The sequence below is a fragment of the Acinetobacter sp. ATCC 27244 genome, assembly GCF_000156555.1.
GTDB lineage: Bacteria > Pseudomonadota > Gammaproteobacteria > Pseudomonadales > Moraxellaceae > Acinetobacter > Acinetobacter haemolyticus.
Window position 1 is genome coordinate 1 of the sequence record NZ_GG665962.1, and the last position, 57,671, is coordinate 57,671.

The window sequence follows — 57,671 nt, forward strand, 5'->3', positions numbered from 1 at the left end:
AATTGTAGTAAGAGGATAACTCCATGAAACACTTTGTTCCAATGTTAATGATCGGTGCGATTGTATTTAGTGCGGGGTGTTCCTCTTCTGACGCTCCAAAGGAAAATTCAATGAGTGAGAATAAACATGAAAGCCATTCAATGCACCATGATATGAATGGTTCAGCTAAAACAGATAATCCATCTACAAATGCCTATATGGAAGTAAATACTCGTATGCACAGCGGAATGGGTATTGATTTCACGGGAAATGCAGATACTGACTTTATGTTGGGTATGATTCCTCACCATCAGGGTGCGGTTGATATGGCAAAAGTAGTTCTTCAATACGGTTCTGATCCAGAAGTGCGTCAGCTTGCCGAGAACGTTATCTCTGCCCAAGAGTCAGAAATCAAGATGATGAATGAATGGTTGGCAAAAAACAAAAATCATTCTGGCAGCAAAAATGAAGATAGCCCATCAACTCAAGCATATATTAAGATCAATGATGAAATGCACGCAGATATGATGGTTCCATTTACAGGAAATGCTGATGTTGATTTCATGAGAGGCATGATCCCCCATCATCAAGGTGCAATTGATATGGCAAAAGTAGTTCTTCAATATGGTTCTGATCCAGAAGTACGCCAGCTTGCTGAAGATGTTATCTCTGCCCAGGAATCAGAAATCAAGATGATGAATGAATGGTTAAGTAAACATAAGTAGATACTTCTCTATTCGATATTCTTTTAAATGAGGGGCTTTTTAAAGCCCTTGTTTTATCTATAAATTTGATGAATTGAGGATTATGTTATATGCCAAAAATTATAGTTATTCCGCATGAAAAGATTTGTCCAGAGGGTGCGGAACTTGAAATTGAAAGCGGAAGTAATTTATGTCGAAGTTTATTGGATCATGGCATTCCCATAGAACATGCCTGCGATTTATCAGGTGCATGTACAACATGCCATGTTGTTCTGAAAAAAGGGTTCGACAGTTTAGAAGAAATGGATGATGTAGAGGCGGACTTACTGGATCGTGCCTGGGGGCTTACGGCCCAATCAAGACTATCTTGCCAGGTTAAGGTCCAAGATGAAAACTTGGAGGTAGAAATACCTAAGTACACAGTCAATTATATATCTGAGGGACATTAATTTTACTTTTAATGCTTGACCTTACAATTATGGCAAGGTTTATATTAAACACATCCTGAATAGTAATAGTGGAGTTAAATATGGAATTTCATGTTGAAGATATGACTTGTGGTGGCTGTGCCCGTGGTGTAACCAGAGCAATTCAAGCAATAGATGCCAATGCAAAGGTCATCACCGAACCACCCAATCGTAGTGTAAAAGTTGAAACAACTGCAACACAGCAGCAAATCGTTGAGGCTTTAACCGAGGCTGGTTTTCCTCCTCGTTAAAAACGGACGAAATGATAAAGCGACTCTCTATTGAGTCGCTTTTTTGTGGGCAATGAATTATAAGCTCAATATTTAGGAATGTTTGTGATGTTAAATTAGCAGTTATTTGACAATGTAAGTATCTAAAAGAAATGACATATTTTAGTTCATAGTTATAAATATAAAAAATAGGGAGAAGTAAAATTAATTTTACTTCTCCCTATATCCTATTGCTATTTCTTTCGGGTTAAAGGTGAAACGGAAAGCAGGTCGTTATGATGGTGAACGTCCTTTATTTCATTGTGAGGTTCTTGCAAGCCTTCAAGAATCGGACAGTCGGGTCTATTATCACCAGCACAACAGTCGATTAAGTCCTTGAGGGTATTCGCCATTTGCTGTAGGTCATTGATACGTTCTTCCAGCTTTTCACTATGACCCTGAGCAAGGCGTTTGACATCAGCACTCTGTCTACCGCGGTTATTCCATAAATCAAGTAAGTCTGATATTTCTGCTACTGAAAAACCGAGTTCACGACTTCGCTTGATAAACTTTAAACGTTCAACATCATTTGCTGAGTAAGAGCGATAACCTGCATTATTACGTCCCGCAGCAGGAATTAGGCCAATCTGCTCATAATAACGAATCATCTTGGCGGTAACTCCCGAAGCTTTAGAGACTTTACCAATGTTCATCATATCCTCCTTAGCCTTGACTGACGGATGGTGGCTGGAATCGACGTAAACGTAATGCATTGCCAAGTACAAATACACTGGACAAAGCCATTGCTCCTGCTGCAAAGATTGGGGACATCAGTATTCCATAGGCTGGGTACAATATACCAGCAGCAACAGGAATCAACATGGTGTTATAGGCAAATGCCCAGAATAAGTTCTGGTGAATATTACCAATCGTTGCTTTGGACAAGGCAATCGCATTGGCAACACCTTGTAAGTTTCCTGACATTAACACGACATCGGCAGATTCAATTGCAACATCTGTACCTGTACCAATCGCAAGTCCGACATCAGCTTCAGCCAAAGCGGGTGCATCGTTAATCCCATCACCCACAAAAGCGATATTGCCGTATTTTGCTTTCAGCTCTTTAACCGCACTGACTTTACCCTCTGGTAGAACTTCAGCAATCACTTCATCAATACCCAATTGTTTGGCAATTGCCCGAGCAGTACGAGCATTGTCACCCGTCACCATTGCTACCTTGAGACCTAATTGGTGTAGAGCCTTAATCGCTGCTGGCGTTGTGGTTTTGATTGGGTCAGCAACTGCAATAATTCCTGCCAGTTCACCATCGACAGCAACATAAAGTGGTGATTTACCCTCATCACCCAGACGCTGAGCTGTGGCAACAAATGGAGCAACATCAATACCAAGTTGAACCATATAACGGTCTGCACCAATATTGATTTCTTCATTACCATTGATGGTTGCACAGACACCCATGCCTGTGACTGAATCAAACGTATCAACTTTAGGTAAAGTCAGGTTTTCACTTTTTGCCGCATCAACAATTGCTTTAGCAATCGGATGTTCAGAACGGGATTCAACAGCCGCAACCATGCCTAGGACATAATCACGCTCAAAGAATTGAGTCACTTCAAAGTCAGTCAGTACGGGATGACCCTCTGTTAATGTCCCTGTTTTATCGACTGCAACAACTTTGGCATCCTTTAACAGTTGTAAGGCTTCGCCTTTGCGGAACAGTACTCCCAACTCTGCACCACGACCTGTACCGACCATAATTGAGGTTGGTGTCGCCAATCCCATTGCACAAGGACAGGCAATGATCAACACTGCCACCGCATTAACCAATGCAAAAGTTAAGGCTGGTGATGGACCAAAAATCAGCCAGACCAGGAATGTAAGCACTGCGGCAATCATCACCGCAGGTACAAACCATAAGGTCACTTTATCCACCACAGCCTGAATCGGCATTTTAGAACCCTGTGCCTGCTCAACCAAACGAATGATTTGAGCCAGCATAGTTTCGCCACCCACCGCCACAGCGGTAAAAGTCAACGTGCCATTCTGGTTAATGGTACCGCCCACTACATCACTGCCGATGCCTTTTTCCACAGGGATTGGTTCACCTGTAATCATGGATTCATCGACAAAGCTTTTTCCATCCGTGACTTGACCATCAACAGGGATTCTTTCCCCTGGTTTTACAATGATAATGTCACCTGCAACCACTTGGTCTATTGCAATATCCACCATTTGACCATTGCGTAAAACATGGGCAGTTTTGGCTTGTAAACTGACTAAACGCTGGATTGCTTCAGAGGTTCGCCCTTTGGCTTTTGCTTCAAGGAAACGACCCAGTAAGATTAATGCGACAATCACCGCAGCCGCTTCGTAATACACATTCACCGTTCCTGATGGGAGGATGTTTGGTATGAATGTGGCAACAATAGAAAACAAATATGCTGCTGATGTTCCCACAGCGACCAAAGAATTCATATCAGGAGCTAGACGGAATAATGCAGGAAAACCTTTCTGATAGAATCTTCGTCCTGGAATAACCAAAACCAGTGTGGTCAGTATGAATTGTAAATACCAGCTATTCTGCATCCCAATAGTTTGATCAATCAGTTGATGTACACCAGGGATAAGGTGAGATCCCATTTCCAGAATAAATACAGGTAAAGCCAACAGGGAGGCGAGAATCAAATCACGTTTAAGTTCAGCACGTTCCTGATCTTTTTTCTCAAGCTGCTCTGTCTGGTCAGGAATAGAAGCCTGAATTTCTGTGGCATCGTAACCAGCTTTATCAATTGCGGCAATCAAGGCATCGACATTTGCTGTACCACTGACCGTTGCACGCTCAGTTGCAAGATTGACATTGGCTTCTTTTACACCTGCAACGGCTTTAAGGGCTTTTTCGACACGACCTACACAACTGGCACAGGTCATGCCTTTAATTGATAATTCAATATTATTTGCAGGCACGTCATAGCCTGACTGTTCAATGGCATGAACCAGTACCTGACGATCCACAGGCTGATCAAGTACAATATCTGCACGTTCTGTCGCCAGATTGACCGAGGCTGACTGTACACCATCAACTTTTTTGAGGGCTTTTTCAACACGTCCAACACAACTGGCACATGTCATACCTTCAATTTTTAATGTAACTTTCATATTATTAGAAAGCTTATTTGTTGCTGTTCCCATAAGATATACCTATAGAGCTTATCCAGTTGCTAAGAGCATAAACCTTGCCATTATGGAAAGGTCAAGGGTAGAATATGTAAACATCTATATTTTCGCTAATGACTGGAATTTAAGTATAAATATGAGTTTTAAAGATCACCCTACAGAATTATCTCAAGAGGAGATTATGTCTTTAGCTGAAACATTTCGGCTATTGGGTGATGCTTCACGACTTAAAATTCTACTTTTTTGTATGCGTGGACCTAGTTCAGTAGGTGAAATCAGTGATGCCCTTGATTTATCCCAGTCCTTGGTCAGTCACAATCTACGTTTATTGCGTTCAGCCCGTTTAGTCAAAGGTGAACGTCAAGCTAAACAAGTCTTTTATGAAATAGATGATATTCATGTAAGTCAGGTTCTATCGGATATGGCTAAGCATATTTCAGAGTAATGTAGCAAACACTCATTTTCTTCACTCCTTTTTCTTCTTAAAAATATATACATATGATCATTTATTCATATTTGCTATTCAAGTAGCAATATTTAAGTTATTTTAGCACTAAACATATGAATGATTAAACATATGTTAATTTGTTATGTATTTTTAAGGCTGATCTATTGATCTTCCAATTATTGGAAACTCTAGCATACAGGCAACTGCTACAGAAACCTTATTGAGAGCGTGTTGTAGCATTGCATGAAAGGTAAGCACCATGAAAAAACAAATTACAGTAATTGCTGTTGCAGTGGGGGTGGCTATATCTGGTGGTTTGCTCTACACAGCAACGAATAAACCAGATGCACCCAATCCACAAGCTGCCGCAGCTCAAATGCCAGTCCCTCAAGTTCCTGTTGCGGAAGTGATTACACGGGAACTTAACCCAACCGCAGAATATACAGGCTACTTATCAGCACCACAAAGCGTTGAAATCAAGTCCCGTGTTGGTGGTGTCATTAATAGTGTTAGTGTTCCCGAGGGCAGTTATGTTCGTAAGGGACAGGTATTATTTAAAATTGATCCTGAACCTTTTCAGGTTGCTCTGAATACAGCCCAGGCACGACTGAAAGCAGCAGAGGTTCAGTACAGCCAGGCTGTTCTGGATTTTAATCGAGCAAATAAACTGGTCGAAAGTGGTGCCGTCTCCAATAAGGTTTATGACGATGCACTGGCAACCAAAAATAACCGCCAGGCTCAGGTACAGGAAGCTCAGGCAGCCGTCAGTGCAGCGAAGCTCGATTTATCTTATACCAATATTACAGCACCGATTTCAGGACGTATTGACCGTGTTCTTGTCACCAGTGGCAACTTGATTGCAGGTGGAAATACAGGCAATGCCACAGCCTTAACCACCATCGTTTCCGTCAATCCACTGTATGTTTATTTTGACCTTGATGAAAAAACCTTTCTCAATCTAAAGGGACAAAATAAATCTGGACAATTCAACTTGCCAATCGAAATGGGATTGGCAAATACAGAAACTTATCCTTATACAGGGAAATTAAACTTTGTAAGTACTCAAATTGACCAGCGTACAGGGACGCTACGGGTTAGGGCATCTATTACCAATGATTCAGGTGAATTAGCACCAGGTATGTTTGCCAGAGTTAAGCTGACCACTGGAAATAAACAGTCCACCATTCTGATAGATGATCAGGCGGTGGGTACAGATCAGGGCAATAATTTTGTTCTGGTTCTTGGTTCGAATAATACGGTTGAATTTAGGCCTGTAACACTTGGCTCGGTCGTTGATGGATTGCGGATTATTAGCAGTGGTCTGCAAACTGGCGATAAAGTCATTATTAAAGGGCTGGTTCGCCCAGGAATGCAGGTCAAGCCAAATATCGTTCCAATGCAAACGCCTACTCCGACTGAAAGTGCCGCACAGGGGAAATAAGCCATGAAGAATTTCCCTCATTTCTTTGTTAATCGGCCAATATTTGCGGTCGTGATCTCTGTGCTGATCGTCATTCTCGGTGCTTTATCACTGTTTAAACTGCCATTGAGTGAATATCCAGCCATTACACCACCGACTGTACAGGTCATGGCAAGTTATCCTGGTGCCAACCCCAAAATCATTGCCGAGACGGTTTCCTCCCCTCTGGAACAAGCCGTGAACGGTGTTGAGAACATGTTGTATATGAGTTCTCAAACCGCAGCCGATGGCAAGATGGTACTGACCGTCACCTTTAAACAGGGTACAGACCCTGATAAAGCACAGATACAGGTACAAAACAGGGTTTCTCGTGCATTGCCACGCTTACCTGAAGAAGTTCAACGCATTGGTGTGGTCACTGAAAAAACCTCACCCGATATTCTCATGGTCATCAATTTGGTGTCATCCAACAAGAATCATGATCCACTATATTTGTCCAACTATGCACTGTTAAATGTGCGTGATGAGCTTGCACGTTTACCAGGTGTTGGAAATATCGAGATTGGTGGTGCTGGTGAATATTCGATGCGTGTCTGGATTGATCCTGAAAAAGTGGCTGCCCGTGGTTTAACCGCCAATGATGTGGTTGCAGCCATTCGTGAACAAAACATGCAGGTTGCTGCGGGTTCTGTTGGTCAACAACCAAATACAACATCGGCCTATCAAGTTACTGTTAATACGCTGGGACGTTTAACCACTGAAGAGCAATTCAGTGAAATCGTGGTTAAAGCTGGTGACACTGGACAAATCACACGCCTGAAAGATGTTGCACGAATTGAACTGGGTTCTGATGCTTATACCATGCGAGCTTTACTGGATGGTAAGCCAACATCTGCCTTACAAATCTTTATGACACCAGGTGCCAATGCACTCGATGTTTCAAGTGAAGTCCGTGAAACGATGGCAGAATTGAAGAAAAGCTTCCCTGACGGTGTGGATTATAAAATTCCTTATGATCCAAATATTTTCGTAAAAGCTTCTTTGAAATCAGTCATTACCACTCTGTTAGAAGCCATTGCACTGGTTGTGCTTGTTGTCATCCTGTTCCTGCAAACATGGCGTGCATCCATTATTCCTTTAATTGCCGTTCCCGTTTCACTGATTGGTACGTTTGCAATTATGTATTATTTCGGCTTCTCCCTAAATACATTGACCTTATTTGGACTGGTACTGTCGATTGGTATTGTGGTCGATGATGCAATTGTGGTGGTGGAGAACGTAGAACGGCATATTGCATTAGGCGAATCACCAAAAGAAGCTGCCCGTAAGGCAATGTCTGAGGTGACAGGGCCAATTATCGCGATTACTGCGGTTTTATCTGCTGTATTTATTCCATCGGCATTTCTTACAGGATTGCAGGGTGAGTTCTATCGCCAATTTGCCTTGACCATTGCGATTTCAACCATCTTATCTGCAATCAACTCTTTAACACTTTCACCAGCTTTAGCAGGTATCTTGCTTAAACCACATCAAGCTGGAAATAAAAAACGTGATTTAACCGAACGCTTATTTGGTTGGTTCTTTAGAGGATTCAATCGGTTCTTTGATAAGGCATCGGACAAATATGTAGGTGCAGTCCGCAAGGGGGTACGTTTAAGTGCCATCATGCTGATTTTGTATGTAGGTTTTCTTGGCCTAACTTGGTTAGGTTTTAACAAAGTGCCGCAAGGCTTTGTTCCTGCACAGGACAAGTATTATCTAGTTGGTATCGCCCAGTTACCTACAGGCGCATCTTTAGACCGCACAGAAGCTGTAGTTAAACAGATGACGGAAATTGCACTGAATGAACCTGGTGTGGAAAGCGTCATGGCATTCCCAGGCTTTACACCAAGTGGTCCAGTCAATGTACCAAACTCTGCCTTGATGTTTGCCATGCTTGATCCATTTGAGGCTCGTCAGGACCCCTCATTATCAGCAGGAGCAATTGCTGGAAAATTAATGGGTAAATTCAGTCAGATTCCTGACGGATTTGCGGGCATCTTTCCACCACCACCAGTACCTGGCTTAGGTTCTATGGGCGGATTCAAGCTACAAATTGAAGATCGGGCTGGTTTAGGCTTTGAAACACTGGCACGTGTACAGGGCGAGATTATGGCGAAAGCCTCTCAGACGCCTGAACTTGTCGGTATGCTTGCGAGTTTCCAGGCAAATGCTCCACAGATTGAAGTTGATATTGACCGTGTAAAAGCGAAGTCACAAGGTGTACCACTGACCGATATTTTTGAAACACTACAAATCAATCTGGGGTCAATCTATATCAATGACTTTAATCGGTTTGGTCGTACTTATCGTGTAATTGCTCAGGCAGATTCCCCATTCCGTATGCAACCAGAGAACATTAATCTGTTAAAGGTGAGAAATGCAGCGGGAGACATGATTCCGCTTTCGACCTTTGTCACGATTAAGCGTAGTTCTGGCCCTGATCGTGTTATGCACTATAACAGTTTCCCATCAGCCGATATTAGTGGTAACGCTGCATCAGGTTATTCATCTGGTCAGGCAACTGCCGCAATTGAAAAAATTGTGCAGGAAACATTGCCACAAGGTATGACCTATGAATGGACCGATCTGGTCTATCAGGAAAAGAATACAGGCAATACTGCGGTCATGGTTTTTGCTCTAGCAATTATTTTGGCGTTCCTTTTCCTTGCAGCTCAATACAACAGTTGGTCAATGCCTTTTGCAGTATTACTTATTGCACCAATGGCCTTGTTATCTGCGATTGTAGGTGTTTGGGTAACTGGTAGTGATAACAACATCTTTACCCAGATTGGCTTTGTTGTTCTGGTGGGACTTGCTGCAAAAAATGCCATCTTAATTGTGGAGTTTGCCCGAGCCAAAGAGGATGAGGGTTTGAATCCTTTTGATGCAGTACTTGAAGCAGCCCGATTAAGATTACGCCCGATTCTAATGACCTCAATTGCATTTATTGCTGGTGTGATACCACTGGTATTAGCCACAGGTGCTGGTGCAGAAATGCGTCATGCCATGGGTATCGCTGTTTTCTCTGGAATGCTGGGCGTGACAATCTTTGGTTTGCTGTTTACACCCATTTTCTATGTCGTCATTCGTAATTTTATTCTGCGTAGAGAACAGGCCAAAGCACTGGTACAGGAGGGTTCAAAATGAAAAATTTAACACTTCATTTAAACCGATACACCTTCCTCAAGAAAATGAGTGTACTAACCACTGCCACTATTCTTGCAGGATGTTCAATGGCACCCATATATGAGCGACCTGTCTCTCCTGTGTCGGAACACTATCCAACAGGAGAGGCTTATCCAGGGCTGCAAGTGAACAATGGAAAGCAAACAGTCGCAGCCGATATTGGCTGGCGTGACTTTTATACCGATCCTGTCTTACTCCAACTCATCGATCATGCATTGAAAAACAATCATGATTTTAAGGTGACAGCTTTAAATGTTGAGGCGATAGAAGCACAGTATCGTATTCGTCGTGCTGACCGTTTACCGCATGTGGGTGTTACCGCAGAGTCAGCCAGTCAGCGTTTACCGTCTGATCTTGCTTATAACCCCCGCATGTATCAGGTTGGTGTTACTTCGGTCGCATGGGAAGTCGATTTATGGGGCCGAGTACGCAGTCTGAGTGATCAGGCTTTACAGAACTATTTGGCTTCTAAAGAGGTCCAGACAGCATCACAGTTAAGTCTGGTATCCGCAGTTGCTAATGCTTATCTGGTCTATAAGGCCGATCAGGAAACGTTAGGTTTAACCAAGGCGACTTTGGCGACACAGCAGAAATCCTATGACTTGACCAGGAAACTTGTTGATGTTGGTAATGCAACCCGATTTGATTTACGTCAAGCTGAAATAGGACTGCGCACCGCACAAACCAATTATGCAAAATTCTTGCGTATTACTGCACAGGATCGTAATGCTCTGGTGTTACTTCTGGGTTCACCATTAACACAGGAATTGGCGGCCCAATTGGACCAGTCCCCCAAAATTCCTGATCAGGTTGTTATGCAGGATATACCAGTTGGTTTGCCATCGGATCTACTTCAACGTCGTCCAGACATTCGTGCCGCAGAACATAAGCTTCAGGCTGCGAATGCAAACATTGGAGCAGCCCGTGCAGCATTTTTTCCATCCATTACCCTAACGGGTTCGGCGGGTACGGCAAGTTCCAGTCTGGATAATCTATTTAATGCAGGTACAGGTGCATGGAGTTTTATGCCCAAGATTAACTTGCCCATATTTAATGCAGGTTTAAATCAGGCAAATCTGGATCGCTCACACATCATGAAGCAGATTGAAGTCATCAACTATGACAAATCTATTCAAACAGCTTTTCGTGAAGTTGCTGATGGGCTGGCTGGCAAGTCCACACTAGATGAACAGATCAAATCGCAGCAGCAAATGATTGCGGCCAGCCAGGATGCCCATAAGTTGGCAACCTTACGTTTTGATGCTGGTGAAGATAATTATCTCGCAGTCCTCGACTCACAACGAACTCTGTATGCATCTCAGCAGGCACTTATACAGACCCGCCTGGAACGCCTGAATAATCAGGTCAACCTCTACAAGGCATTAGGTGGAGGCTGGAATGAACATACCGTACAGATTGAACGTAAATCTTTGAAATAGCACATCGATGGAATTCATCTTTTGATGGAAAGAGATGAATTCCTGACAAGATGAAACAGAATATGAGGTCATATAAATGAAATTTATTATCCATGATATAGAAAACTTCCCATTTGTTGAGTTTAAGCAAGATCAGGCAGTTCCAGGTTATTCACCTCAATGGCAGTTGGAAATGCAGGAATTCTTGGAAATGAGCAGTCCGTTTGTGATTGTTTATGATCAATTATCAATGCAAGAAACACCTGAAGACTTTAAACAACGTGGTCTTTGGCTTAAAAACCATAAAGATGAACTTAATCAGTTATGTAAGGCAATTATCTGCATTGAACCTGATCAGGAAAAAAGAGTTGCCATCAGAAAGATGACGGAAATGGCTGTAAAGGCATTTGGCATTCCTTATGAAATCGTCAATACCAGGGAAGACGCCGAACGGATTGTGGATGAACTTATTCAAGTCTAAGGTGAATATGATGAACACTATTTATATCAATCAATTGAAGCAAGATGTTGATGGTCAAGGGAAAAAATCAAAGCCTTTTTTCATGACATTCTTACTCATTCTTATGACGTTAGGATTAGCTTCAATTTCGCATGCAAAAGCACCGATCAATACAGCTTTGGAAACCGTGGAGAGCTATCTTAATATCTGGAATGGTACGCAGCCAGATGACCTGACTAAAGTTCTTGACACGAATGTTGAGTATTTCAATACAAGTAATGAAGAAAACCGTAAAGGTACAGCATCTGTAATTGAGGTACCCAAGTTTTTATTAACAGTCATTCCTGATCGGAAGATGACGCTTACATCCCCGCCACTCATTGTTGGTGATAAGGTTGCTGTCGAATGGCAGCTTCAGGGAACCCTCAATAAAAAAGACCAGTCTGGTAAAAAAGACGCAAAAGTAATCACTTTTAAAGGTGCTTCATTTTTTGAGGTTAAAAATAATAAGATTATATACATCGGTGATTACTACAACAATCATCCATTGCGTAGTCAGTTAGAGCCATAATCAGGAGTGCTATAAAATGTCTTCGCACAACCATACACAAGATCACAAACATAACCACTCTGAACATGATCATAACCATGATCATTCTGGGCATAAGCATAGTCATGGTAACACCCATAAGCACAACCATGATCACTCAGGACACCATCATGGTCATGGTGGTCATGATCACGACCACGATCATGACCACAGCCATATCCCAAGTAATAAAAAAATTCTGACCATAAGCTTTTTACTGATTACCATTTTTATGGTAGTGGAATTTATAGGTGGTTTTATTACCAATAGTTTGGCCTTGATTTCAGATGCCGGTCACATGCTGAGTGACTCTGTTGCACTTGGTATTGCACTTGCAGCAGTCTTCATCGGTCAAAAACAGATTACCAAAAATAAAACATACGGCTATCAACGCTTTGAAATACTGGCTGCTGCATTGAATGGTATTACACTGGTTGGTATCGCACTGTATATCTTTATTGAGGCAATTCTACGGTTTCAGCAACCACAACATATTGAAGTACAAGGGATGTTGATCGTTGCTAGTATTGGATTGCTGATTAATATCATTGTTGCAGTAATGATTTTTAAAGGTAGTGATACCGAACACGACTTGAATATGCGAGGTGCTTACCTGCATGTACTCAGTGATTTGTTAGGTTCTATTGGCGCAATTGCTGCTGCGCTATGTATCTACTTCTTTGGATGGGCCTGGGCAGATACTTTAGCCAGTGTTCTAGTTGCAATACTTGTTCTTCGCAGTGGATATTCAGTTGTAGTAAAGGCTTCGCATGTTTTAATGCAGGGTACACCAGAAAAATTTGACTTGGCAGAAATCAAAGAAACCATTCTTCAAGACCAGCGAATTCAAGGTGTACATGATTTACATATATGGAGTCTGACAAGTAAACGTTATATTTTATCCTGCCATATTGTTGTAAGTGAAGAAATGAGTATGCAGGAAGTGCAGATACTCTTACATGATCTGGAGAATGTCATACAAAATCTAGGTATTGAGCATGTCACTATTCAGGCTGAAACATCACTCAACAATCACGATGATATTCATCATTGCATTATTGAAAATATACCAAAGGATTCAGAACACTGAGTTTAAAAAGGTTAAATATTCCTAATATAGGTGCTTATCTAGTCACAAGTGGTACCCAAGTTTAATGGCACTTAAAAGTGCCATTAAACTATATATAATTCAATTTGATATGTAATAAAATTACCCATAGGAAAGAATTATGGAATAGGCTAAAAGAAGATGGTCACAATTGTAAGATTCGAAAATTATTTTTCCTCCTTTTCCTCCTTTTCCTCCTTTTCCTCCTTTTCCTCCTTTAACTTGATATTCGTAATTCCAATTTTTCTTAGAGCATTCAATAACGTTGATTCACCCTCTGACAAGCCAGCAGATTTTGAATGTCTAAAAACAAATAATTGAGTAACCAAATTGGAGCCTAGGAGAGTTGTCGTATAAGAGCCCTCTGACAAAGGCAGGCTCTCCATGAGCCCAGAAATATACTGCTCAAATTGTTCTACGGTTCTTGACCTAAATATTAGACCAGCATGCCCACGCTCCTTGAGAACACTTTCCCCATCTACAGTTGAAACGTAAGTCGCTGGTTGTATATCGAAAAGATAAACTGGAGGGCAATTTACAAGAGATAATCGGATGACCAATGCTCCACGAAGTGCTGTTTTATTTGAGTTTGCATAACACCAATTTTTATAAGTTTGTTTTTCTCCATCTGTAATATCTTTATTATTTAATGTTTCTGAATTAACGAAAAAAGCCATGAGAGTGGGTTTATCGCTGTAATCAAACTCTTCCTCAAAAGTATAATAGTGGACTGCATTGACAATACTGGGATTTAACGAGCGTGCCTTTAAACATGCATTCCATAGGCCCATGATTCTTCCATGATATGGAGCTTCAAACTCTGTATCTCCATTAGTGGTCGGGTTAATTTGGACATTTAGAACTTCCTTAGAGCTATCAGGTTCTCCTGTACCAACTGTATTGGTTTCTTTAGTATTTTTCTTTCTCTGTGGTTGGGTGATGGTTCTTTCATACTTTGTTTTACTTTTTTCCCCGATAGGGCCTGAACCTAACCATGTAAATTCATGACCTAAAATAACCGATTGTAATAATGGTTTGCGCCCTCCTTGATCTTCAGATACGTTAATCTGACCAGGACCTAGTTGCAACTGAGGAGGATTAGGTGAGTTGACATCTACAGGTTTCTTAATGCGGTGAATTACCTTTGGAACACGTCTGATAAGTGTTTGATCAGGTAGTTCTATTCCAAGAATTGTCAAGGCTAAAAAAGCATTGGTGTCAGGAATACAAAAACCTGAAACCCTAATTTTTCTCGTTTCCTTATGCCACGGCATTACTTTAGGGTATATATGGTTTCTTTGGATAAAATCATCATGTTTTGCAATACTGCTAAATAAGATTCTTACGGCATCTTGGGTATATTCGCTATATTTATAGTAGGCAATAAATACATGATCATCTGATGTGAGACTATCACCTATAAGGATAGTCCATGTATTTTCTTCTTCTGGATGAGGGGTGTAGAGCCTTTCATGTCTTTCGACCTCATCATATGTTGTTAGAATTCTAGGAAGTTCTGTAGAGAGGCCATATCCTCTCACCAGAAACTCAAAACAAGGTACGAGAAGCTCCTTATATTCCTGATCCTTTAAAGAGAAAGAAATACAATTTTCACGTTGGCTTGGATTAATATAAAATTTATTCTTGTCTGAGAAGAAATGATCTATTCTCCCTGTCTTTTCGTCTCGCTTATATGCTTGAACATAGGTATGTGTAAAATCCGTATGGTCAATATCAAACTCCCTTATTTCAAAGGGAAGATAGTCAACTAATCGTTCATGGTGCCAAACTGTTCCAATAGGCCAAGACATCAAATCTGTTATATTTGCATCAATAAAAATAAAATTATCTGTGGGTGTGTAATCTTCCAGAAGTTCCCTAAAAGCCACATGAACTTTAGGTTGAGCATTTCTACGATCAGCTTTTGCTAACGCCCCATACCACCAAACCATTAAGAACTTTTCAGCATTGGATTCAAGGACTTTGAATGCGGGTGATTTTTTATCTGAAGAGTTATCAGTATTTTCTTCATTAGAATGATTGTTCATGATCAACCTCTCTATTGGTAATATTATCGAATAATCAATTCTTCTTATAAGTTCAGTTCGGCTGTAGGGATATATTGCCCATCTACCCAATCGTAAAGCTGGATATCGCAAATACCATTCAAGCGATGTCCCAAGACCATTGCAAAAACTGAGGGTGCTTTAATAAAGAGGTGTAATTTAGATAACTTATTTTCGGATTTAAATGAAACTAAAGCAGATTTTGCCTCTCTCACAGCAAGATTTAGAGTCTCCATATTATCAATGGCATGAGAGCTTTCTAAATTCAATCTAGGCAAGCTCTTTACTTCATTAATCGTAGAGTCAATGTCTTTACCTATAGCTGTAGGAAATCCGATAGCGACTATGGCTTCAGTTTCACCCTGTGGTTCAACAGCTTCGATTTTAGTAAAAAATTGTCCCTCTTTCTGTTTATGGTCATCAGTGCGATAAATGAGGCCATTATGTTCTATTTCGAGTAGGAAATTACGTGTGGCACTAAAAACATAGCCAAGCATACATGCAGTGGACATTCTTTGTTTGCCATCTATAAGGAGGGTTCTACGGTCACCACTGTTATGAATGAAATCCCCAATCGATACTGCTTTTTTGATTAGGCTGTTCCAGTCGCTGGAGGTTTTTTGAGCACGATCAGGACCATTGAAATCACTAATATCTAAGTTTAAGTCTTGATACTGACTGGATGATGCTGAAAGATTAATTTTAATAGGATCTAATAGCCACTGGCTTCTATCTTCTTCAAGAGCATGGCAAATAAAATTTTCAAAGTCTTTGCGATATATTGGACCAAAAGAAGAACGAGAAATCAGGTTTTTAAACTGATCTTTTAGTTGTTTGACCTGACTCCTGAGCAGTTCAATATTTATTGTGTCTTGAATTTCACTTAGAAATATAGACTCACTATTCTCAGAATTAAAAGTTATGAAACCAACATAATCAAGAGCAAATTCAGCTAAAGAGAAATCAATTTTTTTACCAACACACCAATCAAGGTATTCCGAGCGCCCATTCACTGAAACTGAAGAGTCGTCATCATAAGAAGATCCAACCCCTCTTAATCGGTCTATTTTTGAAATTAATGGTGAGATAGCGGTGTTATAACTTGGGCATACTAAATTAAACCAAATAAAGTTTTTTGGGTGGGTATCAAAAAGACTTTTAAAACGCCTTATTTCATCCCAAAATTCCGTAGCCGTTAAGGAGTGATTTTTTGCTTCATACATTACATGTAATGACTTTTCCGAAGAAAAATAACAAACTTCTATATCACTTAATGCTTCACTCACTATATGGCTAAATGCACTTTGTGAAAGCCATAGCGGTAAGCTCCTTAATACAAATGCATCCTGATATCCAAATCCTACTCGTGCAATCGCACCACCAGTTGATTGTTTTTCTAACAGACTCGCACTCATTATTATCTCTCTAAATCTAGGGTGGATCGGTAACAGGAACCATCTGGTAGGTAGGTGTGAGCACTGCCATCAAGATGATTGTTTTTTAAATGAAAAATCAGTAAGACTACAAAATTTGCACCCACTTTTGGATCGGACACCAATTCCCTCATGGTGTGATGGTCTTTACTGCTGGGTTGTACACTGAAGAGAGGATGGCTATGCCATTCACCTAAATAGTTAAATTTTTGATAATTATTGTTTGTTGATTTATGAAAAAGACGGATTGCTTTAATAGCATCCGTAATTCCACGTACAAAGGATGCTATCGTTCCACTCTTTTGAATAGTTAATGAGTTAACTCTAAAATGGTTTGTACCAATATGCTCACCCATTAAAACACCGCCACATTCGTGGGTTCCAGACTTCAATAGGGCTTTTACCAGTAAAACTTGTATGTCAGTAGGAATGGATATTTTCAGCATCAGTATTAACCTTTCATCGGTTCAGGCTCTTCAATAGAATTGCCATTTTCCCTTTCAAATATTTCTTTATCCGTAGGAGATTCTGCTACTAAAGCACCCGAACAGTCGATAGGACGAGTATCAAAAGGACATTGAAACATCCAATATCTACGGAACCCTATTAAATATGCTGAATATGGATAAGAGGATTGCTCATCAATTGTACATAAAGTATCTAATGTGAACTGCGTCATAGATGCTGCAAGAGCTGTTACATCTGCATCTGATGCTATATATGTTTGGTTTTGTGTTTGAAAGCCGTAATTATTAACTTTGCCCTCTGGAATTGGTTCCAACGTTTGTAAGACACCATAAATATGATTGCGAAGTTCTAAGGGGGAGGCATCTAACGTTGGACGACTACGGGCCATCATTGCTCCACCACCGCCACCAAAGATTTCACCCCATACCATTGGTATATGTTTTCTTTTAGCAATTGCAGCTAAGGTTAGAAATGTATGTGAGTTTGCTGTCGCATCAATAATCAGATTACATGTACCAATGGCATTAGCGATATTGGAATTTAAATGAGGATTTTCCTGGCCACCAATTTGCATTTCATACGTTTCAATCTGCATGTCTAATGCAGTTCGTTTTAATGCTCTTTCAACAGCATAGGTTTTAGCAAAGCCAACATCTAACCAGTTGAGTTCATTACGGACAAGATTGTGGGGGAGCAGAATATCATCATCAATAAGTAGAAAGTTTTTACAACCCGACCGTGCCAGTGAAATTGCAATTTTACTTCCTAACGATCCAAGACCTACTATTGCTACCCTTATATCATTGAGATGGCTAAATTGTGCTGGCAATCTTTGGCTCTGATCATCATGTAGATTAATAGCAGGATAACTTACGAAAAGTGGTGCTGTATTATTAACCAAGAATAGTTCCAAGTTACCCTTTATGTCATATAACAATATAGGCTGTATGGAACTTGTGAATTCCTCCTGAGCAGGCCATAAATTGCCTAAAAAGGATTCTAATGAAACTCGGTCATTTACGGATTCCTTTAATTGAGGAACAGAATCAATTCGTATTGCCCATCCAGACAATTCAAATCTTTCATTAGAAAATGATGGTACGATGTCAGGTAGAGGTTTGTTCTGAATATTTGTTGGAACAATAACGGTTTTGTCTCGAAAGCTTGAGATGGCAATCTTAAAGTCCATTTTCTCGGAATCACTACCCAAGAGTATGTGACGTAACATAGGTGTTTCAATGAACCTTTCTGAAACACTTCTTAATTTTTGACCTATTGTTTCAGAATGCCTAGATGGTACAGGTTCTACATTCATCTCCAATACAGTCATTGCATCTGTTAATAAAAGAAGCTGGGCACTTCTAACTAGATCCACTCCACTGATATTGGTATTCCAATTATCTGGGCCATATTCTAGACACAGCACTCCTGAACCACCATACTGGTGCAAGATACTCCATCTTTCACCAGATTTTTGTGGGCGTATATATGCTGGTAGCTCTGGGAAAAGCTCTGGATATACTAAAACACCATTAAAATCTATAGTTCCTATCTTTAGAGAGAAGTTCAAATGCAGTTCATTTGTGTCTGTTGAGTTCCATTCCTGAATCTTAAAACTATTTTTCTCTTTCTCAAGATCAGTCAATAACTGCCGTTCTTGAGCTAGGCGTTCTAATGGTGTTTTTAGCAGTTCCATTACGCAAAGCCTCCTGGTTTATTTGGATAAACAGGGGTTGATGGAAATGTTAATCCCGCACCTAGAGCAGAACGGATTAAAGAGCTGGCCATATCAGCAGAGTTTGCACTTTTGTGTGAAGCCGAACGTGGAAAACGATTACCCAGAACCTGCCGCCATAGGGCTAATGCTTTATCATCATCTGTTTCATTTAAGGCGTTTCGTGCAATAGCAGCTTGTTCTTCTACCTTTTCAAAAAAAGTTTTGAACTCATCTGCTGTAACCGCAGAAAAAACATTATTGCCTGCAACACCAGGATCTTCTAAATGTGGAATTATGCCTAGTGACGCATAAATCCCATAAGAATCCCTGATCGTTTCTAAAAGATAAACAAACAACTTTTCATAGTTGGATTCGTAGTAATTCATATGCTTGGCAACCAGGCATTCTAAAATGAATCCTTTTGGTCTTTTTAAATCAGACAAGTTCTCACGACGCCACCATTTAAATAGCTTCACAAGAGGCTTAAATCGACCATTTGCATTTTTATTCACCTCAACAGTCCACTCGGTATGAGCTGGAGGGTTGGTAACTAGCCATTCTTCAAGATGAATGTCTGGAATCAGATAGCCGCCATATCCATCTGAAATGATAGGGACAACATCCATATCAACTTTTTTCAACTTAACATTTACTGAACGACGGTTAACGGTAAGATCGGTATATCCAATATCCTTTAATGCCGTATGTACTGCATCAAGGACAATTTGAGGGTCATCATTAATTGTGTGATTTGTAAGGGCAATAATATCTACATCTGGCCTTTGTGTGATTCCGCCTATGGTAGTCGGACGTACTGCCGTATTTCTTTTATAAGAACCTGATAAGAATGTATGCACATGTACTTTGCTGAATTCATTATGCACTTTTAAAGCATCACGAAGCGTATTATGTGCGCTTGAACAATCATTAACCGTTGTTGTAGAGGGTTCAATATCGGAAAGTAGGTCAAGAAACTGCTGTTGAGTTGTCATAATTCTCTCTGAGCCCATGTACTAAAATGGGGCATAAAATTAAGTGCGATCAGAAAAATTAAGTAACCTACTACTGTGAACTTTGTTGCATAGCAGTAGGTTATTTAACCTTGTTTACGATATTGAGTTTGAGTTATCAGGATCATCCGATTTTTTATTACGGATAGTATCCTTTTCTTCTTTCAATGGCCGAGTTCTGGGAAATTTAAAATATCCAGTTGGATGGACAATAATTTTTCCAGATTTATGGCGATAAGATTTACAAAACACGAAGTCTTGATTTTCGGTAGGCATTGTTAGCCCTCCTATTTTGGCGGCTCGTTTTTCAGGGCGCATACCAAAATAAGCGGGTAAATCTTGAGATTTACGGGCCTAAATGTTAGAATGGGGTTCTGACAGCCAGATCTAACATGAGGTATGCGTAGGGCTTAGAGCCATATGCCTTTCCTGTGTGAAAATCTATCAAGCCGACTCTACCCAATAGAGTCGGCTTTTTAATTTATGAAACCATCTCAATAGTCTCCATTGAATCTAGGTCAAAATAATATAGTTTTTTAAAGTCATCTTCATATAAGTCAAATAATTGAGATAACTCACTAATGACAGATGTTGATGTTTTTTTTGCATCTATTGCGTAGTCAAAGAGCATGGAAGCTACTCTATATGTCGGTTCTCGATCCAATTCATTTGGTTCAACTTTACGATAACCACGCATAGCCATCTGCCGCCATAAATTGGCACTTTGACTTGAAGTTATAGTTCCTAACTCTGACGCCCTATAGATTAAGGCCGCCATTGAGGTTTTCCATTCCTTTTTAAGTCTTAGATAATGAGCTAAATTGGTTGAACCTAATTGATCAATAATTTTTTCTTCTGGCATTAAGAATTCGGCAGCAAAGTCATTTGCTTCTTTTTCCATGAATTCAGATGGCTCTTCATGGAGGACCAAATGCCCAAGTTCATGTGCTAATGTGAAGCGTATTCTGTCATTTGGCTGGTTTGCATTTAGAAATACGCATGGAGACACGCCATGCATTTTTAAGGATACGCCATCAACATTGTTATCTTTAAAGTCGCATAAAAAGACTAAAACCCCTGCATCTTCCACAGTGGCAGTTAGGTTTTCAAGAGGTTCATTTCCTAGCACCCACAATGATCTAAGCTTTTTAGCCGCTTCTTGAGGGGTGTTTACATCTATGCCAATTTTAAAAGTTGGTAAGGAGTTTTTTCTTTTTGGTACATTTGTGAGCAATTCTAATGTTTGTACATGGCCCATTTTTAACATCATTTCAGCATTCATACGGCTCAATGCTTTAGCTGTGGTAGAGCTTTTTTTTCTGTATGCATGCAAACTAATCGGCAGTGCATTTAGCTTTTCAATATGTTCAAAAAATCGTATAGGGAAATGTAGGGCATTAGATAGATTTTGGATAACTTCATCGGAAGGTTTTAAGTCCCCACTTTCAATTTTAGATAATGAAGCCTGAGTAATAGACTGTCCCATTCCAGCAATTAGTTCAGTTTGACTAAGGCCACGAAAGTTTCGTGCAATACTAAGCATATCAGGATTGAAATGAGTCATATTCACCTCCAAGATCATTGACTTACAGATCAAGTTAAATGAATAATAACTGAACAGTAAAGAGTATGCAAATTTTTCTACAAATTATTCCTAAAATGTTTCTATTTTTAATAACCACTATATATAGTGGTAGTTCTTTGAATTTTGATACCATATATTGTATTTTATTGTTTTGCAATCTTAAGAAGATAAATTGAAATGGCTCTACTTGATTTAGTGGTTTTGAGAGTTATACGATTAGACAATTAAATTTGTAGTACGGTTGGTTTGAGAAAGGGGAATATCCTGTTCTAACTATCTTTATTCATATTTCTTAGTAAAGTATCATACTTAAGAGATTGAAAAATATAATATTCAGTTGAAAACGATATCGATTGTTATCTTAGGTATCTAACATATCCCATTCGTCACCTAATACCCAACGTAGAGCTGACAATTTACCGTTAATCATACCCCATTCAAAGTCATTCCAAGGGCCAACATCTTCATATGTCTCTTTAACTTGTTTGGCAGATTTGATTGCACCTTCAAGAATATCTTCGTGAATAAAATGATTACCATAGTGTTTCGTACCTTTAGGAACAATTTCTATCTCACCTTCATTTATTTTCCAGATTAGATTTTGATGACGGTTATACCAAATTTTATCCACTAGCTCGTCTAATACATCGAGAATTTCTCTTAAACCCCGAGTTTCTTCTGTAAAGTCATATTCAAACTCTATTTCAGCTAAGTAATTATTATCAATCTGGTTGATTGCGGATGCTAAGTTGTTAAAATAACAAGTATTACCATTGAAAATATTTTCAAAATCAGTATGAGGCTTTCGATGGTCTTTGGCAGAAAAGTCGTTATGATTATGTGTTATGAAAAAACAACTATCTGCCGTATTGACACCTAATGAAAATTCATAAAATTGCTCAATAATTACAGCATCAGCTACTGAGTTTTTACTGATATGGAATGGAGCTTTTTTATCTAAGCCTCGTTGAATGGCTGCAATCTTTGAGCGCTCGCTAATACTTATTTTTTCCGCTGATTCAATTAGTCTCTCAACTCTGTTAATGGTTGCATAGTTAGCATCAGTCAAAAGAGGAAGTCTTGCATTTATATCGTTTAGTACTTCAATGGTTTGAGCTTTATTTTTTTTTGCAAACTCACTTACAACTGCTTTGACTTGTTTAAATTCTTGAGATAATCGTTTTGCTGTTTTGTTTGCGACCTCTTCTTTGTTTCTTTCATATTCTTGAGCTACTAAGTCAATTACGACTAACTTTGCTACTTTAGTACGAACAAGTTCTTCCAATGCAGAAACTAGTGGTAATTCTTGTTTCTTAGTAGAAATATCTAAAAAAACACACGTATCAAGAAATATATAAAACATACTGCCTCATTGATTATTAAAAAGTTAAATTTATTGACCCTCATTAATGTGCTTATAGGTAATTCTATAAATACATCTAAAGTAACATTTTCTATAGAGGCAATATATATTGATTTATTTTGCGTTCTAAGCGTTCAATTTCTATCTTGCACTTTTGGTAATAAGAATCGTTAGGGATATTACTCTTAGCGATATTTAATGATATGGTTGCGTGCTCTATATCTCCATCTGCTAAATAAGCATATATTTTTTGTAACTCACATAGGTGCATAGATTTCCCGAGTTTATGAGCTAAATCTAAGCACGTTATAGATTCTTTGGTTTTATTTTTAATTCTGGCTAATATTTTACCTTTAGTAAATTGGAGTTCTGAGTGATTAGGATCAATGTTAGTAGCTTTATTGATTTTTTCTAATGCTGGTAGAAAATCTTTATATATAAATAGAGTGTTTGAATACTTCTCTAATAACCAAATATTTGTTGGATCCTCATCTATCGCTAATTCATAGTATGAAATTGCTTGTTCTTTATTACCCTCATTAAAGAATTTTCTAGCTGCCCGTGCAAACCTACTTAAATAAGCTTTTTGATCATTATCTGATATTTCTACTTCAATATGTTTTAAAAACTCTATATATCTTTTTTGGATTTTTTCTAGATCTTTTTGAAGAGGATGTGTTTGATCATTAAAATTTACAGTTCTATCTTTACAAAATTTCATAAAATCATTGTTGAAAGTAATCTGAAGTTGGCCATCAATACTACTAAGTTGACAAATCCCTTTACTACCTTCTAATGTGCTCTGAGCTAAAGAAAAAGTTAAATTAGCTTTATCAGAAGCTAATTGCATAAAATATTGATCATGATCAGGACCAAAATAGGTTAAGAGAAGTAAAAAGTGCTTTTCTTTTTCATTAAATCTTTCCCAAACATCAGAAAACAAGAACATCCCTAAGTCTTTTTCCTGTAATCTTTTCACTTTATCTAATGCGCTATTAAGTGAGCTTTGTAGTTCATTTGCAAATTGAATGAAAACATTCAAAATCAATGGTTTATTATTGAGTTCTCGAGTGATTTTTTTTAAAGTAGGTATGCCAGCCTTTTTTATTGCATCAATATTTAATATATCTCCTCTTTTTTGAATATATTCTACACCTTCTTCATCGGACCATTTAGTTGTTTCAATTGGTCTTGCTTCAAGTCTTTCTGTACGACGAGAAGTAAGAATTACTCTTCCAGCATAACGGGAAAGTAAGTGTATTTGTTTACCTAGATTAATAATATCATCATCATTTTCAGCCATAGTTTCTGTATTATCTAAAATAATGAGATGCTCATTTTTTTTAATCTTCTCTTTTTCAAGTAAGCCTTTTAATTTTTGAATAATAGTTTCTGCATCTTTTTGATACCAACTATTGTCAAGTTTGACTTCTAATAGTTGTGCTATATGTAAAGCGACATCTGCAACGCCTAGATTGTTGTTCGTGAGTGATTCTAAACCATGTATTCCCCAACGAGTCTTTTTTGCTGTGTAAAAAGTAATAACACTGGGTTTCCATTCGACCTCAATAGAACCTTCAAGGACACGATGCATAAATTCTAAAATGAGAGTTGTCTTTCCAATGCCACCATCACCATATACAAGACATCGTTTTGAGTCTTCTGGATCATTAAACCAGTCAATAAGCTCAGTGATTTCTTTTTTTCGTCCTGTAAAGTCAGCTACTGATATAGCTCTCTCTGGTAAAAAAATTAGCGGATTCCAATCATTATATTCATATACCTCATAAGTTTTTTTTGTAGAAATATTAAAAATTTTATTTGGTACTTCATAAGATTGATCGGTAGCGTTTGTTAAGGATGTTTGAACTTTAGCAGTAACATGAATCATCCCATTATTAGTTTTTTTGATTTTTCTGTAACACGTAGGATTTCCATCAAATAATCTTAATGTTTGAATAGGAGTAGAGATATTAAAATTTTTAGGAAAAAATAAAAAATCGTCGCCTTTACTTTCTGGTAGATAAACTTTTAATTTTTCTAAAATATATTCAATAATATCGATATCTAAAAATAAATTAGTTGATGAAATACCATGACCAAAGATACTTTCATTTCGATCTTCAACATATGTATGTAAGATATTTCTTAAAGATATTTCTTTGATTTGTAGCCATTCTACTAATGCAGGTTCGTTTGAAATATCTTTATCTTCAAAGTAGAATCTAGCTAAAGAGCTGTTTTTCAATTTTGCTATCTGTGTTAGAGAGTTACTTATAAAATCAACGCATGTTCCATCGGCCGGTTGAGATAGCTCAATAAAACTAATATCAATTTTTGACATGTTTTCAGAACTTTCTTTAGCTAAAATATTTATATATTCTGCATTTGAAATACAAATATGTTGAATAAGCATTCTAAAAATACTCAGACTTACTTCAGCAATATTTTTTTGTGTTTTTAATTTACGTGCTGCTTTAATATTATTTAAAAAGATATTATACATTGCAAGATCCAAATATATAGTTAGTACTTTGATATTGTTTTAAATTATATTAAATTATTTTTTATATTCAATGATTTATTTCAAATAAAGATTACTGTAAAGATAAAACCTGTAATTTATCGCATAGTTGTTTGGAATGTCGCATAGTTGTTTGTAAATGACAGCCACCTCCGACCAATGCAATTGCAGATGCAGTGTGGTGAGGAGCACGAAAAGGACGTTGCCCAAAATGGTGCGGGGCATTTGCCACAGAGTAAATACTCGCAACTTCTAAATTTTCTTGAGCATTGAGGGGTGGCAAAATAGAAGCTAAACGCGAGGCGAGCAATGTTTTACCCGTACCTGGTGGACCTTTGAACAGTAATGAATGACCACCTGCGGCCGCAATTTCGAGTGCACGGCGAGGGCGAAGTTGCCCCTTCACATCTGCAAGATCAAATTGATATTGTGAGCTGTTGATATTTTCTCGTTGTGGTGCAGCACTGAGCTTGGTGTTGCCCAAAAAATGTGCACAAACTTCTTGAAGATGTTGAGCCCCATATACTTCGAAGTTTGGGAGTTGACTCGCTTCATCTAAGTTTGCAGTCGGGAGTAACATACGATGCTTGGCTTGCTGACAGGCCATTGCTATGGTCAATGCACCAGAAATTGGGCGTAAATGACCATCAAGTGCTAATTCACCAATAAATTCAAACCCATCCGTACATTGTTCTGGTAATTGTGCTGATGCAATCAAAATACCCAGTGCAATGGGCAAATCTAGGCGAGACCCGTCTTTGGGTAAATCTGCTGGTGCCAAATTAATAGTTAAACGTTTGGTTGGAAACAAGAATCCACTATTGATAATTGCTGAACGAACACGATCTTTGCTTTCTCGGACAGCAGCTTCGGGTAAACCAACGATGGTCAAAGAGGGTAGCCCTGAACTGATATGAACTTCGACCTCGATTTGAGGCGCATGTAGCCCCAATAATCCCCTCGTATAAATTTTTGCAAAAGACATTTTATTGTTGTTCCATTGTGGTGCTTTATTTTTAATCATTTTGAGGTGCTTTTTGCACCGAGTTGGTGCTTATTTTTTGTTCTGCACAATTTCCTCTAAAGTTTTCATTTGTTGCTGTAATTCGGTTAGGCGCTGATTTGCTAAATTCAAAGCTGTTCTTTGGCGATCAAGCTCTTGCTTGGAAACCAGATCTAATTTTTCGATACTTTCATTTAACAACGCTCGCAAGTTTTTTTCCAAGTCTTTTTTAGGTTGATCAACTTGCTGCAAAATCGCTTGTAAAAGAGTTTCAATCATAAAGTGCTCAATAAGTTATGTATATTTGCTGCTCAGTGTACCACTGCTTGTTGGAATCCTCTAGCACTGCTGAGCAGCATGGGATGTGACTGAGAAATCTAGTTAAATCTTGGCAAATGATACTTATTTTCTATTGATGATCTACTTCTATTCGCTTAAATAGGTTATAAAGAAGCCATATGTCCAATATTTAAAAACCCCAACCTTTGAATATTGGCATGAAAATTGAACATAAAACCTTACTGGTGAAAATAAGCCGAAGGAAAACACACATGAAGCTTGTAACTGCAATTGTTAAACCATTCAAGTTAGATGATGTGCGTGAAGCACTCTCTGATATTGGTGTTCAAGGGATTACCGTAACTGAAGTCAAAGGTTTCGGGCGTCAAAAAGGTCATACTGAATTGTACCGTGGTGCTGAGTATGTGGTTGATTTCTTACCGAAAGTAAAAATCGAAATCGCGATTAGCGATGAGATGGTTGATGCGGTTATTGAGTCAATCACTCGTGTCGCAAGCACTGGAAAAATTGGTGACGGGAAAATCTTTGTCACGAATTTAGAACAAGTTATCCGTATCCGTACGGGTGAGACTGGACCAGATGCTGTCTAAATTGGCACAAACTTTGCTGAGTTAGAAATTAAGAGAAATAGCTCACAAAATGAGGTTGGGGGACACGAATGAAAAAAATGCTTATGGCGCTTAGTTTATCTGGCGCACTCCTAGGTGGTTCGACTGTCGTATGGGCAGAAGAAGCTGCTTCAACTCCAGTTACAGAGCAAACTGTTGTTGTAACTGAGACAAATACAATACCGGCAGCTGTTGAAGCTGAAGCTCCTGTTGAAGTGGTTGCGGAGCCTGAAGCAGAAGCAACATTGGATACAGGTGATACAGCTTGGATTCTTGTTTCAACGGCATTGGTTCTGTTAATGACAATTCCAGGCTTAGCGTTATTCTACGGTGGTATGGTTCGTAAAAAGAACGTACTGAGCACGATGGCACATAGCTTTGTTGCGGCTGCGGTAGTGAGTATCGCTTGGATCGTCATAGGTTATACATTAGCTTTCGGTGAAGGAAATGCCTTTATTGGTGGACTTGATAAGCTGATGTTGTCAGGCATAGGAACTGATGCGCTCAGCGGTTCAATTCCTGAGATTCTATTTGTTGTATTCCAAATGACTTTTGCGATTATTACGGTTGCGATCATTAGTGGTTCGATTGCTGAGCGTATGAAATTTGGAGCATTTGTTGCTTTCATCGCGATTTGGGTTGTTGTGGTATATGCACCGATTACTCACTGGGTATGGGGTGGCGGTTGGTTAGGCAATGATGGTGCTTTAGACTTTGCGGGTGGTACTGTCGTTCATATCAACTCTGGTGTTGCTGGTCTAGTTGCGGCTTATATGCTTGGAAAACGTATGGGGCTTGGTCGTGAATCTATGGCACCTCATAACCTTGCGTTAACTGTTGTTGGTGCGAGCTTACTTTGGGTAGGTTGGTTTGGTTTCAACGGTGGTTCTGCATTGGGTGCAAATGGTTCAGCCTCTTATGCAATTGTTGTAACTCAAGTTGCGGCAGCGGCAGCGGCATTGTCTTGGTTAGTGGCTGAGAAAGTTGTTCGTGGTAAAGCTTCAGTTTTAGGTGCAGCTTCTGGTGCGGTTGCTGGTCTAGTCGTGATTACTCCAGCTGCAGGTTTCGTAACTGTAGGTGGTGCATTAATCATGGGTCTGATCGGTGGTGTTGTTTGCTTCTGGGGTATTACCGCATTGAAACGTACACTGAAAGCGGATGACTCTTTAGATGCATTTGGGTTACATGGTGTTGGTGGTATCGTTGGTGCGATCTTAACTGCTGTATTTGCAAGTGAATTCATCATGGGTGATGATGCTCCGGCAAATATGTTGACTCAATTATGGGTGCAAGTTGAAGGTGTATTAGCAACTATCGCGTATAGTGCAGTGATGACCTTCATTATCTTGAAAGTGATTGATCTTGCAATTGGTATCCGTGTGAGCAATGACGATGAACGTATGGGTCTTGACTTAAGTCAACATGGCGAACGCGTTGAATAATTAAAATTATTGATCTAAAAGCAGCTCCATAAGGAGCTGCTTTTTTATGCATTATAAAACAGCTCGAAGCCCCTAGTTCTGCAATCCAAGAAACTTTGCTACACTTAAGCAAAATGAGGAAATAATCGCACCCATATGCATTGTCCATTTTGTAACGCCGCTGATAGTAAAGTCATTGACTCCCGTTTGGCTGCCGAAGGCTGTCAGATTAGACGTCGCCGTGAATGTGTGGTTTGTGGTGAGCGTTTTACAACATTTGAAAGCTATGATGTTGTGATGCCACGTGTGTTAAAGTCAGATGGTAAAAGTGAGCCGTTTGATGAAGCAAAATTACGCCGTTCATTAATGCATGCGCTACAAAAACGTCCTGTGACCCAAGAACAGATTGAAACGGTTCTCAGTGATATCCAATCGCAAATCCGTCGTCTCGGTGAACGTGATGTGAAATCGAGAATGATTGGTGAAATTGTAATGCAAGCATTGTTTGCATTGGATCATGTTGCTTATGTTCGGTTTGCCTCTGTTTATCAAGATTTCCAAGATGTTGAAGCTTTTCGCCATCAGATTGAGCAGATGCAACAACGTGAAAATGAAGTCTAAGTTAGAGAGATTATGTCTGAGTTAACCCCAAATCATTTATCTCAAGCGAAGTATTGGATGCAACGGGCAATTGATTTGGCTCGACTTGGGCAATATTCAACTAAACCCAATCCCAATGTAGGTTGTGTCATTGTCAAAGATGGGAAAATCTTAGGTGAAGGCTTTCATCCAAAAGCAGGTCAGCCCCATGCAGAAGTTTTTGCATTGCGCCAAGCGGGTGAAAATGCAAAAGATGCAACGGCCTATGTGACTTTAGAGCCTTGCGCACATTATGGTCGCACACCACCTTGCGCTGAGGCTTTAGTAAAGGCGCAAGTGAAGAAGGTTGTGATTGCTTGTTCGGATCCGAATCCATTGGTTGCAGGCAAAGGTGTAAAGATCTTGCTAGATGCAGGGATAGAGGTTGAAACGGGTGTTTGCACCGAGATTGCAAAAGGTTTAAATCTAGGCTTTTTAAAAGCAATGTCTGCAGGTTTACCTTATGTCCGTTTAAAAGTTGCCTCAAGCCTAGATGGACGTACTGCGATGGCGTCAGGTGAGTCCAAATGGATTACTGGAGCTATTGCACGTCAGGATGTACAACATTGGCGTGCCATCTCAGGTGCCGTGATTACTGGGATTCAAACGGTTTTAGCCGATGATTGTGAGCTGAATGTCCGAGAGTTAGAGGGTGTTAATCTTTCTACAGTGGTACAGCCAAAGAGAATTATTTTAGATCGTCAGGGGCAACTTCCGCTTACAGCCAAGATTTTGCAAAATCCTGAAACCGTGATGGTGATGACACCATTTCGCCAAGAACTTGCTGATTTAGGCGTGATACAATTGTCACTGCAACCTTTAAATCAATTATTGCAGACCCTTTCTCAACAATACCAAATATATGATGTATTGGTTGAGGCGGGCGCAACTTTATCGACTGCCTTTTTGCAACAAGGTTTGGTTGATGAAATGATTAGTTATGTTGCACCAACTTTACTTGGTCAATCTGCTCGCGCGATGTTCAATGCTGAATTTAGCAAAATGGCCGAACAACGACGATTTGAGTTGGTCGATGTAACCCAACTTGGGCAAGACATTCGCCTGAGATTGCTCCCTATCCAAGAGATGATATGAATCCAGAACCATCGGTTTATCACAAACGTCGCCATGCTGCCCGTACGACTGATGAATATCTTTTTCATCAGCTTGTTCCATATCTTGGGAATAAACGTCGTCTTTTGCACCTTATTTTAGAAGCGCTTGAGATTACTGGAACGTTGAATAGTAAGAAAAAGAATCCACCGATTTTTGCGGATTTCTTTGCCGGCAGTGGGGTGGTTTCTCGTTTGGCCCGTCAAAATGGTTATCGTGTGATTGCCAATGACTGGGAGCCGTATAGCCATGCGCTGAATCATGCGATTTTAGCTTGTGTTGATGCGCCAGCATTTAAAGAATTGGGTGGCTATCAAAAAGCCATTGATTATCTGAACCGTTTGCCTGAAGTGAAAGGCTGGGTTACACATAATTTGTGCCCACGAAATGATGATGTCTATGATCCTGCTCGTGATCGCTTGTTCTTTAAGCGTCGTAATGGGATGCGAATTGATGCGATTCGTCAGCAGATTGCAACTTGGCAAGCACAAGGTGCGATTAATGATGTTGAAATGAGTGCTTTACTCGCACCGTTACTCTACTCAGCGAGTTTTGTGAGCAACACCAGTGGGGTGTTTAAAAGCTTTCACCAAGGTTGGGGTGGGCGTACTCAAACTGCTTTGGAGCGAATCGAATCATTACTTTGGTTAACACCAAGCCGCTTCTGTGAAGTGGGTGATGCAAAACGTCCTGCCGCAGAAATGTGGTGTGTTGACTCTCAGCATTTGGCCAATCAAATGAGTGGCTTTGAAGTTGATGTTGCTTATCTCGATCCGCCTTATAATCAACATGCTTATAGCAGTAACTATCATGTCTTGAATGCGCTGACTTTATGGGATCAGGTTGATTTGCCTTCACCTGATACCAAAGGTTTCAAGAGCGGGATTGATCGTGCGTGGCGCAAAGAACGTCCAAGTCCTTACAATTCTTCCAAACATGCCAAAGATGCCTATGAAAAGTTATTGGAAACGATTAATGCCCGTTATATCTTGACCAGCTATTCGACTGATGGGAATATTGAGCCAAAAGATTTACTGACCGCCAATTTAAAACGTGGCAAGGTCACTTTGTTAACGCAAGATGTTCCTCGTTACCGTGTTAGTAAGCAGCGTCAGTCAGAGCGCGCACGCGTACTTGAATTTATTGTGATTACAGATACTCACGCAAAGTCTGGTCCGCCATTGCGGCAGTTACTTGGTCAGTTGTATCACTTTGCCGAATTGGGCGGTGTTGATACCACAGGAAATAGTACCCAACTTGCACTTTGGTAAGATAACAAAAACACCACTTTGCCATACAAAGTGGTGTTTTTTTATTTCATTCTCTTATTTAATCGGTTAATACAATAAATAGAATCGTTTTGTTAAATAACTCACTGTTTTTATGATAAATATCTTGTAATTTTTATTGTATTTCTAGATGGTGAAGCTTAATGTTTTTGAATTTATTTACTATGGTGTTTTATATTAATTTATAGATAAAACAAATAATTATGCATACTCTTTATGTGGTGGTTATTCGTTCTTTAAGTTTGATTTGGGTAGGGAGTAGTTTTATCAATCGTTCAAAAAACTATCAAAGATGATTGACCGAGTTTGAAAATAAATATAGTTTTCCGAGCTGAATTTAGGGTCTTGCCTATGAGTAGCGATGACCAAGAGAGGTTGTTATGAGTCGCTCGGAACCCACATTATTGGGGCAATGTGTAGCTGAATTTTTTGCTACCGCAATTTTTTTATCATTTGGTATCGGTGTGGTGGCTGCACTTAAACTTGCTGGAGCAGATTTAGGTCTGTGGGAAATCAGTATTGTTTGGGGTTTAGCAGTTGCCTTAGCGGTTTATTTATCGGCGGGTATTTCAGGTGCACATCTTAATCCAGCGGTGACCATCGCTTTGGCTTTATTTGCAGGCTTTGATAAACGCAAAGTTCCTTTTTATATCATTGCTCAAGTGGCGGGTGCTGCAACGGGTGCATTGATGGTATATGGACTGTATAGCAGTTTATTTTTAGACTTTGAACAGACGCATCACATGGTGCGTGGTAGTGTTGAAAGTCTAGAGTTAGCAGGAATCTTTTCGACTTATCCTCATCATTTACTGTCGCTTGGTCAGGCGTTTATGGTGGAAATGTTTATCACCATGCTATTACTTTGGTTAATCATGGCGATTGGTGATGATAGCAATGGTTTACCGCGTGGGCCTTTAGCACCAATTTTAGTTGGTCTATTGGTTGCCGTAATTGGAGCATCTTTTGGACCGCTGACAGGCTTTGCCATGAATCCTGCACGTGATTTTGGCCCGAAAATCGTTGCCTATTTTTCAGGATGGGGACCCGTTGCGTTTACGGGTGGACGAGATATTCCATATTTTATTGTTCCTATTCTTGCGCCAATTGTTGGGGCTTGCCTAGGAGTAGTGGGCTATAAATTGTTCTTTGTCCATTTCCTGTTGAGCAATAAAGTTGAAGAAAGTCGTTCTGGTGAAAAACAAATATCAGAAATGCAATAGTCGATCACTTCATCAATGCCAAGAGGGTGGTCAGAGGATCGCCCTTTTTATTCGCCTGAATTTGAACTAAGTGTGCCTTGTTATCTGGGTTTCTTTGCTTTAAGGTATTTGCTTTACTGCGATGCGTACTGCAATAAAGGTAGGTTAAAAGTCCCATGTTTACAGGCATTATTGAAAGTTTAGGTAAGGTAGAAAGCTTACAAAGTGTAGGTGGTGATGTTCGTCTGCGTATTCAGACTGATTTAGACATGTCTGATGTGCATTTGGGCGATTCAATTGCCACCAATGGGATTTGTCTCACTGTGATTGAGTGGGGAGATCATTGGTATGCAGCCGATGTTTCTCGTGAGAGTTTAAACCGTACCACACTGGGTCAATGGAAAGTTGGTCAAGCAGTCAACGTGGAAAAAGCCATGCTGCCGACGACACGTTTTGGTGGGCATATTGTGAGTGGTCACGTTGACGGTTTAGGCGAGATTACGCTGGTTCGTGAAGATGCGCGCTCCCTCTATTTTGAAGTTACAGCACCAGTTGAACTAGCAAAATATTTGGCGGAGAAAGGATCTGTGACGGTAGATGGAATTAGCCTGACCATTAATCACCTACGTGGCAATATTTTGAGTTTAAACTTGATTCCGCATACTGCAGAACGGACTAACATTGGAACATGGCAAGTGGGCACTAAAGTGAATTTGGAAGTTGATGTACTTGCGCGTTACATTGAGCGTTTGTTGTTAGGTGATAAGGCCGCTGAGCAAAAAGCTGAATCGAATATTAGTATGGCTTTTTTAGCTGAAAATGGATTTTTAAAATAAAAATCTAGCTAATTAAAAAGCCCAGTCTAGCTGGGCTTTTTAATATTTACTGATCGTTAGAAAATTCACTATTTTTCAAGATGTATTCGATTTCGTCTTGTGCCAGTGCATGTAGTTTAGCCCGGAATACAGTCACGGCTTGTTCAATTAGACTTTCAGCTTCTAATTCGAGTCGAACACGAACACTTTCTAGTTCTGAAAGAATTTGCTGATCATCAATCATGAGTCGTTGTCCTTGAGCATAATCCACACTTGGTTGTTCAGGATTACTTTGATAACGTTCCGTTTGTGCAACGATTTCTTGATCAATATGTTCACGTAACGCCAAGAGATTTTCAGTTTGTTGTTGAAACTGTCGTGCTTCATCTGCTTGAAGTTGGGCTGCGTAGGCTGCTTCAGCAGCACGTTTCTCAGCTAAGGCTTTTTCTAAAGCAAGTTGTTTACGGATACGGGCTTGTTCAATCAACTCTGCTTTAAGATCAGCATAGGCTTGATCAATGCGTTGCTGTGAACGCAGTTCAGCTTGTTCTTCTTGCTGACGCCAAGTTTGAATGGAGGTTAGTGGTAATAGCAGATCACAAATGCGTGCTAAATCATCCTGATAGGTTTGACGTACAGCCTCAGGGGTATTTAACCAGCGTTTTTTAAAATCTTGACCTACATTTAATGCCACACCACACTCCTCAAATGATACGCTTGTTTGTCGATTTATAATTTAAAAGTTCGAGGCTCGATACCTAAACGACGATACGTTTTAAATTTTTCTCGTCCAAGTTGCTTCGCAGTTTCATTATTCTCGATAATTTCGATAATGTGGCGAAAATCTTGAATTTGTTCAAGTGCATGATTGTTAAAATTAAACACGATCCAGTCGTTGGAAGGTGGTAAATGTTCCGAAATACAGACTGGGCTATGACTTTGATTGACGCCATGGGGGATAAAGCTATTGGGATCAAAGCTCCATAATTTGTCATCAAGCTCATTTTGGATCTCTGAATCCGTACAATACCACCAAATTTGTGGATGTTGATTCAGGATCTTTCGGCATAAACGGCAAGCACTTTCGACTTGCCGTTCGGTACTCTTTTCAAAGAGATAAAAGCTGACTTGTGTCATTTTTTAGTTTTTCGCTTCAACACGATTTGCTAAAAACTGCATCAGTAAAGGGACTGGTCGTCCTGTTGCACCTTTGGCGGCACCTGATAACCATGCGGTACCAGCGACGTCCAAATGCGCCCAGCGATAGTCACGGGTAAAACGCTCAAGGAAACATGCTGCTGTGATTGCACCACCATGAGGACCACCAATATTGGCAATATCGGCAAACGGAGAGTCGAGTAATTCTTGATAGTCTTCCATGACTGGCATACGCCATACACGATCGTGTGACTGTTCACCAGCTTGTTGTAATGCTTGGGCAAGCTCATCATCTGGTGTAAATAAGCCACTCACGACTTTACCTAATGCAACAACACATGCACCTGTGAGTGTCGCAATATCAATCACCAACGCAGGATTAAAACGTTTTACATAAGTTAAGGTGTCACATAGAACTAAACGACCTTCTGCATCGGTATTGAGGATTTCAACCGTTTGACCACTCATCGTCGTGACAATGTCTCCGGGACGAGTGGCGCCACCTGAAGGCATATTTTCTGCTGCTGCAATTGCACCCACCACATGAATTGGCAACTGCGCTTCACAAAGTGCTTGCATGGTGCCCAGTACGGATGCTGCACCGCACATATCGAATTTCATTTCGTCCATGCCTAAGCCGGGTTTCAGTGAAATACCGCCAGTGTCAAACGTTACGCCTTTACCAACAAGAACGACAGGTGCTTGTTCAATTTTGGCATTATATTCTAGCGTGATGATACGCCCTGGACGGTCTGAACCTTTGCTAACGGCAAGAAATGCATGCATGCCCAAGTCAGCCATCTGTTGTTCATCAAGTACCGTTACTTTTAAACGGTCTGGATATTGTGCTGCAAGAGAAAGTGCTTGATCTGCTAGATATTCAGGAAAACAAATATTCCCAGGGCGATTGCCTAAGTCTCTAGCATAGCTTTGGCCAGATTGAACTGCATGAATCAGATTGAGTTGGGCATCATCTAAAGTTGTCTGGCTCGCAATCAGGTGGATAGTTTCGAGTACAAACGCATTCTTTTTTGATTTGAACTCGTCATAGCCATAAGCAGCCTGAGTCAAACTTAAAGCAAATAGTGAATGAAGCTCTGCTGGTAGTGCGGATAAATCAACACTAATTTGTTTAAATTTATTTTGTGATGATTTGATAATCGTTTGTGCAAGTTTTGCTAATTTGGTTGCTTTGAGCTCAGTGGCATTTCCAAGTCCGAGTAGTTGGGTGTTACTGTGCTCCGCAACTTTTGCAATTAAAGCTAAGCTTTCATTAAAACTTGCTTTAAAGTGAGTTGCAGTTAAGACTTCTTCTAATTGACTGATTTGGTAGGAGTTTAGATTGGTTTGTAGTTGTTCTGAATCCACCAAAATCCATAAAGATTCACTTGCTGTTTGTGTTGGAAAGGCATGATCAAGAGTAAATTTCATTGTTTGTTTAGAACCTAATCGGTAAAAAATAAAGATAATCTCATTAAACACTTTCAGATATGAGGTTGCAATCCGCAACATGCGATAGGTTTTATATTTTTAACATTCGGGTAAACTAGCGATACCCCTCGATTGGTTTTTTTGGAAGCATTACTTTGATTATTCGACGTTACCTCGTCAAACAAGTGGTGTCCACCTCTTTGGTTGTGACGGCCTTGCTCACTTTGATTATTATGGGTGGGCAGCTCATCAAAATTTTTGGGCGCGCTGCACAAGGTCGTCTCGATGGTGGCGTGCTACTCAGTATTATTGCTTATCGTCTACCTGAGTTTTTAACGCTGATTTTACCTTTGGGCTTTTTCATTGGTTTAATGTTGGTGTTTGGTCGTTTGTATGTCGATCATGAAATGGCGGTATTAAATGGCAGTGGGGTGAGCCGTAATCAGTTAACACGTTTGTTATTACCGATGACTGCTGTATTTTTGATTGTACAGGCGGTACTCATGTGCTGGGGGGCTTCAGCGGGCATAAGAGGTTATCAAAGCTTGATGCAAACTCAAGCGGTACGAGCTGGTTTTGATTTGGTGCGACCCAAAGAGTTTATTTCTTCTGGTTCCTATACTATTTATGCAGGCTCTCTTTCAGAAGATCGAAAAAACTTAAAAGATATCTTTTACTATTATAAATCAGATCGTGAAGACAAGCCTGATCAAATGATTCTGGCGAAAGAGGCTACACGAGTTGAAATTGAAAATGATACTGCGAGTGTTGTCGACTTAGTGCAAGGTCGCCGTTACGAGATTTATCCCAATCAGCCAAGATATACGCAAGCCGAGTTTCAGTCTTATCGTTTACGTTTAGAGAATGATAAAGATGTCAACTTTGAAAGCGAAGATGTTGAAGCGTTATCGATGTCGAAGTTGTGGCAAAAGCGTGATGATTTCGTGGTAAGAGGAGAGTTAGGATGGCGTATCTTTGGTCCTTTCGTGATGGTCGTGGCGTTATTCCTTGCGGTCGCGCTCTCTGAAGTGAGTCCACGTCAAGGGCGATATTATCGTCTGATTCCCGCTATCTTTATTTTTGCCAGTTTAATCGTACTAATGATTGCGATTAAAACGCGTATTAGTAAAGAAGAGCTAGATATTTGGGCTTATCCTGCAGTGTTGTTGATTTATGGTATTGCGGCTGCCCTGTTTACGCGTAAACAAAAACTAGCACCTAAAATTAAGAAAAGTATGCAACGAGTGGGGTTGTAATGTTAGCACGTCGAATAGTCGCCAAACATGTAACAAAAACCACGGTACTGGCAATGCTCGGTACGACGTTGGTGCTGTCTTTTTTACAAGTCCTATTTACCTATCTAGGTGAGTTGGGCTCATTAAAACCAAATTATAATGCGTGGCAAGCATTTCTGTATGTGTTATGGGGTGCACCGCGTTATTTATATGAAATTTTACCTGTCGCTGCTTTGATTGGCTCTGTTTTGGGGTTGGGTGCACTGGCTTCTAATAGCGAACTGATCGTCATGCGTTCGGTCGGGATCAGTCTCTGGCGAATCGTGGGTTGGGTGATGCGGTCAGCTTTATTACTGATTGTTTTATCCTTTACATTGAGTGAATGGGTGATCCCTTATACCAATGAAAAGGCCCAAAGTATTAAAAAACAACGAAGCGTCGCTGCACTAGGTGAAGTTAAAGGTTATTGGTCGAGAGAAGGGCAGCGTTTTACCTATATTGATTATGCTAACTCGCAAGGTCAGTTGCGTAATATCCAATCCATTGATTTTGACGAAAACTACCGTTTACAGTCTTTTGTTACAGCTGAACAAGGCAATTTTGTTAAAGATGGACAGTGGACGCTTGAGCAATCTCATCAGATTGATTTATTGCCTCAAGGGAATGCGATTAAAACAGATCATGCCAACCAAGCACTGGCATTGGCTTTGCAACCAAAATATGTCCATATGGTAACGATAGATCCTGAAGATTTATCTCCTACTCAGTTGATCAGTTTTATGCGTTATATGGAGGAGTATAGCCAAGTGCCTAAAACCTATGAATTGGCATTTTGGCAGAAAGTGGCCTCACCATTTGCCTTGATTGCTTTGGTGTTGATCGCATGTTCGTTTATTTTTGGTCCCTTACGTCAACAATCTATGGGATTTAGATTGGTGATTGCGCTCTTTACGGGACTCGGTTTTTTCTATCTACAAGATTTTATGGGATACGCGAGTTTGGTTTATGCACCGTCACCTGCATGGTTTGTACTACTGCCAGTGGTGCTGATGTTTATGATCGGAAGCTATTTATTGTACCGAGCAAGATAGCGAGTTGATCGATATGCTTGCTCTATCGCGAACATTGCTGAAAGCCATCGTTAAGATCATAGAGAATTGATGTAAATTTCGGTAAACTATGCCGATCAAATGATAGACAAACAGAGAGTCCATTATGACGGATGCAAATGCTGGCAAAATTCCTCACGTTCTTGTAATTATGGATGGTGTAGGACATCGTGAAGCAGTTGAAGATAATGCGTATTTAGCTGCGCAAACCCCAAATTTGACTGCGATGAAAGCCAAGCATCCGAATAGTTTAATTTCTGGCTCTGGAGAAGATGTTGGTCTTCCTGATGGGCAAATGGGTAACTCTGAAGTGGGGCATATGAATCTTGGTGCTGGTCGCGTGCTATATCAAGATTTTACTCGTATTACAAAAGATATCCGTACAGGGGATTTCTTTGAGCATGAAGTATTGGTCGATGCGGTTGAGAAAGCCAAGGCCGCCAATGGTGCAGTTCATGTGATGGGCCTACTTTCAGAGGGTGGTGTACATTCACATGAAGATCATATCGTTGCGATGTGTGAGCTTGCACTAAAACGTGGGGCAACAGTGTATTTACATGCATTCCTTGATGGGCGTGATACACCGCCACGTAGTGCTCAACCCTCATTAGAAAAATTAGATGCTTTATTTGCTCAATACCCAAATCAAGGACGTATTGTGTCAATGATTGGTCGCTATTTTGCGATGGATCGTGACAATCGTTGGAATCGTGTCGAAGAAGCTTACCGTTTGATGACCGAAGGTGAGGCTGTTCGTGTGGCAAACTCAGCAGTTGAAGGGCTAGAACAGGCCTATGCTGCTGAAGAAAATGACGAGTTTGTCAAAGCAACACGTATCGGCGAGATTGTTAAAGTACAAGATGGGGATAGCCTTGTATTTATGAATTTCCGTGCCGATCGTGCACGAGAAATTACCCGTGCCTTTGTGGAAAAAGATTTTGCGGGTTTTGAACGTAAGGTTGTGCCGAATTTATCAAAATTTGTCATGTTGACACGTTATCAAGCCAGTATTGATGCACCAATTGCGTATATGCCAGAAGAATTAAAAAATTCGATTGGTGAATATTTGTCAAGCTTAGGTAAGACCCAATTGCGTATTGCTGAAACTGAAAAATATGCACATGTGACTTTCTTCTTTAGCGGTGGACGTGAAGATGAGTATGTGGGCGAGAAGCGGATTTTGATTCCGTCTCCGAATGTTGCGACCTACGATTTAAAACCTGAAATGAGTGCGATTGAAGTGACGGATGAATTGGTCAATGCAATTAACTCAGGCGAATTTGATCTATTGGTGGTGAATTATGCCAATGGAGATATGGTTGGGCATACAGGTGTGTTTGATGCCGCGGTGAAAGCAGTAGAAACAGTCGATACCTGCCTCGGACGTGTTTATGATGCGGTGATGGCAAACAAAGGGCATATGTTAATTACGGCGGATCATGGTAATGTAGAGCAAATGCAAGACTATGACAGCGGTCAAGTACATACTCAGCATACAACTGAACTTGTTCCATTTATTTATGTTGGCCCTACTCAAGCAACCATTGCTGAAGGTGGTGTATTGGCAGATGTTGCACCAACATTATTACATTTGATGAATATCCCTGTACCGCAAGAGATGCAAGGAAAAAATCTAATTACTTTACAATAAGGTGAGAGAATGACCCCACGCAACAACATTTATCGCGCTGTATTTGCCAGTTTGTTGTTGTGTTGGGGGCATACGCTTGTTGCTGCACCATTATCGGGATGGGGGGAGAATCCACCATCACGAAGTGCTGAAGTACCAATAGAATCAATTCAACAGTTTGTGCAGATCTATGGCATTGTCCGAGACAATTATGTTGAAAAAAAATCAGATGATGCATTATTTCAGCAATCGATCAAAGGTCTAGTCAGTGGCTTAGATCCCTATTCACGCTATCTGTCAGCTGAAGAATATCGTCAATTGATCCAATATACGGAAGGCGACTTAGCTTCAGTTGATTTCAATCTAGGTTTTGATCAGCATAGCAAATTATGGAAAGTTCAAGATCTCAAAACAGGGTCGGATTCAAATAAGTTAGGTCTGAAAAATGGACAGGCGATTCTTAAAATTGATAATCAAGAATTAAAAAGTTTAAATCAAGATCAAGTACAAGGTTTGCTGTATGGTTCGATTGGTAGCACAGTACAGATATTACCAGAGAACACCACAAGTACTGTGATTTTGGTGAGAAATAAAAAAGTAGAAACAGATATCGAGCCAGTATTGCTATCTAATCAAGTGCTAGTGCTTAAAGTTAAAGTTTTTCAACAAGATACAGCTAATGAGATTAAGCGACTAATTGAAGAATTTGGTTCACCAAGATTGAAAGCAGTGGTCTTGGACTTAAGAAATAATCCAGGTGGTCTCCTTTCTGCTGCGGTTGAATCTGCGGACTTATTTTTAAATCAGGGCTTGATTGTTACCACAAAGAGTCGTTCTGAAGGTGATCAACAATTTCAAGCTTTGCCATCGAAGGAGTTTCAAAATCTGAAACTAGGCGTGTTGATTAATCGGCGTTCAGCTTCGGCAGCGGAAGTTTTTGCAGCCGCCTTAAAAGAGCATAAACGTGCATGGGTTGTTGGGGAAACCAGTTATGGCAAGGGCGTGGTGCAAAAGCTATTTCCGCTACCCAATGGCGCTGCTTTGCAAATGACGGTTTCACATTACTATACCCCCAATGGTTTAATGATTGAGGGGCAAGGAATTCAACCAAATCAGAGCTATGCTTTGCAGCCAGAAATGAAAGAGGAATATTACTTAGATCATATTTCAGATTTAGTGCTAAAAAGCAGACTTTAGAACTAAAAAAACCTCGATCCATAGATCGAGGTTTTTTTTAGTTAGGTGTCATCTTCTTCAGTATCTAATCCGAATTTTTTCAAACGATAACGCAAGGAACGGAAGGTCATTCCGAGTTTCTTCGCGGCGAGCGTTCGATTCCAATGGGTTAGATTTAATGCATTAAGTAGCACTTCTTTTTCAATATTTTCTAAATAACGCTCTAAACCTTCAGGTGGAAGTTTTTTCGAACTTGTGCTTGGGCTGGTGTATTGTGGCTGCTCAACTTCTTCTTGGCTATAAGATGGCGCTGATGGCATTGAAATTGGACTGCGTAATGGCGCTGTTTGTAAGTGCGCTAAATCAATCGTTTCATCATCGCTGAGCGTGATTGCACGTTCAATAATATTGCGTAGTTCGCGCACATTACCAGGAAAATATTGTTGTAATAAAAATTGCTCTGCACGAGACGATAATGTCTTGGCAGGCAGTTCCCATTCTTGGCAAATTCTTTGGATAAAATGATTCGCTAATAACAGGATGTCCTGTCCACGTTCACGTAATGGTGGGAGTACAATATCCATAACGTGGATACGGAAAAATAAATCCTGTCGGAATCGTCCTTGCTGAACCAGTAACTCAAGATCTTGGTGACTGGCGCTAATCACACGGAAATCGACATCAATTTCTTGGTCTGAGCCTACAGGGCGGATTTTCTTTTCTTGCACTGCACGCAATAATTTTACTTGCATGTTGAGTGGCAGTTCAGCGATTTCATCAAGAAATAAACTACCGCCATGTGCTGATAAAATTAAACCTTGTTTATCTTGGGTCGCCCCAGTGAAACTGCCTTTTTTGTGCCCGAAAAGCTCACTTTCCATCAGTTCTGTTGGAATCGCACCGCAGTTTATGGCAATAAAAGGCCCTTCACTACGATTACTTAAGCGATGAACCAAGTTGGCAACAACTTCTTTTCCAGTTCCCGACTCCCCGGTGATAAAGACAGGCGCTTGTGATCGCGCGATTTTCTTTAATGCAATGCGCAGTTGTTGAATCGGCGCAGAACGTCCAATCAGTAGTTTATTTTCTAAGGCTGTTTCAGCCGCTTCTTGCTCAGGTCGTGGTCGATTCAATGCTTTTTGAATCAATTGATCCAAATGCACTTGGTTGACTGGTTTGCTAACGAAGTCAAATGCCCCGGCTTTTAATGCTGCAATCGCAATGTCCATATTGCCATAGGCCGTCAGCACAGCGATCGGAGTATTTGGGTAATTTTGGGTGACATGTTGGACGAGATCTAAACCGTTGCCGTCTGGAAGATTTAAATCAGTTAAACATGCATCATATTGAAATTCAGTAAAGAATTTTTTTGCTTGCTCTACACGATAAGCCAAATGTGTCTTAATTCCCATACGTGCAAGTGTCATTTGCATGAGAAGACACAAGTCCTCTTCGTCGTCTACGAGCAAGACGAGTGGTTGTTTAGTTGCCATTTCCCCGAAAAACCTAATCTAATCAATTAATTATTGAGCATTCAATCCTGAAGCATGCTCCTTGTTGTCGCTCTACATAAGTGAGCTTTGCATGATTCGCCTCACAGAAACTATGAGACAAATACAATCCTAAACCAGTTCCTTTGATTTCGGTACTAAAAAATGGTTTAAACAGTTGAGAAAGGTCTCTTTTTGCTACCCCTAAACCAAAATCGATAACATCAATTCGAACTTTAGTCTCTTCAGCGTGTACTTTAATTTCGATATAAGGTATATCCGATGCGTTGTGTCTTAATGCATTTCTCACCAAATTGATCAGCACTTGGCGCAACTGTTTGTCATCAAATAAGATTTGAATATTCTCTGAAAGCTCTAATTGGATCATGTGTTTGACATCGACTAGATCCTCTTCAAATAAACTTTCAAAGAACTCCACAAGATGAATATTTTGTGGTTCAGTCGGTTTATTGCGTGCCATTGCCAAAGTATCTTCTACAATCCGATCGATACGTTTTGCTTGTTTACGAATCATACGAGTGAGCATTTGTTGTTGATGCGCATCGCTTTCATTAAACAGCTCATTGGCTTGCACAATCGCGGCTAAAGGATTGCGAATTTCATGTGCAATACTGGCAGAAAGTTGTCCGAGCGCTGCGAGTTTAAGTTGTTGTACACGCTGAGTTAATTTCTGAGCATCTTTGAGAATTAATAAAACTAATGCTTGTTCAGGTACGACCAAATGTTTGACACGTACATGGACGGTATACAAACTTTGTTGTGACTCAAAAGTGAACTCTTCACCATCTTCTAGGTCACTGAATTTGATCAGTTCAAATAGATCGGGTTGCCATTTGATTAAGGGCGTTTTTTCATGGGAAACAGGTAAATGAATACCTAATAAGGTATTGGCAGCAGGATTGGTTAAAACAATATGATTACTTTCATCTAAAACCAGATATCCATCCTCAATTTGCTCCAAGATATAACGGTTAATGTTTTGGAGTTGATGAATTTCAATGGATTGATGAAAAGTAAGGGCTTCTAAAATTTTAAAACGCTGTACTGCAATACGCCCTATGGCATATACCACCAAGAATAAAAATACCAACAGCAGGCTATTACTGAGATGGTTTAAATTGTTGTAGTCAAATAAATTTCCCAGAAAACGCTGATACACAATCATGATAACAGCGAGCAGCGTTACCACTAGAGAAAGCTGAGCATTCAATAAAATTGCCGAGGCAAAAATAATAATGACATAAAGCAAACTGAGCTGTAAGTTTGGCCCGCCTGTTGCAAAGGTAATGGTACTTAAACAGATGACATCGACGAGAAAGATCGCAATCAGCTGTTTATTCACGTGGGTCGGAAATAATTTAAGAAATAAAAGCTGACTGACATTTAATGCAATATAGACAATCAGCGTATATGAATACAATGTTGGGTAAAGATAATTGGTGGTCAGTTGCTCAGCAGTTAACAAGAAAATGAGCAATAGGCATACGGAAATAATGAGGCGATATCCGCTATACCACATCCCAAGCTGGTAAATGGTTTGTGACACCGAAGATGCAACTTTTCCCAACATAGGCAATTCACAACGGTTTTAAGGTTTGATCAGTCCATAACGAATCGCAAGATGGGTCAGTTTGACATCACTGTCAATTGCCAATTTCTCAAAAATACGATAACGGTAGGTATTTACGGTTTTTACACTAACAAAAAGTTTATCAGCAATCTCTTGAGCACTTATACAGTTTACAACCATCATTGCCACTTGCATCTCACGTTCAGACAATGCATCAAAAGGAGATTGTTGTGTATCAGATAAATATGAGCTGGCAAGCTGCTCAGCTATATCAGCACTGAAATATTTACCACCGAGCATGACTTTATTAATGGCTCGAACCATTTCAGCAATCGGTGCGCCTTTGGTGATATAGCCTTTTGCACCTGCTTTTAAAAGTAATGATGGGTAGGGTTCTTCAGCCAAACCGCTCACCGCAATTACTTTGGTATCAGGTGCGGTTTGTAACAAACGTCTTGTGGTTTCAACACCACCAATACCCGGCATGTTGACATCGAGCAGAACAACTTGAGGATGTTTCTGACGGACTAAAGCAATTGCTTCTTCGCCAGACTCAGCTTGCCCTACAACCTCAACATCGGGGTGGTCTTCTAACATACGACAAATACCAGTGCGTACGAGTTCATGATCATCAACAACGAGAACAGTGATCAAGAAGACCTCCTTTTTATCAAAAAATTGGTTTTTTGTTACATAAAGCAAAATTAGCTTGCAATGAAATGACAAAATTAGCAATGCTATTCTTCATTTTTAGAGAATAGTTGTACACAATTGTGTCTATAAAAGCTTTACCCAATATGCTCAAATGTAAGGCATAATGATAGTAAGCGCAAATGTGCAGCACCTTGAGTTGAGTATTGTGTCGTGAAAAATGCTAAAAAATCTGTCATGCATGTATTAGGCATGTCAATCTTGTTGGCGTGGAGTTCAACAAGTTTTGCTGAGTTAGTGGTCAATAATAATTCAGCAATTTCGGGTAATAATGGTTCAGCCTCAATGAGCTGGTCGGCGAATGACGCCAGTCAATTGATGAATGATGATGAGCCATTAGATTTGAGCCCAGTAGGTTCGACCTCGGTGACCACAACGTTACGTAGTGGTGGTTCAGCGACGATTACCTCTTCGACCTCACCTCAACAAAGCGTGCAGATCCGTGACACGGTGGGCTATAGTAGTCAACCTTCAGTCAATGCACGTGCGGCATTGGTGATGGATGCTCAAACAGGTGAAGTATTATTTAGTAAAAATACCAACACAGCGCTACCTATTGCTTCGATTACTAAAGTGATGACTGCTGTTGTCACCGCAGATGCTCGTTTAAATATGTCTGAAGAAGTGACTTTGCAACAGATCGATTTTGCAGGAGCAGGTGGCAAGAACTCTAGTTCTACACTACGCGCTGGCGATAGTATGAATCGCGCTGAACTTTTGTTATTTGCTTTGATGAAATCTGAAAATCCAGCAGCAGCTGCATTGGCTCGTACATACCCAGGTGGGCGTACGGCTTTCTATGCAGCAATGAACAGTAAAGCTAAACAACTGGGTATGACTGCGACACATTTTATTGAGTCTACGGGTTTGCATCCAGGCAATGTTTCTTCGGCACGTGACTTGGGCATTTTAGTCAGTGCAGCTTCACAGTATGGTTTGATTCGTCAATTCTCAACCACACCGACCTATGATTTCAATTTAGGTTATCGTGTATTGAAATCAAATAACACCAATGCTTTGGTTCGCAACGGTGGATGGAATATTAACCTTTCTAAAACAGGTTATATCAACGAAGCTGGACGTTGTGTCGTGATGCATACTACAGTCAATTCGCGCCCTGCAGTTGTGGTGCTATTGGGTGCACCAAGTACTCAAGCACGTAATAGCGATGCAACTAACTTATTGACCTGGTTAAATACTCTACCAAAACGCGTTTAAGCTTTTTCAACGCATAAAAAAACCAGTTGCAGGCAACTGGTTTTTTTTTATCAACTCTATTTTACATATTTGAAAGGATAGAGTCTTTAACTTGATCCATTGTTGCATCGATTGACAACATAACGGCATCAGCACACTGCTTGATTGCTGTGTCAGGATCTTTTAGACCATTACCTGTCACTGTGCATACGATCACAGAACCTTCAGCAATTTTACCTGCTTTGATATCACGAATCGCACCACCGATAGAAGCTGCTGAAGCTGGCTCAACAAATACACCTTCATACATAGAAAGCAAGCGCTGAGCTTCTAAGATCTCGCTGTCTTGAAGTTCATCAAACCAGCCTTTAGAGTCACGTACGACAGCCTTAGCATGGTTCCAGCTTTGTGGGTTACCAATACGGATTGCTGTTGCAACTGTTTCAGGGCTTTCAACTGGCGCACCACGAAGGAATGGTGCAGCACCTGATGCTTGATAACCGACCATCGTTGGTAAGCCTTCTGGTTTTGGACCAGTAAATTGATCTGTTGCAGCATCATAGATCACTTGTTCAAACTGATCAGCCGGTTGGTTTGCGACAGCTTCTGTATAACCCATCCAGTGTGCAGTGATATTACCTGCGTTACCTACTGGCAAGCAGTGGTAATCAGGTGCTCGACCTAAAGCTTCAACGATTTCATAAGCAATGGTTTTTTGACCTTGTAAGCGGTATGGATTGATTGAATTCACAATCGTTACAGGTGCTTGATCTGCTACTTCTTTTACAAGACGCATACCATCATCGAAATTACCACGAATTTGCATAGTAATCGCGCCGTACATCATGGCCTGTGCCATTTTCCCCATTGCAATCTTGCCTTCAGGGATTAAAACAAAAGCCTTGATTCCTGCACGTGCTGCATAGGCTGCAGCTGCGGCTGAAGTATTTCCGGTAGAAGCACAGATAATTGCTTTTGAACCTTCTTCGACTGCTTTGGTCACCGCCATCGTCATACCACGATCTTTAAATGAACCCGTTGGGTTAAGCCCTTCGTACTTCACATAAATTTCTACGTTTTTGCCAATCAGACGTGGAATATTCTCTAATTTAATTAGAGGCGTGTTTCCTTCACCTAGAGAAATAGCACGTGTAGTTGCAGACACAGGTAAACGGTCACGATAACGATCAACAAGACCAGTATAACGATTGGCATTCGACATGATGGTGTTCCAATATGAGGTAGAGCGGGGTGAGGGAAGGCATTTTCCCTCAACCTGATTAACTATCGAGCGATTCTAAACGAATTCTCACAATTTCGCCATGAATTGCAGGCAAAGCTTGAATTTGTGCAAGTGCTTCATCCATTTTTGATTCAACAATTGGATCGGTTAAAATCACAATTGGGATGAGATCTTTAAGACGAGACTGTTGCATGATGGCATCAATACTAATCCCTGCACGACTTAAGATCGCCGTAACATCAGCTAAGACACCTGTTTGATCTTCGGCATTCAAACGAATGTAATATCCAGTCGTCATTTCTTCACGACTGAGAATCGGCATATCGGTGAGTGCTTCAAATGCAAGTTGTGGAATTGTTCCAGCGCCATCTTCTGTGTAAGAAATATCACGTACAATATCAATGACATCTGCAACTACAGCAGAAGCTGTAGGACCTGCGCCCGCGCCCGCGCCATAATACAAGGTTGGACCGACAGCATTGGCTTGAACCAAAACAGCATTTTTAACGCCATTGACGTTAGCAATCAGTTCTTCTGCAGGAATTAGAGTTGGGTGTACGCGTAACTCAATACCTTTTTCAGCGCGACGTGCAATTCCTAAATGTTTGATACGGAAACCAAGCTCTTCGGCATACTTGACATCTTGTGCCGTAATTTTGCTGATACCTTCGGTATACACCTTGTCAAACTGAAGTGGGATACCAAATGCACAAGACGCTAAGATAGTAAGCTTATGTGCTGCATCGATGCCCTCGACATCAAAGGTTGGATCTGCTTCTGCATAACCAAGTTGTTGGGCTTCAGCAAGGACATCCGCAAAGGCACGACCTTTCTCACGCATTTCTGTGAGAATAAAGTTACCTGTACCATTAATAATTCCTGCCAGCCATTCGATATGGTTTGCTGCTAGCCCTTCACGAATCACTTTAATAATTGGGATACCACCAGCTACAGCGGCTTCATAAGCGATTTGTACGGCGTTATCTTCAGCAGCTTTAAAAAGTTCATTACCATGTTCTGCAAGTAATGCTTTATTCGCTGTTACCACCTGTTTACCATGTTTGATGGCTTCCATGATGATTTCATAAGCAGGGTGAATTCCACCCATCACTTCAACAACGACATCCACATCAGGTTGGCGTACGATTGCCATTAGGTCATCGCTTTGCTGAATTCCTTCTAGTTGTAGATCTGGACGTGGACGGCGAGTGCCTACGTGTGTAATTTGAATTTCTCGACCGGTACGGCGTTTAATTTCAGCAGCATTTTCTTGTAGTAGTTTAAGGGCTCCACCACCAACAGTACCAAGACCGAGTATCGCCAGACGAACTGGTTTCACGTCACACTCCATTTTATTCAATCATTTTAATGAAGCTTGATCATAGCTAAAAAAATGCGCAGACACTAGGGCTAAGATCATCTTTAATCTGTCGCCCAAGTCGTTCAATTTTTGAATGCTAGAAGCATTGGTTATTTGTTTAAACGTTGAACGATTTCATCAGCCGTCATATAACCACCTAAGTACTCACCTTCAACGTTATAAATCGCTGGTGTGCCATTTACGCCCATACTAAGTCCCAACTGATATTGATCTCGGACAGGGTTTTTACACTCGGCTGAGGCAACGGGTTGATCTTGGATTGCTTGCTCAAACGCTGCTTTGCGATCAGTGCTACACCAAATGGCTTGCATGGTCGGCATGAATTGTTCACCACGTGGCCATGCGATATAGCGGACTTCGATGCCTTTGGCTGTGATTTCCGGAATTTGTTCATGTAAGCGATGGCAGTAAGGGCAGCTTGAATCGGTGAAAACGTAGATGATATGTTTGGCTTTTCCGCTTTTGGCTGGATAGACAATCAAATCTTCGGTTTTTAAGGTTGCGAGATGCTTTTTATTTTCTACAGCTTGCAATGCATCGCCGACATTGTGCAATTGTTTATCACCTAAGCGAATGACATCACCTTGGATAATGTATTGACCATCACTCGTTGCATAGACAGAGCCCATGCCATCAAGATTGACCCAAAACAAATTAGGGACTTCGGTTTTTTGTACGGCGATGATTTTAGCGTTAATTTTGGCAGCTTTGAAATGTTTGTCTAAAGTCGAGATTAGTCGTTGTTGTGCATTACGTTCATTTAATGTTGAAGCCTCGCCCGTTGCTGGCGTACTTGCTGTCAGCGTATCTTGTTTTGGGGTCGCGTTATCTTTTGAGCAAGCACCTAATATTAATGTTGATGCCAATGTACAAGCCAGTACTAATCTAGACCGAGTAAACACCATAAAGAACCTTTTTTTCATACTGTATTTATAAACTCGCTCAAGCATATCAAAAAAATGCAATAACATCGTTAAATCTTGCATCGTGTCTGTGAATATGTTGCAGTTTATTTTTAGTGTTAAGCAACAGACATATTAACCTCTCGGATGATATTGATGATGCAAGGCTTGCATTCGATGCTGAGCAACATGGGTATAAATCTGAGTGGTAGAAAGATCACTGTGTCCGAGTAGCATTTGAACGACACGTAAGTCAGCCCCATGATTGAGTAAATGTGTCGCAAATGCATGTCGTAAGGTATGGGGGGAGAGCTCTGCTTGAATATTGGCTTGCAGCGCATAACGTTTAATTGCATACCAAAAATTTTGGCGGCTCATAATTCCGCCATGCTGAGTTAAAAACAAATAATCCGTATTGCTCTTATATAACTGAGGGCGAGATTCTGCTAAATATTTTTCGATCCAATCACAGGCATATTGCCCTAGTGGAACGAGACGTTCTTTATTGCCTTTGCCTGTAATACGCACAAACCCTTGTTTTAAGTTGATCAACTCTAAACGCAGATTGAGTAATTCTGATACACGTAATCCACAAGCATACAGAACTTCAAACATTGCACGATCACGTAAGCCTAGCGTTGTACTGATATCTGGTGCATTGATTAAGGCCTCAACATCTTGTTCAGATAGATCTTTGGGTAATGCACGACCAATTTTAGGTGAGTGGTGTGAGGCAACAGGGTTATCTTCTCTTAGTTTTTGCTCGCGTAAGAATTTATAAAATTGGCGTAGGGCAGATAGGCAGCGTGCGATTGAGCGAGGACTTTTCCCTGCTTTGGTTAACTCAATTAAAACATCACCGATATCCTCACTAGACCACTGCGGTAGTGAAGCTGTTCGATGTAACTCGCTGCATTGAATCAAATCAGATAAATAAGCATTACGTGTATGAGGGCTTACAGTTTGTGCAACTAAATAATCACGAAAACCCTGCAAAAAACTTAAATTTTCTGGGATAGAAACGGCAGTAGGAATACGTGGTTTTTTATTTAACATAATTGAATAAATTGAGGTTCTCTGTTGGCACTGTAAAAGAAAAAAAACATATTGTCGATCTGTGAATTAGGTAAATGCCATTGAGATTGCTTTTGGTAATTATTCTCATTTGTCTGTATACTTGGTGAAAACGGTTTATGGTGAAATGTGGTGCGTTTATCAGCATTAAAAGTCAAGCAAACAGCGATGATTACCAAAGTTAATCGCTTAGTCGATGATACGGAACAGACAGACCTTGTAGCTGTTCGTTTAGAGAGTCTAGGCTTTGTGCCAGGTACACAAGTACAGGTGATTACCAAAGGTATTTTTGGTGGTGACCCGATCCTGATCCAGATAGGCTTTACGCGATTTGCATTGCGTAAAGCTGAAGCCGATAAAATAGAAATTCAACTTGAAGGAGCACCTGCATGAGTGATGCGTTACGTGTTGCCCTTGTGGGAAATCCGAACTGTGGTAAAACTTCATTATTCAACCATTTAACAGGAACACGCCAAAAAGTTGCCAACTACGCGGGAGTGACAGTTGAGCGTAAGGTTGGGCATTTTCAACTTCCTTCTGGGAAGAATGTTCGAGTGCTAGATTTGCCGGGCACTTATAGCTTAAAAGCAACTAGCCCAGATGAAGAAATTACCCGTGATGTTTGCCAAGGTAAAATTGCAGAAGAAGGTCATCAAGATGCTTTCTTATGTGTTGTAGATGCGACTAACTTGAAATTGCATCTGGGTTTGGTCTTAGAAGTGATCGAGCTTGGACGTCCTGTTTTAGTGATATTGAATATGATGGATGAAGCGCGTCGTCGTGGCATTCAAATCAATACACAAAAACTATCGGAGCGTTTGGGTGTTCCTGTGGTGGAAACTGTTGCTGTTCGCCGTGCAGGTGTCGAAAATCTATTGCATGCCCTTGATCAAGGTAACTACAGCATTCCAAAAACTGAATTGAGCGGTTTGACGGGCGATCATCATCAAAAGATCGAAGTGATTTTTAACGATGTGGTTAAGTTTGTTGATCAGGAAGATCAGCGCACCAATTTCCTCGACAAAATTTTCCTACATCCAGTGCTTGGTTTGTTGAGCTTAGCAGTCATGATGTTTGTGGTTTTCCAAGCAGTTTTTGCTTGGGCTGCACCATTTATGGATGGGATTGAAGAATTTTTTGCTTGGGCCGGAGAGATTTTAGGTGATCATATTAGTCAACCTTTGCTCAATAGTTTAGTGGTTGATGGGATTATTGCTGGGGCAGGGAGTGTTCTAGTTTTCTTGCCACAAATTCTGATTCTGTTTTTCTTTATTTTAGTATTGGAAGAATCGGGTTATTTACCTCGCGCAGCCTTCTTGTTAGATAAACTGATGTTTAAAGCAGGGCTGAGTGGGCGTGCATTTATTCCTTTGCTTTCAAGTTTTGCTTGTGCAGTGCCAGGCATTATGGCGACCCGAAGTATTAGTGATCCACGTGATCGTTTTACCACGATTATGGTTGCGCCATTGATGACTTGTTCAGCGCGTTTACCTGTGTATGCACTATTGATTGCTGCCTTTATCCCAGGTCAAACCGTGTGGGGGATTTTTAACCTGCAAGGTTTGGTGTTATTTGGTTTATATATGGCAGGGATCATTAGTGCTTTATGCGTTGCCTTTGTGACAAAATTTTTGCAAAAAGATAAGTCGCAACATGCATTATTGTTAGAGCTACCAAGTTATCGAATTCCTAACTTCAAAAGTGTTGCGATCGGCCTATTAGATCGCGCTAAAATTTTCTTAAAGCGTGTGGGTGGAATTATTTTCGCTCTTTCGATTCTATTGTGGTTCTTATGTACTTTCCCTCAAGCACCTGAGGACGCAACGCGTGCTGCAATTGATTATAGCTTTGCGGGAATGATTGGGCATTTGTTACAACCAATTTTTGCTCCACTTGGCTTTAACTGGCAAATCGTCGTTGCATTGATTCCTGCAATGGCGGCACGTGAAGTTGTGGTTGCTGCCTTGGGAACGGTATATGCATTGTCTGGTGTGGATGATGATGCGATTGCCGATGGTCTGGCGAATTTAATTAGCGCCGATGGTTCAGGTTGGTCACTTGCAACAGGATTATCGTTATTGGTTTGGTTTATCTATGCTCCACATTGCTTAGCCACTTTAGCGACTGTACGCCGTGAAACAGGTTCTTGGCAGCATGTGGGTGTGATGACCGCGTATCTGTTTGGGTTGGCTTATTTGATGTCTTTCTTTACCTATCAAATTGCATCTCGCATTTGGGGTTGATTGGAGTGCCTTATGTTTGAATACCTGATTGTCGCTGTATTGGTACTGTGGAGCGCTATCGTTGTGTTTAAGAAAGTGTTTCCTCAAACAGCAAATTCAGCGTTTGATGCTTTATCAAGCTTGTGTCAACGCTTAGGTTGGCAGCGTTTAGCAACATGGTTAAAGCCTAAGATGGTTGCAGGCTGTGGCGGAGGTTGCGGTTGTTCAACTGATGAAGCAGACAGTAAAAAGGCAGCGCCAATACAAACTGTCAAATGGCGTTAAAAAATAAGGATTGCCCATATTAAGATATGGGCAATTTTTTTTGCAACTTTAATGTGTTGAGCTTTTACGCACTGACACAAAAAAGAGTGAATAAAACTAAAACTGAAAAAGCATTTAAAACAGTAAAGTGCTAACATTTTTGCCATTCCGTGATCCGTAACAAATGGGGCAAAAATGTTAATACAACGTGGTGGATTAAAAGTTGTGGCTGGCTTGGGTATTTCAGGCGTATCAGCAGTAAACTTTCTGCATGAACAAGGCTACCAAGTTGCAGTCACGGACTCCAGAGAAACACCGCCAGGACATGATCAAATTCCTGAAAATATTAAAAAAAGCTTTGGAAAGCTAGATCTAGATCTATTGCTACAAGCTGAAGAAATTATTTTAAGTCCGGGATTGGCACCCCAACTGCCAGAGATCCAACAAGCTCTTGAAAAGGGTATTCCCGTTATCAGTGATATCCAATTATTACGTCGTGCAACAGATGTTCCAATTGTTGCAATTACTGGATCTAATGCCAAAAGTACAGTTACAACTTTATTTGGCTTGATGGCAAAGGATGCAGGAAAAAAAGTGGCTGTAGGTGGTAATTTAGGTCGCCCAGCACTAGATTTACTCAAAGATCAGCCTGAACTCATTGTGTTGGAGTTATCCAGCTTTCAGTTAGAAACGACCTCTCATTTGAATGCGGAAGTGGCCGTGTTGCTGAATATGAGTGAGGATCATCTAGATCGTCATGGCGATATGCTCGGCTACCATAAAGCAAAACATCGTATCTTCCAAGGTGTGAAAAAGGTGGTATATAACCGTGATGACAGTTTAAGTCGTCCACTCGTTCCTGATGTCACACCGATGCAGAGTTTTGGTTTAAATGCACCTGACATGAATCAATATGGTGTACTTCGTGAAGCTGATGGGAGCATGTGGCTAGCCCGTGGTCGTGAACGTTTAATCAAAACCTCAGATTTGTATATTCAAGGAATGCACAATGTTGCAAATGCCTTGGCATGTTTAGCGTTAGGTGAGGCGATTGGTTTACCAACGCAATCCATGTTGGAAACATTACAACAATTTAAAGGGTTAGAGCATCGTTGTGAATATGTACAGACGGTTGATCAGGTGCGTTACTACAATGATTCTAAAGGCACCAATGTTGGCGCAACACTCGCGGCAATAGAGGGACTGGGTGCTGCAATCGAAGCAAAACATGGCAAATTGGCACTGATTTTAGGTGGTCAGGGTAAAGGGCAGGATTTTAAGCCTTTGCGTAATGCGATACAGAAATACGTTAAAACTGTTATTTTGATCGGTGAGGATGCTGCCATGATTGAGCAAGCCCTACACAATACAACCCAGATTCAGCATGCGAGTAGCTTGAAGCAGGCGGTCGATATTGCCCATCAGGCAACACAAGCTGAAGATGTTGTTTTGCTTTCACCTGCATGTGCAAGTTTTGATATGTTTAAAAGTTATAATGACCGTGGTCATCAATTCGTGGCATGTGTGCATGCCTTGAATGGTAATAAAAATTAGGAATAGAATTATGGCGGATTTAGCCCAAAACACGGCGCAAAAAATTTCGCAATTATTGAGTCGTTTACCAAAACTTCCAGCAGAAATGACGGCGCGAAATATTCTTATTTTTTGCGTGATTTGTTTATTGTGCTTTGGTTCAGTGATGGTGGCATCTGCTTCGATGCCTTATGCAGAGTATATTCATGAAAATCCATTTTACTTTCTAATCCGTCACGGCATTTCTATTTGTGTGGCTGGTATCGTGGCTTTTCTAACGTATCGAATATCGCTCAATCTATGGTTTAAGAATGCCTTTTTATTGTGGTTGATCACGATTTTATTATTGCTAGCGGTTTTGGTGATTGGTACAGAGGTCAATGGTGCGCATCGCTGGATCAAAGTCGGCGGTTTTACTATACAACCAACGGAGATTGCCAAAATTGTTATGGCAATTTTTACGGCAGATTATGTGGTTCGCCGTGCTAAAGAAGTACGTACACATTGGAAAGGACTGCTACGTCTAAGTGGTGTGATGGCGTTAACGGTAGGATTCATCGTTGCGGAACCTGATTTGGGGGCAACGGTGGTGATTGTCTTGATGATGGTGGGTGTCTTCTTTTTGGCAGGCGCACCAGCGACCCAGTTTTTAATCATGTTGGGTGCGATTCTCGCTGGCATCAGTGCGTTGATTATCTTCGAACCGTTCCGTTTTCAGCGATTGATTTCATTTACTAACCCTTGGGCTGATCCTTTGGGTGTTGGATATCAGTTGTCTAATGCTTTGATGGCTTTTGGGCGTGGGGAATGGTTTGGAACGGGTTTAGGACATAGTGTGCAAAAACTGTCTTATTTACCTGAAGCACATACGGATTTTATGTTGGCGGTATTGGGTGAGGAGTTTGGTTTTGTTGGTGTAACCTCAGTGATGATTTTGTCATTCACCATGCTTGCATGCTGTATCAAAATTGGACACCGTGCATTACAGCATAACTACCTACGTGCGGGTTATTTGGCTTATGGAATTAGCATTATTTTCTTACTGCAAATTTTGGTTAATGCAGGTATGAATATGGGCCTTATGCCAACCAAAGGTTTGACATTGCCGTTCATTAGTTATGGTGGGACATCTTTAATGATGTGTGCAGCGATGATTAGTTTGATTCTAAAAATTGATGCCTCGACTCAAGAGCATAATCCTGTCAAAGAAGAGTCGAACTTCTAGTTGTTCTGAGCTAGGATTGAAACTAGAAAGCCCTTAATGCGAATAAGGGCTTTTTTATTATTTATTGATATACACCAGAAAGATAAATGCCTTGTGGGATGAGACTCACATCCCATTGTTGTATCGCTTGCTTAAGCATAACGTTAGGTTGGTCGAGATCGACATGGGGCTGACCGAGTGCCAAAATGGCATGCTGTAATAATTCAGGCGCTTTTGAAAGTTCAAGCGGTTGAGCCATATTCTGCTTTGATAGTTTTTGGCCTTGATCATTCATTGCTAATGGTAGATGCATATACTGCAAAACAGGATAATTCAGCACCGAAGCTAACCAGATTTGTCGTGCTGTGTTATCCAGTAAATCTGCGCCTCGAACAACATGGGTAATCCCTTGTAAAAAATCATCAACGACAACAGCGAGTTGATAACTAATAATGCCATCACGGCGTTTTAATATGAAATCGCCTAAATCATGTTGAAGGTTGGAGCATTGTTGGCCTTGTAGGCGGTCTTCAAAACAGATGCGTTGATCAGAGACTTTTAGGCGAATAGCTTGTTGGGCAAAATCTAAGTTAAGCTCTCGACATGTACCTGCATAAATATGGTTCGAGCCGAGAATTTTCCGTGTGCACTGACATGCATAAATCGCGTGAGTTGTTTTGAGTTGTTCCAAAACCTGTTCATAGTACGCTAAACGATCTTTTTGAAATATTATCTCGGCGTCAGGTTGGAACTGGAAGGCATCGATACAAGCAAGAATATGCGCTTCGCTATTTGGATAGATGCGAGGAATGTCAGTATCTTCAATCCGAACCAACCATGTCCCCTGATTGGCTTTAGCATCACAGTAACTCGCGACTGCGGTGAGCAAAGATCCAAAATGTAAAGGACCAGTAGGGGATGGGGCAAATCGACCTGAGTAGCGAATCAGCGAAACATCGTTTCGCTGATTCGCAAGAGCCGAGCTGTGCTCGGCTAGAGCATTCTCAACAGTCACAATTATCCGTTGTTTTGCTTTTCTTTGATTTCAGCCAAAGTTTTGCAGTCAATACATTGGGTCGCAGTTGGACGCGCTTCTAAGCGGCGTAAACCAATTTCGATACCACAAGTTTCACAGAATCCATAATCACCCGCTTGAATTGCTTCAAGTGATTGTTCGATCTTGCGAATCAGTTTACGTTCACGATCACGTGTACGTAATTCGATGGCAAACTCTTCTTCTTGTGTTGCTCGGTCATTGACATCAGGTAATGCTGTTGATTCATCTTGCATGGTATTCAAGGTACGATCAACTTCAGACATTAACTCAGCTTTCCACGCATCT

General features: G+C 40.5%; 51 protein-coding genes and 1 pseudogene (1 of these 52 running past the window's edge). 27 read left to right on the top strand and 25 right to left on the bottom strand.

The genetic code is table 11. The features are described 5' to 3' along the window. The first annotated feature begins 23 nt into the window (after positions 1-23). From HMPREF0023_RS12045 to HMPREF0023_RS12055, 3 genes are all read left to right on the top strand, one after another. Positions 24-704, top strand: coding sequence for a DUF305 domain-containing protein (locus tag HMPREF0023_RS12045; RefSeq protein WP_000680279.1), 681 nt, complete (start codon positions 24-26; stop codon positions 702-704). Between the two features lie 89 nt (positions 705-793). Beyond that, positions 794-1,132, top strand: a complete 339-nt coding sequence (gene fdx / locus HMPREF0023_RS12050) for an ISC system 2Fe-2S type ferredoxin (RefSeq protein ID WP_001124186.1) — start codon at positions 794-796, stop codon at positions 1,130-1,132. 80 nt (positions 1,133-1,212) lie between these two features. Then, positions 1,213-1,401 (top strand): heavy-metal-associated domain-containing protein, encoded by a 189-nt coding sequence (locus tag HMPREF0023_RS12055; protein WP_000394310.1) that lies wholly within the window; start codon positions 1,213-1,215, stop codon positions 1,399-1,401. Positions 1,402-1,613: 212 nt separating this feature from the next. On the opposite strand, the gene cueR is transcribed toward HMPREF0023_RS12055, so the two are convergent. Further along, complete coding sequence (gene cueR, locus HMPREF0023_RS12060; protein WP_001020605.1) at positions 1,614-2,072, bottom strand: Cu(I)-responsive transcriptional regulator; 459 nt, start codon at positions 2,070-2,072, stop codon at positions 1,614-1,616. A 10-nt stretch (positions 2,073-2,082) separates the two neighbouring features. Beyond that, positions 2,083-4,569 carry a heavy metal translocating P-type ATPase gene (locus HMPREF0023_RS12065; protein ID WP_000536249.1) on the bottom strand — a complete coding sequence of 829 codons (2,487 nt, stop codon included), beginning with the start codon at positions 4,567-4,569 and terminating at the stop codon, positions 2,083-2,085. A gap of 121 nt (positions 4,570-4,690) precedes the next feature. Here HMPREF0023_RS12065 and HMPREF0023_RS12070 point away from each other — a divergent pair, with 121 nt between their 5' ends. From HMPREF0023_RS12070 to HMPREF0023_RS12100, 7 genes are all read left to right on the top strand, one after another. Then, complete coding sequence (locus tag HMPREF0023_RS12070) at positions 4,691-4,999, top strand: ArsR/SmtB family transcription factor (protein ID WP_000008556.1); 309 nt, start codon at positions 4,691-4,693, stop codon at positions 4,997-4,999. Between the two features lie 262 nt (positions 5,000-5,261). Further along, positions 5,262-6,443, top strand: a complete 1,182-nt coding sequence (locus HMPREF0023_RS12075; protein WP_000744246.1) for an efflux RND transporter periplasmic adaptor subunit — start codon at positions 5,262-5,264, stop codon at positions 6,441-6,443. 3 nt (positions 6,444-6,446) lie between these two features. Next, the gene (locus HMPREF0023_RS12080; RefSeq protein WP_008942230.1) at positions 6,447-9,611 is read left to right on the top strand and encodes an efflux RND transporter permease subunit; all 3,165 of its coding nucleotides are present in this window, start codon (positions 6,447-6,449) and stop codon (positions 9,609-9,611) included. Then, complete coding sequence (locus HMPREF0023_RS12085) at positions 9,608-11,089, top strand: efflux transporter outer membrane subunit (RefSeq protein ID WP_008942231.1); 1,482 nt, start codon at positions 9,608-9,610, stop codon at positions 11,087-11,089. The genes HMPREF0023_RS12080 and HMPREF0023_RS12085 overlap by 4 nt, the downstream gene beginning before the upstream one ends. Before the next feature lie 76 nt (positions 11,090-11,165). Next, positions 11,166-11,549 (top strand): hypothetical protein, encoded by a 384-nt coding sequence (locus tag HMPREF0023_RS12090; RefSeq protein ID WP_008942232.1) that lies wholly within the window; start codon positions 11,166-11,168, stop codon positions 11,547-11,549. Between the two features lie 10 nt (positions 11,550-11,559). Next, a complete protein-coding gene (locus HMPREF0023_RS12095; RefSeq protein ID WP_017396455.1) occupies positions 11,560-12,099 on the top strand; it encodes a nuclear transport factor 2 family protein in 540 nt (179 codons plus the stop codon). 16 nt (positions 12,100-12,115) lie between these two features. Beyond that, positions 12,116-13,207, top strand: coding sequence for a cation diffusion facilitator family transporter (locus tag HMPREF0023_RS12100; protein ID WP_008942234.1), 1,092 nt, complete (start codon positions 12,116-12,118; stop codon positions 13,205-13,207). A gap of 185 nt (positions 13,208-13,392) precedes the next feature. Here HMPREF0023_RS12100 and HMPREF0023_RS12105 read toward each other — a convergent pair whose 3' ends face one another. The 11 genes and pseudogenes from HMPREF0023_RS12105 to HMPREF0023_RS12155 all read right to left on the bottom strand — a co-directional run bounded on the left by HMPREF0023_RS12105 (position 13,393) and on the right by HMPREF0023_RS12155 (position 26,673). Further along, complete coding sequence (locus HMPREF0023_RS12105; RefSeq protein WP_008942235.1) at positions 13,393-15,273, bottom strand: hypothetical protein; 1,881 nt, start codon at positions 15,271-15,273, stop codon at positions 13,393-13,395. A gap of 44 nt (positions 15,274-15,317) precedes the next feature. Further along, positions 15,318-16,706 (bottom strand): dsDNA nuclease domain-containing protein, encoded by a 1,389-nt coding sequence (locus HMPREF0023_RS12110; protein WP_008942236.1) that lies wholly within the window; start codon positions 16,704-16,706, stop codon positions 15,318-15,320. 2 nt (positions 16,707-16,708) lie between these two features. Beyond that, the gene (locus tag HMPREF0023_RS12115) at positions 16,709-17,170 is read right to left on the bottom strand and encodes a Mov34/MPN/PAD-1 family protein (RefSeq protein ID WP_000913090.1); all 462 of its coding nucleotides are present in this window, start codon (positions 17,168-17,170) and stop codon (positions 16,709-16,711) included. A 5-nt stretch (positions 17,171-17,175) separates the two neighbouring features. Further along, positions 17,176-18,888 carry a ThiF family adenylyltransferase gene (locus HMPREF0023_RS12120; protein WP_008942237.1) on the bottom strand — a complete coding sequence of 571 codons (1,713 nt, stop codon included), beginning with the start codon at positions 18,886-18,888 and terminating at the stop codon, positions 17,176-17,178. Next, entirely contained in the window at positions 18,888-19,901 is a 1,014-nt protein-coding gene (locus HMPREF0023_RS12125; RefSeq protein WP_000211630.1) for an SMODS domain-containing nucleotidyltransferase, read from the bottom strand. The genes HMPREF0023_RS12120 and HMPREF0023_RS12125 overlap by 1 nt, the downstream gene beginning before the upstream one ends. Before the next feature lie 114 nt (positions 19,902-20,015). After that, a complete protein-coding gene (locus HMPREF0023_RS16950; protein ID WP_001141891.1) occupies positions 20,016-20,195 on the bottom strand; it encodes a hypothetical protein in 180 nt (59 codons plus the stop codon). Positions 20,196-20,400: 205 nt separating this feature from the next. After that, positions 20,401-21,483, bottom strand: a complete 1,083-nt coding sequence (locus HMPREF0023_RS12135; RefSeq protein WP_000148671.1) for a helix-turn-helix domain-containing protein — start codon at positions 21,481-21,483, stop codon at positions 20,401-20,403. Positions 21,484-21,865: 382 nt separating this feature from the next. After that, positions 21,866-22,867: a PIN domain-containing protein gene (locus HMPREF0023_RS12140; protein WP_000499370.1), complete on the bottom strand. Its 1,002-nt coding sequence runs from the start codon at positions 22,865-22,867 to the stop codon at positions 21,866-21,868. A 91-nt stretch (positions 22,868-22,958) separates the two neighbouring features. After that, a complete protein-coding gene (locus tag HMPREF0023_RS12145; protein ID WP_008942241.1) occupies positions 22,959-25,373 on the bottom strand; it encodes a tetratricopeptide repeat protein in 2,415 nt (804 codons plus the stop codon). A gap of 157 nt (positions 25,374-25,530) precedes the next feature. Further along, positions 25,531-26,376, bottom strand: a pseudogene (locus HMPREF0023_RS12150) (YifB family Mg chelatase-like AAA ATPase); the annotation flags it as partial. A 69-nt stretch (positions 26,377-26,445) separates the two neighbouring features. After that, the gene (locus HMPREF0023_RS12155; RefSeq protein WP_008942243.1) at positions 26,446-26,673 is read right to left on the bottom strand and encodes an accessory factor UbiK family protein; all 228 of its coding nucleotides are present in this window, start codon (positions 26,671-26,673) and stop codon (positions 26,446-26,448) included. Between the two features lie 272 nt (positions 26,674-26,945). Between HMPREF0023_RS12155 and glnK the strand changes: the two genes are divergently transcribed. From glnK to HMPREF0023_RS12190, 7 genes are all read left to right on the top strand, one after another. Beyond that, a complete protein-coding gene (gene glnK / locus HMPREF0023_RS12160) occupies positions 26,946-27,284 on the top strand; it encodes a P-II family nitrogen regulator (RefSeq protein ID WP_000780326.1) in 339 nt (112 codons plus the stop codon). A 68-nt stretch (positions 27,285-27,352) separates the two neighbouring features. After that, entirely contained in the window at positions 27,353-28,744 is a 1,392-nt protein-coding gene (gene amt, locus HMPREF0023_RS12165) for an ammonium transporter (RefSeq protein ID WP_005087891.1), read from the top strand. Positions 28,745-28,879: 135 nt separating this feature from the next. After that, positions 28,880-29,344 carry a transcriptional regulator NrdR gene (nrdR, locus tag HMPREF0023_RS12170; protein ID WP_004637581.1) on the top strand — a complete coding sequence of 155 codons (465 nt, stop codon included), beginning with the start codon at positions 28,880-28,882 and terminating at the stop codon, positions 29,342-29,344. Between the two features lie 12 nt (positions 29,345-29,356). Beyond that, entirely contained in the window at positions 29,357-30,457 is a 1,101-nt protein-coding gene (ribD, locus tag HMPREF0023_RS12175) for a bifunctional diaminohydroxyphosphoribosylaminopyrimidine deaminase/5-amino-6-(5-phosphoribosylamino)uracil reductase RibD (RefSeq protein ID WP_005087893.1), read from the top strand. Next, entirely contained in the window at positions 30,454-31,746 is a 1,293-nt protein-coding gene (locus HMPREF0023_RS12180; RefSeq protein ID WP_004637583.1) for a DNA adenine methylase, read from the top strand. Before ribD ends, HMPREF0023_RS12180 begins: the two co-directional genes overlap by 4 nt. A 398-nt stretch (positions 31,747-32,144) precedes the next feature. Beyond that, positions 32,145-32,984 (top strand): MIP/aquaporin family protein, encoded by an 840-nt coding sequence (locus tag HMPREF0023_RS12185; protein ID WP_008942244.1) that lies wholly within the window; start codon positions 32,145-32,147, stop codon positions 32,982-32,984. 155 nt (positions 32,985-33,139) lie between these two features. Then, positions 33,140-33,799, top strand: a complete 660-nt coding sequence (locus tag HMPREF0023_RS12190) for a riboflavin synthase (RefSeq protein WP_005083982.1) — start codon at positions 33,140-33,142, stop codon at positions 33,797-33,799. Positions 33,800-33,845: 46 nt separating this feature from the next. Here the strand turns inward: HMPREF0023_RS12190 and HMPREF0023_RS12195 are convergent, their stop codons facing one another. The 3 genes from HMPREF0023_RS12195 to HMPREF0023_RS12205 are packed head-to-tail and all read right to left on the bottom strand — an operon-like array spanning position 33,846 to position 36,367. Continuing rightward, a complete protein-coding gene (locus HMPREF0023_RS12195; RefSeq protein ID WP_008942245.1) occupies positions 33,846-34,472 on the bottom strand; it encodes a hypothetical protein in 627 nt (208 codons plus the stop codon). A 35-nt stretch (positions 34,473-34,507) separates the two neighbouring features. Next, positions 34,508-34,915 (bottom strand): DNA polymerase III subunit chi, encoded by a 408-nt coding sequence (locus HMPREF0023_RS12200; RefSeq protein WP_008942246.1) that lies wholly within the window; start codon positions 34,913-34,915, stop codon positions 34,508-34,510. Between the two features lie 3 nt (positions 34,916-34,918). Beyond that, positions 34,919-36,367, bottom strand: a complete 1,449-nt coding sequence (locus HMPREF0023_RS12205) for a leucyl aminopeptidase (protein WP_026056263.1) — start codon at positions 36,365-36,367, stop codon at positions 34,919-34,921. Positions 36,368-36,522: 155 nt separating this feature from the next. On the opposite strand from HMPREF0023_RS12205, the gene lptF reads away from it, so the two are divergent. From lptF to HMPREF0023_RS12225, 4 genes are all read left to right on the top strand, one after another. Next, complete coding sequence (gene lptF, locus HMPREF0023_RS12210; protein WP_004637590.1) at positions 36,523-37,623, top strand: LPS export ABC transporter permease LptF; 1,101 nt, start codon at positions 36,523-36,525, stop codon at positions 37,621-37,623. After that, the gene (lptG, locus tag HMPREF0023_RS12215) at positions 37,623-38,693 is read left to right on the top strand and encodes an LPS export ABC transporter permease LptG (protein ID WP_004637591.1); all 1,071 of its coding nucleotides are present in this window, start codon (positions 37,623-37,625) and stop codon (positions 38,691-38,693) included. The genes lptF and lptG overlap by 1 nt, the downstream gene beginning before the upstream one ends. Positions 38,694-38,817: 124 nt before the next feature. Continuing rightward, positions 38,818-40,362, top strand: a complete 1,545-nt coding sequence (gpmI, locus tag HMPREF0023_RS12220; RefSeq protein ID WP_008942248.1) for a 2,3-bisphosphoglycerate-independent phosphoglycerate mutase — start codon at positions 38,818-38,820, stop codon at positions 40,360-40,362. A gap of 9 nt (positions 40,363-40,371) precedes the next feature. Then, on the top strand, positions 40,372-41,538 hold the full coding sequence (locus tag HMPREF0023_RS12225; protein WP_008942249.1) for a S41 family peptidase: 1,167 nt from the start codon (positions 40,372-40,374) through the stop codon (positions 41,536-41,538). 41 nt (positions 41,539-41,579) lie between these two features. Here HMPREF0023_RS12225 and HMPREF0023_RS12230 read toward each other — a convergent pair whose 3' ends face one another. Genes HMPREF0023_RS12230 through HMPREF0023_RS12240 form a run of 3 tightly spaced genes read right to left on the bottom strand, consistent with a single transcriptional unit; the run spans position 41,580 to position 45,252 of the window. Beyond that, positions 41,580-43,010 carry a sigma-54-dependent transcriptional regulator gene (locus tag HMPREF0023_RS12230; RefSeq protein ID WP_005083966.1) on the bottom strand — a complete coding sequence of 477 codons (1,431 nt, stop codon included), beginning with the start codon at positions 43,008-43,010 and terminating at the stop codon, positions 41,580-41,582. A 22-nt stretch (positions 43,011-43,032) separates the two neighbouring features. Further along, a complete protein-coding gene (locus HMPREF0023_RS12235; protein ID WP_005087910.1) occupies positions 43,033-44,598 on the bottom strand; it encodes a sensor histidine kinase in 1,566 nt (521 codons plus the stop codon). An 18-nt stretch (positions 44,599-44,616) separates the two neighbouring features. Beyond that, a complete protein-coding gene (locus HMPREF0023_RS12240) occupies positions 44,617-45,252 on the bottom strand; it encodes a response regulator (protein ID WP_005083960.1) in 636 nt (211 codons plus the stop codon). 210 nt (positions 45,253-45,462) lie between these two features. Between HMPREF0023_RS12240 and pbpG the strand changes: the two genes are divergently transcribed. Next, positions 45,463-46,527: a D-alanyl-D-alanine endopeptidase PBP7/8 gene (gene pbpG, locus HMPREF0023_RS12245; protein ID WP_004637598.1), complete on the top strand. Its 1,065-nt coding sequence runs from the start codon at positions 45,463-45,465 to the stop codon at positions 46,525-46,527. A 61-nt stretch (positions 46,528-46,588) separates the two neighbouring features. Here pbpG and thrC read toward each other — a convergent pair whose 3' ends face one another. From thrC to xerD, 4 genes are all read right to left on the bottom strand, one after another. Then, entirely contained in the window at positions 46,589-47,728 is a 1,140-nt protein-coding gene (gene thrC, locus HMPREF0023_RS12250; RefSeq protein ID WP_004637599.1) for a threonine synthase, read from the bottom strand. 58 nt (positions 47,729-47,786) lie between these two features. After that, the gene (locus HMPREF0023_RS12255) at positions 47,787-49,088 is read right to left on the bottom strand and encodes a homoserine dehydrogenase (protein ID WP_026056262.1); all 1,302 of its coding nucleotides are present in this window, start codon (positions 49,086-49,088) and stop codon (positions 47,787-47,789) included. Positions 49,089-49,219: 131 nt separating this feature from the next. Continuing rightward, the gene (locus HMPREF0023_RS12260) at positions 49,220-50,035 is read right to left on the bottom strand and encodes a DsbC family protein (protein WP_026056261.1); all 816 of its coding nucleotides are present in this window, start codon (positions 50,033-50,035) and stop codon (positions 49,220-49,222) included. 132 nt (positions 50,036-50,167) lie between these two features. Beyond that, positions 50,168-51,088, bottom strand: coding sequence for a site-specific tyrosine recombinase XerD (xerD, locus tag HMPREF0023_RS12265; protein WP_008942252.1), 921 nt, complete (start codon positions 51,086-51,088; stop codon positions 50,168-50,170). 150 nt (positions 51,089-51,238) lie between these two features. Between xerD and HMPREF0023_RS12270 the strand changes: the two genes are divergently transcribed. The 5 genes from HMPREF0023_RS12270 (at position 51,239) to ftsW (ending at position 56,350) form a co-directional block, all read left to right on the top strand. Beyond that, the gene (locus tag HMPREF0023_RS12270; RefSeq protein ID WP_017394530.1) at positions 51,239-51,499 is read left to right on the top strand and encodes a FeoA family protein; all 261 of its coding nucleotides are present in this window, start codon (positions 51,239-51,241) and stop codon (positions 51,497-51,499) included. Next, entirely contained in the window at positions 51,496-53,349 is a 1,854-nt protein-coding gene (feoB, locus tag HMPREF0023_RS12275; RefSeq protein ID WP_008942253.1) for a ferrous iron transporter B, read from the top strand. Before HMPREF0023_RS12270 ends, feoB begins: the two co-directional genes overlap by 4 nt. Positions 53,350-53,361: 12 nt before the next feature. Then, on the top strand, positions 53,362-53,613 hold the full coding sequence (locus HMPREF0023_RS12280) for a DUF6587 family protein (protein ID WP_008942254.1): 252 nt from the start codon (positions 53,362-53,364) through the stop codon (positions 53,611-53,613). Between the two features lie 174 nt (positions 53,614-53,787). Further along, the gene (gene murD / locus HMPREF0023_RS12285) at positions 53,788-55,146 is read left to right on the top strand and encodes a UDP-N-acetylmuramoyl-L-alanine--D-glutamate ligase (RefSeq protein ID WP_008942256.1); all 1,359 of its coding nucleotides are present in this window, start codon (positions 53,788-53,790) and stop codon (positions 55,144-55,146) included. Positions 55,147-55,156: 10 nt separating this feature from the next. Next, positions 55,157-56,350, top strand: coding sequence for a putative lipid II flippase FtsW (ftsW, locus tag HMPREF0023_RS12290; protein ID WP_005087921.1), 1,194 nt, complete (start codon positions 55,157-55,159; stop codon positions 56,348-56,350). 61 nt (positions 56,351-56,411) lie between these two features. On the opposite strand, the gene gluQRS is transcribed toward ftsW, so the two are convergent. Both gluQRS and dksA read right to left on the bottom strand, forming a co-directional pair. Next, on the bottom strand, positions 56,412-57,344 hold the full coding sequence (gene gluQRS / locus HMPREF0023_RS12295; protein ID WP_008942257.1) for a tRNA glutamyl-Q(34) synthetase GluQRS: 933 nt from the start codon (positions 57,342-57,344) through the stop codon (positions 56,412-56,414). A 2-nt stretch (positions 57,345-57,346) separates the two neighbouring features. Further along, positions 57,347-57,671, bottom strand: the 3' portion of a protein-coding gene (gene dksA, locus HMPREF0023_RS12300) for an RNA polymerase-binding protein DksA (protein WP_005083939.1). 209 nt of this gene lie beyond the right edge of the window; only the last 325 of its 534 coding nucleotides appear in the window; its start codon lies off the right edge, out of view; it ends in the stop codon at positions 57,347-57,349.

What these genes read in the sequence shown, in the direction of transcription:
- HMPREF0023_RS12045 (WP_000680279.1), top strand. Translation starts at nt 24, where the DNA reads ATGAAACACTTTGTTCCAATGTTAATGATCGGTGCGATTGTATTTAGT.
- fdx (WP_001124186.1), top strand. Translation starts at nt 794, where the DNA reads ATGCCAAAAATTATAGTTATTCCGCATGAAAAGATTTGTCCAGAGGGT.
- HMPREF0023_RS12055 (WP_000394310.1), top strand. Translation starts at nt 1,213, where the DNA reads ATGGAATTTCATGTTGAAGATATGACTTGTGGTGGCTGTGCCCGTGGT.
- cueR (WP_001020605.1), bottom strand. Translation starts at nt 2,072, where the DNA reads ATGAACATTGGTAAAGTCTCTAAAGCTTCGGGAGTTACCGCCAAGATG.
- HMPREF0023_RS12065 (WP_000536249.1), bottom strand. Translation starts at nt 4,569, where the DNA reads ATGGGAACAGCAACAAATAAGCTTTCTAATAATATGAAAGTTACATTA.
- HMPREF0023_RS12070 (WP_000008556.1), top strand. Translation starts at nt 4,691, where the DNA reads ATGAGTTTTAAAGATCACCCTACAGAATTATCTCAAGAGGAGATTATG.
- HMPREF0023_RS12075 (WP_000744246.1), top strand. Translation starts at nt 5,262, where the DNA reads ATGAAAAAACAAATTACAGTAATTGCTGTTGCAGTGGGGGTGGCTATA.
- HMPREF0023_RS12080 (WP_008942230.1), top strand. Translation starts at nt 6,447, where the DNA reads ATGAAGAATTTCCCTCATTTCTTTGTTAATCGGCCAATATTTGCGGTC.
- HMPREF0023_RS12085 (WP_008942231.1), top strand. Translation starts at nt 9,608, where the DNA reads ATGAAAAATTTAACACTTCATTTAAACCGATACACCTTCCTCAAGAAA.
- HMPREF0023_RS12090 (WP_008942232.1), top strand. Translation starts at nt 11,166, where the DNA reads ATGAAATTTATTATCCATGATATAGAAAACTTCCCATTTGTTGAGTTT.
- HMPREF0023_RS12095 (WP_017396455.1), top strand. Translation starts at nt 11,560, where the DNA reads ATGAACACTATTTATATCAATCAATTGAAGCAAGATGTTGATGGTCAA.
- HMPREF0023_RS12100 (WP_008942234.1), top strand. Translation starts at nt 12,116, where the DNA reads ATGTCTTCGCACAACCATACACAAGATCACAAACATAACCACTCTGAA.
- HMPREF0023_RS12105 (WP_008942235.1), bottom strand. Translation starts at nt 15,273, where the DNA reads ATGAACAATCATTCTAATGAAGAAAATACTGATAACTCTTCAGATAAA.
- HMPREF0023_RS12110 (WP_008942236.1), bottom strand. Translation starts at nt 16,706, where the DNA reads ATGAGTGCGAGTCTGTTAGAAAAACAATCAACTGGTGGTGCGATTGCA.
- HMPREF0023_RS12115 (WP_000913090.1), bottom strand. Translation starts at nt 17,170, where the DNA reads ATGCTGAAAATATCCATTCCTACTGACATACAAGTTTTACTGGTAAAA.
- HMPREF0023_RS12120 (WP_008942237.1), bottom strand. Translation starts at nt 18,888, where the DNA reads ATGGAACTGCTAAAAACACCATTAGAACGCCTAGCTCAAGAACGGCAG.
- HMPREF0023_RS12125 (WP_000211630.1), bottom strand. Translation starts at nt 19,901, where the DNA reads ATGACAACTCAACAGCAGTTTCTTGACCTACTTTCCGATATTGAACCC.
- HMPREF0023_RS16950 (WP_001141891.1), bottom strand. Translation starts at nt 20,195, where the DNA reads ATGCCTACCGAAAATCAAGACTTCGTGTTTTGTAAATCTTATCGCCAT.
- HMPREF0023_RS12135 (WP_000148671.1), bottom strand. Translation starts at nt 21,483, where the DNA reads ATGACTCATTTCAATCCTGATATGCTTAGTATTGCACGAAACTTTCGT.
- HMPREF0023_RS12140 (WP_000499370.1), bottom strand. Translation starts at nt 22,867, where the DNA reads ATGTTTTATATATTTCTTGATACGTGTGTTTTTTTAGATATTTCTACT.
- HMPREF0023_RS12145 (WP_008942241.1), bottom strand. Translation starts at nt 25,373, where the DNA reads ATGTATAATATCTTTTTAAATAATATTAAAGCAGCACGTAAATTAAAA.
- HMPREF0023_RS12155 (WP_008942243.1), bottom strand. Translation starts at nt 26,673, where the DNA reads ATGATTGAAACTCTTTTACAAGCGATTTTGCAGCAAGTTGATCAACCT.
- glnK (WP_000780326.1), top strand. Translation starts at nt 26,946, where the DNA reads ATGAAGCTTGTAACTGCAATTGTTAAACCATTCAAGTTAGATGATGTG.
- amt (WP_005087891.1), top strand. Translation starts at nt 27,353, where the DNA reads ATGAAAAAAATGCTTATGGCGCTTAGTTTATCTGGCGCACTCCTAGGT.
- nrdR (WP_004637581.1), top strand. Translation starts at nt 28,880, where the DNA reads ATGCATTGTCCATTTTGTAACGCCGCTGATAGTAAAGTCATTGACTCC.
- ribD (WP_005087893.1), top strand. Translation starts at nt 29,357, where the DNA reads ATGTCTGAGTTAACCCCAAATCATTTATCTCAAGCGAAGTATTGGATG.
- HMPREF0023_RS12180 (WP_004637583.1), top strand. Translation starts at nt 30,454, where the DNA reads ATGAATCCAGAACCATCGGTTTATCACAAACGTCGCCATGCTGCCCGT.
- HMPREF0023_RS12185 (WP_008942244.1), top strand. Translation starts at nt 32,145, where the DNA reads ATGAGTCGCTCGGAACCCACATTATTGGGGCAATGTGTAGCTGAATTT.
- HMPREF0023_RS12190 (WP_005083982.1), top strand. Translation starts at nt 33,140, where the DNA reads ATGTTTACAGGCATTATTGAAAGTTTAGGTAAGGTAGAAAGCTTACAA.
- HMPREF0023_RS12200 (WP_008942246.1), bottom strand. Translation starts at nt 34,915, where the DNA reads ATGACACAAGTCAGCTTTTATCTCTTTGAAAAGAGTACCGAACGGCAA.
- HMPREF0023_RS12205 (WP_026056263.1), bottom strand. Translation starts at nt 36,367, where the DNA reads ATGAAATTTACTCTTGATCATGCCTTTCCAACACAAACAGCAAGTGAA.
- lptG (WP_004637591.1), top strand. Translation starts at nt 37,623, where the DNA reads ATGTTAGCACGTCGAATAGTCGCCAAACATGTAACAAAAACCACGGTA.
- gpmI (WP_008942248.1), top strand. Translation starts at nt 38,818, where the DNA reads ATGACGGATGCAAATGCTGGCAAAATTCCTCACGTTCTTGTAATTATG.
- HMPREF0023_RS12225 (WP_008942249.1), top strand. Translation starts at nt 40,372, where the DNA reads ATGACCCCACGCAACAACATTTATCGCGCTGTATTTGCCAGTTTGTTG.
- HMPREF0023_RS12230 (WP_005083966.1), bottom strand. Translation starts at nt 43,010, where the DNA reads ATGGCAACTAAACAACCACTCGTCTTGCTCGTAGACGACGAAGAGGAC.
- HMPREF0023_RS12235 (WP_005087910.1), bottom strand. Translation starts at nt 44,598, where the DNA reads ATGTTGGGAAAAGTTGCATCTTCGGTGTCACAAACCATTTACCAGCTT.
- thrC (WP_004637599.1), bottom strand. Translation starts at nt 47,728, where the DNA reads ATGTCGAATGCCAATCGTTATACTGGTCTTGTTGATCGTTATCGTGAC.
- HMPREF0023_RS12260 (WP_026056261.1), bottom strand. Translation starts at nt 50,035, where the DNA reads ATGGTGTTTACTCGGTCTAGATTAGTACTGGCTTGTACATTGGCATCA.
- xerD (WP_008942252.1), bottom strand. Translation starts at nt 51,088, where the DNA reads ATGTTAAATAAAAAACCACGTATTCCTACTGCCGTTTCTATCCCAGAA.
- feoB (WP_008942253.1), top strand. Translation starts at nt 51,496, where the DNA reads ATGAGTGATGCGTTACGTGTTGCCCTTGTGGGAAATCCGAACTGTGGT.
- HMPREF0023_RS12280 (WP_008942254.1), top strand. Translation starts at nt 53,362, where the DNA reads ATGTTTGAATACCTGATTGTCGCTGTATTGGTACTGTGGAGCGCTATC.
- murD (WP_008942256.1), top strand. Translation starts at nt 53,788, where the DNA reads ATGTTAATACAACGTGGTGGATTAAAAGTTGTGGCTGGCTTGGGTATT.
- ftsW (WP_005087921.1), top strand. Translation starts at nt 55,157, where the DNA reads ATGGCGGATTTAGCCCAAAACACGGCGCAAAAAATTTCGCAATTATTG.